The sequence below is a fragment of the Stenotrophomonas maltophilia genome (assembly GCF_039555535.1).
Classification (GTDB): Bacteria; Pseudomonadota; Gammaproteobacteria; order Xanthomonadales; family Xanthomonadaceae; genus Stenotrophomonas; species Stenotrophomonas maltophilia_Q.
Genome location: NZ_CP154630.1, coordinates 1,227,321 through 1,283,915 on the forward strand (window position 1 = coordinate 1,227,321; position 56,595 = coordinate 1,283,915).

Annotated in this window: 49 protein-coding genes (2 of these 49 running past the window's edge); 30 read left to right on the plus strand and 19 right to left on the minus strand. The window is 66.7% G+C overall.

What is annotated here, in order from left to right:
• On the plus strand, positions 1-183 hold the end of the coding sequence (locus AASM09_RS05720) for an OsmC family protein (RefSeq protein ID WP_049430047.1). Its footprint begins 249 nt before the window's first position; the window shows 183 of its 432 coding nt (coding positions 250-432); its start codon lies off the left edge, out of view; it ends in the stop codon at positions 181-183.
• 102 nt (positions 184-285) lie between these two features.
• Here the strand turns inward: AASM09_RS05720 and AASM09_RS05725 are convergent, their stop codons facing one another.
• Positions 286-1,164 carry a PhzF family phenazine biosynthesis protein gene (locus AASM09_RS05725; protein ID WP_049430046.1) on the minus strand — a complete coding sequence of 293 codons (879 nt, stop codon included), beginning with the start codon at positions 1,162-1,164 and terminating at the stop codon, positions 286-288.
• Between the two features lie 90 nt (positions 1,165-1,254).
• Positions 1,255-2,127 carry a PhzF family phenazine biosynthesis protein gene (locus AASM09_RS05730; protein WP_049430045.1) on the minus strand — a complete coding sequence of 291 codons (873 nt, stop codon included), beginning with the start codon at positions 2,125-2,127 and terminating at the stop codon, positions 1,255-1,257.
• A 75-nt stretch (positions 2,128-2,202) separates the two neighbouring features.
• Here AASM09_RS05730 and AASM09_RS05735 point away from each other — a divergent pair, with 75 nt between their 5' ends.
• The 4 genes from AASM09_RS05735 (at position 2,203) to AASM09_RS05750 (ending at position 8,246) form a co-directional block, all read left to right on the plus strand.
• A complete protein-coding gene (locus tag AASM09_RS05735; RefSeq protein WP_049430044.1) occupies positions 2,203-4,797 on the plus strand; it encodes a bifunctional aspartate kinase/diaminopimelate decarboxylase in 2,595 nt (864 codons plus the stop codon).
• A 76-nt stretch (positions 4,798-4,873) separates the two neighbouring features.
• Positions 4,874-6,226, plus strand: a complete 1,353-nt coding sequence (gene murL / locus AASM09_RS05740; RefSeq protein WP_049430043.1) for a UDP-N-acetyl-alpha-D-muramoyl-L-alanyl-L-glutamate epimerase — start codon at positions 4,874-4,876, stop codon at positions 6,224-6,226.
• Positions 6,207-7,616, plus strand: a complete 1,410-nt coding sequence (murD, locus tag AASM09_RS05745; RefSeq protein ID WP_049430042.1) for a UDP-N-acetylmuramoyl-L-alanine--D-glutamate ligase — start codon at positions 6,207-6,209, stop codon at positions 7,614-7,616. Before murL ends, murD begins: the two co-directional genes overlap by 20 nt.
• A gap of 96 nt (positions 7,617-7,712) precedes the next feature.
• Positions 7,713-8,246 (plus strand): hypothetical protein, encoded by a 534-nt coding sequence (locus AASM09_RS05750; RefSeq protein ID WP_049430041.1) that lies wholly within the window; start codon positions 7,713-7,715, stop codon positions 8,244-8,246.
• A 60-nt stretch (positions 8,247-8,306) separates the two neighbouring features.
• Here AASM09_RS05750 and AASM09_RS05755 read toward each other — a convergent pair whose 3' ends face one another.
• Complete coding sequence (locus AASM09_RS05755) at positions 8,307-8,900, minus strand: SMI1/KNR4 family protein (RefSeq protein WP_049430040.1); 594 nt, start codon at positions 8,898-8,900, stop codon at positions 8,307-8,309.
• Positions 8,901-9,033: 133 nt separating this feature from the next.
• Between AASM09_RS05755 and AASM09_RS05760 the strand changes: the two genes are divergently transcribed.
• Positions 9,034-9,819 (plus strand): dienelactone hydrolase family protein, encoded by a 786-nt coding sequence (locus AASM09_RS05760; RefSeq protein WP_049430039.1) that lies wholly within the window; start codon positions 9,034-9,036, stop codon positions 9,817-9,819.
• A gap of 79 nt (positions 9,820-9,898) precedes the next feature.
• Here the strand turns inward: AASM09_RS05760 and AASM09_RS05765 are convergent, their stop codons facing one another.
• Positions 9,899-10,897, minus strand: coding sequence for a polyprenyl synthetase family protein (locus AASM09_RS05765; RefSeq protein ID WP_049430038.1), 999 nt, complete (start codon positions 10,895-10,897; stop codon positions 9,899-9,901).
• Positions 10,898-11,111: 214 nt separating this feature from the next.
• Here AASM09_RS05765 and AASM09_RS05770 point away from each other — a divergent pair, with 214 nt between their 5' ends.
• Positions 11,112-12,725 (plus strand): alpha-glucosidase, encoded by a 1,614-nt coding sequence (locus tag AASM09_RS05770; protein WP_049430037.1) that lies wholly within the window; start codon positions 11,112-11,114, stop codon positions 12,723-12,725.
• Positions 12,726-12,937: 212 nt separating this feature from the next.
• Here the strand turns inward: AASM09_RS05770 and AASM09_RS05775 are convergent, their stop codons facing one another.
• On the minus strand, positions 12,938-15,706 hold the full coding sequence (locus tag AASM09_RS05775; protein ID WP_049430056.1) for a TonB-dependent receptor: 2,769 nt from the start codon (positions 15,704-15,706) through the stop codon (positions 12,938-12,940).
• Positions 15,707-15,981: 275 nt separating this feature from the next.
• Complete coding sequence (locus tag AASM09_RS05780) at positions 15,982-18,036, minus strand: glycoside hydrolase family 97 protein (RefSeq protein WP_049430036.1); 2,055 nt, start codon at positions 18,034-18,036, stop codon at positions 15,982-15,984.
• Between the two features lie 237 nt (positions 18,037-18,273).
• Between AASM09_RS05780 and AASM09_RS05785 the strand changes: the two genes are divergently transcribed.
• From AASM09_RS05785 to AASM09_RS05805, 5 genes are all read left to right on the plus strand, one after another.
• On the plus strand, positions 18,274-20,466 hold the full coding sequence (locus AASM09_RS05785; RefSeq protein ID WP_049430035.1) for a Six-hairpin glycosidase-like protein: 2,193 nt from the start codon (positions 18,274-18,276) through the stop codon (positions 20,464-20,466).
• Positions 20,463-21,950: an MFS transporter gene (locus AASM09_RS05790; RefSeq protein ID WP_049430034.1), complete on the plus strand. Its 1,488-nt coding sequence runs from the start codon at positions 20,463-20,465 to the stop codon at positions 21,948-21,950. The genes AASM09_RS05785 and AASM09_RS05790 overlap by 4 nt, the downstream gene beginning before the upstream one ends.
• Positions 21,950-23,665, plus strand: a complete 1,716-nt coding sequence (locus AASM09_RS05795; RefSeq protein ID WP_049430033.1) for an alpha-amylase family glycosyl hydrolase — start codon at positions 21,950-21,952, stop codon at positions 23,663-23,665. Before AASM09_RS05790 ends, AASM09_RS05795 begins: the two co-directional genes overlap by 1 nt.
• A gap of 157 nt (positions 23,666-23,822) precedes the next feature.
• Entirely contained in the window at positions 23,823-24,209 is a 387-nt protein-coding gene (locus AASM09_RS05800) for an SseB family protein (RefSeq protein ID WP_049430032.1), read from the plus strand.
• Positions 24,210-24,349: 140 nt separating this feature from the next.
• The gene (locus tag AASM09_RS05805; protein ID WP_049430031.1) at positions 24,350-24,664 is read left to right on the plus strand and encodes a hypothetical protein; all 315 of its coding nucleotides are present in this window, start codon (positions 24,350-24,352) and stop codon (positions 24,662-24,664) included.
• 82 nt (positions 24,665-24,746) lie between these two features.
• Here AASM09_RS05805 and AASM09_RS05810 read toward each other — a convergent pair whose 3' ends face one another.
• The 3 genes from AASM09_RS05810 to AASM09_RS05820 all read right to left on the minus strand — a co-directional run bounded on the left by AASM09_RS05810 (position 24,747) and on the right by AASM09_RS05820 (position 30,409).
• Positions 24,747-28,331 (minus strand): M1 family aminopeptidase, encoded by a 3,585-nt coding sequence (locus AASM09_RS05810; RefSeq protein WP_049430030.1) that lies wholly within the window; start codon positions 28,329-28,331, stop codon positions 24,747-24,749.
• 12 nt (positions 28,332-28,343) lie between these two features.
• Positions 28,344-29,246 carry an ABC transporter ATP-binding protein gene (locus AASM09_RS05815; protein WP_049430029.1) on the minus strand — a complete coding sequence of 301 codons (903 nt, stop codon included), beginning with the start codon at positions 29,244-29,246 and terminating at the stop codon, positions 28,344-28,346.
• A 131-nt stretch (positions 29,247-29,377) separates the two neighbouring features.
• The gene (locus AASM09_RS05820; protein ID WP_049430028.1) at positions 29,378-30,409 is read right to left on the minus strand and encodes a LacI family DNA-binding transcriptional regulator; all 1,032 of its coding nucleotides are present in this window, start codon (positions 30,407-30,409) and stop codon (positions 29,378-29,380) included.
• A 293-nt stretch (positions 30,410-30,702) separates the two neighbouring features.
• On the opposite strand from AASM09_RS05820, the gene AASM09_RS05825 reads away from it, so the two are divergent.
• The 6 genes from AASM09_RS05825 to AASM09_RS05850 all read left to right on the plus strand — a co-directional run bounded on the left by AASM09_RS05825 (position 30,703) and on the right by AASM09_RS05850 (position 36,600).
• Positions 30,703-31,290 (plus strand): single-stranded DNA-binding protein, encoded by a 588-nt coding sequence (locus AASM09_RS05825; RefSeq protein WP_049430027.1) that lies wholly within the window; start codon positions 30,703-30,705, stop codon positions 31,288-31,290.
• A gap of 93 nt (positions 31,291-31,383) precedes the next feature.
• Positions 31,384-32,169, plus strand: a complete 786-nt coding sequence (locus tag AASM09_RS05830; RefSeq protein ID WP_049430026.1) for a hypothetical protein — start codon at positions 31,384-31,386, stop codon at positions 32,167-32,169.
• A gap of 479 nt (positions 32,170-32,648) precedes the next feature.
• On the plus strand, positions 32,649-33,554 hold the full coding sequence (locus tag AASM09_RS05835) for a hydroxypyruvate isomerase family protein (RefSeq protein ID WP_049430025.1): 906 nt from the start codon (positions 32,649-32,651) through the stop codon (positions 33,552-33,554).
• A 27-nt stretch (positions 33,555-33,581) separates the two neighbouring features.
• On the plus strand, positions 33,582-35,267 hold the full coding sequence (locus AASM09_RS05840) for a GMC oxidoreductase (RefSeq protein WP_049430024.1): 1,686 nt from the start codon (positions 33,582-33,584) through the stop codon (positions 35,265-35,267).
• Positions 35,267-35,842 carry a gluconate 2-dehydrogenase subunit 3 family protein gene (locus tag AASM09_RS05845; protein WP_049430023.1) on the plus strand — a complete coding sequence of 192 codons (576 nt, stop codon included), beginning with the start codon at positions 35,267-35,269 and terminating at the stop codon, positions 35,840-35,842. The genes AASM09_RS05840 and AASM09_RS05845 overlap by 1 nt, the downstream gene beginning before the upstream one ends.
• Positions 35,843-35,856: 14 nt before the next feature.
• Positions 35,857-36,600, plus strand: a complete 744-nt coding sequence (locus AASM09_RS05850; protein ID WP_370671852.1) for a 3-keto-disaccharide hydrolase — start codon at positions 35,857-35,859, stop codon at positions 36,598-36,600.
• A gap of 10 nt (positions 36,601-36,610) precedes the next feature.
• Here AASM09_RS05850 and AASM09_RS05855 read toward each other — a convergent pair whose 3' ends face one another.
• Genes AASM09_RS05855 through AASM09_RS05875 form a run of 5 tightly spaced genes read right to left on the minus strand, consistent with a single transcriptional unit; the run spans position 36,611 to position 41,246 of the window.
• Positions 36,611-36,898 carry a c-type cytochrome gene (locus tag AASM09_RS05855; RefSeq protein WP_049430054.1) on the minus strand — a complete coding sequence of 96 codons (288 nt, stop codon included), beginning with the start codon at positions 36,896-36,898 and terminating at the stop codon, positions 36,611-36,613.
• 27 nt (positions 36,899-36,925) lie between these two features.
• Positions 36,926-37,792, minus strand: a complete 867-nt coding sequence (locus tag AASM09_RS05860) for a sugar phosphate isomerase/epimerase family protein (RefSeq protein ID WP_049430022.1) — start codon at positions 37,790-37,792, stop codon at positions 36,926-36,928.
• Between the two features lie 19 nt (positions 37,793-37,811).
• A complete protein-coding gene (locus AASM09_RS05865; RefSeq protein WP_049430021.1) occupies positions 37,812-38,936 on the minus strand; it encodes a Gfo/Idh/MocA family protein in 1,125 nt (374 codons plus the stop codon).
• Entirely contained in the window at positions 38,937-40,166 is a 1,230-nt protein-coding gene (locus tag AASM09_RS05870) for a nucleoside permease (RefSeq protein WP_100443778.1), read from the minus strand. It lies immediately after the preceding gene.
• A gap of 27 nt (positions 40,167-40,193) precedes the next feature.
• Positions 40,194-41,246 (minus strand): sugar phosphate isomerase/epimerase family protein, encoded by a 1,053-nt coding sequence (locus AASM09_RS05875; RefSeq protein ID WP_100443779.1) that lies wholly within the window; start codon positions 41,244-41,246, stop codon positions 40,194-40,196.
• 95 nt (positions 41,247-41,341) lie between these two features.
• On the opposite strand from AASM09_RS05875, the gene AASM09_RS05880 reads away from it, so the two are divergent.
• From AASM09_RS05880 to AASM09_RS05925, 10 genes are all read left to right on the plus strand, one after another.
• Positions 41,342-42,349: a LacI family DNA-binding transcriptional regulator gene (locus AASM09_RS05880; protein ID WP_049430019.1), complete on the plus strand. Its 1,008-nt coding sequence runs from the start codon at positions 41,342-41,344 to the stop codon at positions 42,347-42,349.
• A 119-nt stretch (positions 42,350-42,468) separates the two neighbouring features.
• Complete coding sequence (locus AASM09_RS05885; RefSeq protein WP_049430018.1) at positions 42,469-43,521, plus strand: sensor domain-containing diguanylate cyclase; 1,053 nt, start codon at positions 42,469-42,471, stop codon at positions 43,519-43,521.
• 117 nt (positions 43,522-43,638) lie between these two features.
• The gene (locus tag AASM09_RS05890; protein WP_049430017.1) at positions 43,639-44,664 is read left to right on the plus strand and encodes an AI-2E family transporter; all 1,026 of its coding nucleotides are present in this window, start codon (positions 43,639-43,641) and stop codon (positions 44,662-44,664) included.
• Between the two features lie 163 nt (positions 44,665-44,827).
• Positions 44,828-46,570, plus strand: coding sequence for a GGDEF domain-containing protein (locus AASM09_RS05895; RefSeq protein ID WP_049430016.1), 1,743 nt, complete (start codon positions 44,828-44,830; stop codon positions 46,568-46,570).
• Between the two features lie 229 nt (positions 46,571-46,799).
• Positions 46,800-47,231 carry a pyridoxamine 5'-phosphate oxidase family protein gene (locus tag AASM09_RS05900; RefSeq protein ID WP_180849188.1) on the plus strand — a complete coding sequence of 144 codons (432 nt, stop codon included), beginning with the start codon at positions 46,800-46,802 and terminating at the stop codon, positions 47,229-47,231.
• A gap of 94 nt (positions 47,232-47,325) precedes the next feature.
• Complete coding sequence (locus tag AASM09_RS05905; protein WP_049430014.1) at positions 47,326-47,910, plus strand: NMCC_0638 family (lipo)protein; 585 nt, start codon at positions 47,326-47,328, stop codon at positions 47,908-47,910.
• Between the two features lie 184 nt (positions 47,911-48,094).
• Positions 48,095-48,562, plus strand: a complete 468-nt coding sequence (locus AASM09_RS05910) for a DUF2975 domain-containing protein (RefSeq protein ID WP_049430053.1) — start codon at positions 48,095-48,097, stop codon at positions 48,560-48,562.
• The gene (locus AASM09_RS05915) at positions 48,562-48,786 is read left to right on the plus strand and encodes a helix-turn-helix domain-containing protein (protein ID WP_010483459.1); all 225 of its coding nucleotides are present in this window, start codon (positions 48,562-48,564) and stop codon (positions 48,784-48,786) included. Before AASM09_RS05910 ends, AASM09_RS05915 begins: the two co-directional genes overlap by 1 nt.
• 43 nt (positions 48,787-48,829) lie before the next feature.
• Complete coding sequence (locus AASM09_RS05920) at positions 48,830-50,371, plus strand: TerC family protein (protein ID WP_049430013.1); 1,542 nt, start codon at positions 48,830-48,832, stop codon at positions 50,369-50,371.
• Between the two features lie 135 nt (positions 50,372-50,506).
• The gene (locus AASM09_RS05925; RefSeq protein WP_049430012.1) at positions 50,507-51,643 is read left to right on the plus strand and encodes a metallophosphoesterase; all 1,137 of its coding nucleotides are present in this window, start codon (positions 50,507-50,509) and stop codon (positions 51,641-51,643) included.
• Between the two features lie 136 nt (positions 51,644-51,779).
• Here AASM09_RS05925 and AASM09_RS05930 read toward each other — a convergent pair whose 3' ends face one another.
• From AASM09_RS05930 to AASM09_RS05950, 5 genes are all read right to left on the minus strand, one after another.
• Positions 51,780-52,418 (minus strand): ferric reductase-like transmembrane domain-containing protein, encoded by a 639-nt coding sequence (locus AASM09_RS05930; protein WP_049430011.1) that lies wholly within the window; start codon positions 52,416-52,418, stop codon positions 51,780-51,782.
• A gap of 85 nt (positions 52,419-52,503) precedes the next feature.
• The gene (locus AASM09_RS05935) at positions 52,504-53,238 is read right to left on the minus strand and encodes an HvfC family RiPP maturation protein (RefSeq protein WP_049430010.1); all 735 of its coding nucleotides are present in this window, start codon (positions 53,236-53,238) and stop codon (positions 52,504-52,506) included.
• Positions 53,231-54,076, minus strand: a complete 846-nt coding sequence (locus tag AASM09_RS05940) for an HvfB family MNIO-type RiPP peptide maturase (RefSeq protein WP_049430009.1) — start codon at positions 54,074-54,076, stop codon at positions 53,231-53,233. The genes AASM09_RS05935 and AASM09_RS05940 overlap by 8 nt, the downstream gene beginning before the upstream one ends.
• 57 nt (positions 54,077-54,133) lie before the next feature.
• Positions 54,134-54,610: an HvfA family oxazolone/thioamide-modified RiPP metallophore gene (locus AASM09_RS05945; protein WP_049430008.1), complete on the minus strand. Its 477-nt coding sequence runs from the start codon at positions 54,608-54,610 to the stop codon at positions 54,134-54,136.
• A 100-nt stretch (positions 54,611-54,710) separates the two neighbouring features.
• A complete protein-coding gene (locus AASM09_RS05950; protein WP_049430007.1) occupies positions 54,711-55,355 on the minus strand; it encodes an HvfX family Cu-binding RiPP maturation protein in 645 nt (214 codons plus the stop codon).
• 342 nt (positions 55,356-55,697) lie between these two features.
• Between AASM09_RS05950 and AASM09_RS05955 the strand changes: the two genes are divergently transcribed.
• Together AASM09_RS05955 and AASM09_RS05960 are read left to right on the plus strand one after the other, a co-directional pair.
• Positions 55,698-56,492, plus strand: coding sequence for an alpha/beta fold hydrolase (locus AASM09_RS05955; RefSeq protein WP_049430006.1), 795 nt, complete (start codon positions 55,698-55,700; stop codon positions 56,490-56,492).
• Positions 56,493-56,495: 3 nt separating this feature from the next.
• A protein-coding gene (locus tag AASM09_RS05960) for a redoxin family protein (protein WP_049430005.1) crosses the window boundary here: on the plus strand, positions 56,496-56,595 show its 5' end (the start). It continues 446 nt past the right edge of the window; only the first 100 of its 546 coding nucleotides appear in the window; the start codon lies at positions 56,496-56,498; the stop codon falls past the right edge of the window.

Genomic DNA, 56,595 nt, shown 5'->3' on the forward strand with positions numbered 1-56,595 from the left:
AAGGTCGATCTGTCGCTGGAAGGCGGCCCGCAGCTGTCTCAGATCCGCCTGAAGGTAAAGGCCGTAGTGCCGGGTATCGACGCGGCCAAGTTCCGCGCCATTGCCGATGACGCCAAGCAGAACTGCCCGGTGTCCAAGGCGCTGAGTGCGGTGCCGATCAGCCTGGAAGCCGAGCTGGGCTGAGCGCCGGATGCTCTTGTAGAGCCGAGCCCACGCTCGGCTTCTGCAGCTGCCGTGATCTGGCCGAAGAGCAGTCGAGCGTGGGCTCGGCTGTACAGTGCCCCTTTACCAATCGAGGGTGCCGGCAATCACCGTCTGCACCTGACCGCCCGACCAGACCTCGCCGTCCTCATCGACCAACAGGGTCAGGCGCGCATCGTGGCCGACTTCGCGGCCCTGACTGACTTCGAACGGCGCACGGCCCCGCGGCAGTGCCTCGCGCAGGTCCAGCCACGCGGCCAACACGGCGTTGGCGGCACCCGAGGCGGCGTCTTCGAAGCGGCGACCGTTGCCGACGAAGGCGCGTACCGCAAGATCGAACCCCTCGCTGCCATCGCTGAAGGCATAGGCGAACACGCCCATGCTGTCGGTGGATTCAGCCACTGCCGCCACCGCATCCCAGTCCGGCTGCAGGGCGCGCAATGCGGCTTCATCGGCCACCTGCACCACCCACCAGCTGCGGCCACCCTGCATGCGTGCCGGCGGCAGTGTGCCCAGTGGCCAGCCCTTCAATGCGGCCTGCAGGCGTGGATCGGTGGCTTCGGCGGTTTCGGCCAGCTGCGCGCGCGGGGTGCGGATGGCGATGCGCTGCTGCGCACCTTCACCACTGACGCGCAGCGGCAGCGCACCAGCAATGCCCTCCTGCACCAGCACGCCCTCGACCGGTGTAGCAAGGCCCGCCTGCAGCACCGCATGCGCGGTGCCGACGCTGGGGTGGCCGGCGAACGGGACTTCCTTCTGCGGGCTGAACATGCGCAGCCGGTAGCTGGCACCAGGTGCCTGCGGCGCGAACACGAAGGTGGTTTCCGGTAGGCGCGTCCAGCGTGCGATGGCCTGCATGCTGGCGTCATCCAGGCCCTCGGCATCGAGTACCACGGCCAGTGGGTTACCGGCGCCGGCGCGCGGGGAGAACACATCCAGCTGCAGGAAACGGCGGGTGGTCATAGGGGGCAGATTCCGTAAACGAGAGGGGATACGGTAGCGCCGGGCCATGCCCGGCGTCCGTGTACTGCGTTCGCCGGGCGTGGACCGGCGCTACCAATGGATGCTGCCGTCGATCACGCACTGCACCTGGCCGCCGATCCACACCGTGCCCTGCGCGTCGACCTGCACCTGCACGCGGCCATCGCGGCCCACTTCGCGGCCCTGGCTGGCCACGTAGCGGCCCTCGCGGCCGGGCAGGGCATCGCGCTGCCGCAGCCAGACGCCGATCAGCGCATTGGCGCTGCCGGTCACCGGGTCCTCGGGCACGCTGGGCGCATCAGCAGGACAGAACGCGCGGACCACGCGGCTGTGGTCGGTGCCGGCTTCGTCGGCGAATACCGCCACGCCAGTGGCATCGGTGGCGAGACTCCAGGCGGCCACCGATGCCATGTCCGGCTCCAGGTCGCGCACGGCGGCGCCATCGCGCAGCGGCAGCAGCCACCAGCGTGCGCCGTTGTCCCACAGCTCCGGTGCATGGCCGTCGGCAGCCAGCGCAAGCAGCGTTGCGGGTGCCGCGTCGGCGGCGGTTGCCAGCTGCCGGGCCGGTGGGCTGGCCAGCTGGATCTCCAGCGCCTCGGCCGGCCCACTCACCTTTACCGGCAACAGCCCGGCCGCGCATTGCTGCAGCAGGGCACCGTCACGTGGAGTCGCCAGGCCACAGGTCACCGCCACCCAGGCCGCACCGACGCTGGGATGGCCGGCGAACGCCAGTTCCCGGGTCGGGGTGAAGATGCGGATGTGGTAGTCGGCGCCGGGCGCGCTGGGGCGCAGGAAGAACACCGTCTCGGACAGGTTCAGCCAGGCGGCCAGGGCCTGCATCTGGCTGCTGGAGAGCCCGTCGGCGTCCAGGATGGCGCCCAGTGGGTTGCCGGTGCCGGGGCGGGGGGCGAAGACATCGAGCTGCAGGTAACGAAGGACGGCCATCTACGGGGATATTGCGCTTAGAATCAAAGGTTCCGCCCCCGAGGGCGGCTTCCCCACATTCTACATAGCCAATCCATGTCAGCTTCCCCCCTTGTCGATCGTTGGATCGTACTGAAGTTCGGCGGCACCTCGGTGTCGCGTCGTCATCGCTGGGACACGATCGGGAAGCTGGCGAAAAAACGTGCGGAAGAGACCGGCTCGCGCGTGCTGGTAGTGGTGTCGGCGCTGTCCGGGGTCACCAACGAACTGACCGCGATCGCCGATGGCGCGCCGGACAGCCGTGATCGCGTGGCCGCGCTGGTAGAGCGCCACGAGGGCTTCCTGGTTGAACTGGGCCTGGGCCGCGAGGTGCTGGCCGAACGTCTGGCGGCGCTGCAGGGCCTGTTGGACGACGCGCGCGCGGCCACCCGTCCGCTGGACTGGCAGGCCGAAGTGCTGGGCCAGGGCGAGCTGCTGTCCTCCACACTGGGTGCGGCCTACCTGCGCGCGTCAGGTCTGGACATGGGCTGGATGGATGCCCGCCAGTGGCTGGATGCGATGCCGCCGCAGCCGAACCAGAGCGACTGGTCGCAGCGCCTGTCGGTGAACTGCCAGTGGCGCGCCGACGCAGAGTGGATGCAGCGCTTCCGCGCGCAGCCGACCCGCCTGCTGATCACCCAGGGCTTCATCTCGCGTCACGCCGATGGCGGCACCGCCATCCTCGGTCGCGGCGGTTCGGATACCTCGGCGGCGTACTTCGGTGCATTGCTGGGTGCCAGCCGCGTGGAGATCTGGACCGACGTGCCGGGCATGTTCAGCGCCAACCCGAAGGATGTGCCGGACGCGCGCCTGCTGACCCGCCTGGACTATTACGAGGCACAGGAAATTGCCACGACCGGCGCCAAGGTGCTGCACCCGCGCTCGATCAAGCCGTGCCGTGATGCCGGCGTGCCGATGGCCATTCTCGATACCGAGCGCCCGGAACTGCCGGGTACCAGCATCGATGGCAGTGCCGCGCCGGTCCCGGGGGTGAAGGCGATCAGCCGCCGCAACGGCATCGTGCTGGTGTCGATGGAAGGCATCGGCATGTGGCAGCAGGTCGGCTTCCTGGCCGATGTGTTCAACCTGTTCAAGAAGCACGGCCTGTCGGTGGACCTGATCGGTTCGGCCGAAACCAACGTCACCGTGTCGCTGGACCCGTCCGAGAACCTGGTCAACACCGATGTGCTGGCCGCGCTGTCGGCGGACCTGTCGCAGATCTGCAAGGTGAAGGTGATCGTGCCGTGCGCGGCCATCACCCTGGTCGGCCGTGGCATGCGCTCGCTGCTGCACAAGCTGTCGGACGTGTGGGCCACGTTTGGCCGCGAGCGCGTGCACATGATCTCGCAGTCGTCCAACGACCTGAACCTGACCTTCGTCATCGACGAGGCCGATGCTGACGGCCTGCTGCCGATCCTGCACGCCGAGCTGATTGACAGCGGTGCGATGCCGGTGGAAGAGACCGAGGTGTTCGGCCCGCGCTGGCGCGAGATCGCCGGCACCGTGCGCCCGCGTGGCACGCCCTGGTGGCGTGGCCAGCGCGCGCACCTGCTGCAGCTGGCCGATGCCGGTACGCCGCGCTACGTCTACCACCTGCCGACCGTGCGCGCCCGTGCCCGCGCGCTGGCCGCGATCAAGCCGATCGACCAGCGCTACTACGCGATCAAGGCCAACAGCCACCCGGCCATCCTGCAGCTGCTGGAAGCCGAGGGCTTCGGCCTGGAGTGCGTCTCGCACGGCGAACTGAAGCACGTGTTCCAGCACCTGCCGGAACTGTCGCCCAAGCGCGTGTTGTTCACTCCCAGCTTCTGCCCGCGCAGCGAATACGAAGCGGCGTTCGCGCTCGGGGTGACCGTGACCGTCGACAACGTCGAAGCACTGCAGCGCTGGCCGGACCTGTTCCGCAACCGCGAGCTGTGGCTGCGTGTCGACCTGGGCCGTGGCGAAGGCCACCATGCCAAGGTCCGTACCGGCGGCAAGGACTCCAAGTTCGGCCTGCCGATCGCCCGCGTCGACGAATTCGTGCGCACGGCCACCGACCTGGGCAGCCGCGTGGTCGGCCTGCACGCGCACCTGGGCAGCGGCGTGGAGACTGCGCAGCACTGGCGCCTGATGTGCGATGAGCTGGCCGGTTTCGCCCGCCGCATCGGCAGCGTGCAGACCATCGACATCGGCGGCGGCCTGCCGATTCCGTATTCCGCCGAGGACGAGCCGTTCGACCTGGATGCGTGGGCCGAGGGTCTGGCCGAGGTCAAAGCGCTGCATCCGGCGTTCCGCCTGGCGATCGAGCCGGGCCGTTACCTGGTCGCCGAATCCGGCGTGCTGCTGACCCACGCCACTCAGGTTGTGGAAAAGGACGGCGTGCGCCGCGTCGGCCTGGATGCCGGCATGAACACCCTGATGCGCCCGGCGCTGTATGACGCCTGGCACGACATCGAGAACCTCAGCCGCCAGGGCGGCTATGCCGAGGCGGCATTCGATGTGGTCGGCCCGATCTGCGAATCCAGCGATGTGTTCGGCAAGCGCCGCAAGCTGCCGGTGTCCACCGCACCGGATGATGTGATGCTGATCGCTGATGCCGGTGCCTACGGCTATGTGATGTCCAACACCTACAACCAGCGGGCGATGCCGCGCGAAGACGTGATCGAGTGATCGCCACCCGCGCCCTGCACCCGCCCACCGACACGCCCCGTGCTGCTGCGCGGGCCCGTGCCTGACCGGATACACCATGACTGCTTTCGATAAACACCAGGTTTCCCGCTTCCGCTTCGTCCGCTGCGAATTCGCTGCGGAAACCGGCGTGGCCAAGCTGGTCTACGCCTTCGATGACGGCCCGGAGATGGTGGAAACCATCACCGTGCCGGGCGCCCCGTTCGTACTGGACCAGGCGCGCGCCGCCGCCGTGCAGCGTGCGCTGCAGCTGCTGCACCTGATTGCCGGTGTCAGTTACTACAAGGCCGGCGTGCCGGAGACGGTCAGCATCGACAGCTATTCAATCGATGCCGATACCGCGGCGTTGGTGGAGACGGTCTACCTCAACGGCCTGGGCGAGTTCGCCTACCGCAACGGCCTGAACCTGCGTGGGCGTTTCCGCCTGCCGGTGCAGGGCGAAGCGGTGCAGGCCCCGGTGCTGGGCCTGCAGGCGCATGCGCTGGTGGCCATCGGTGGCGGCAAGGATTCGCTGGTCAGCATCGAAGCGCTGCGCCGTGCCGGCGTGGACGAAACGGTGACCTGGATTGGCGGTTCGCAGCTGATCCGCGCCTGCGCAGAGCGCACCGGCCTGCCGACGCTGAACCTGGGCCGCGCGCTGGCGCCGGAACTGTTCGAGCTCAACCGCCAGGGCGCGTGGAACGGGCATATTCCGGTCACCGCGGTGAACTCGGCGATCATGGTGCTGGCCGCGCTTCTGCAAGGCGTGGACCAGGTGGTGTTCTCCAACGAGCGCTCGGCCAGCTACGGCAGCCAGATTCCGGGCACCGGCGAAGTGAACCACCAGTGGTCCAAGGGCTGGGCCTTCGAGCAGGCGTTCGGCAGCCATGTGCAGAAGCACGTGGCGGCGGACCTGCAGTACTACTCGCTGCTGCGCCCGATGTCCGAGCTGGCGGTGGCCCGCCAGTTCGCCAAGACCGATTTCTACGACGCGCATTTCTCCAGCTGCAACCGCAACTTCCACATCCTCGGCGAGCGCCCGGTGAACCGCTGGTGCGGCGTCTGCCCGAAGTGCCACTTCGTGTTCCTGGCGTTGGCCCCGTTCATGCCGAAGACGCGCCTGGTGCGCATCTTTGGCCGCAACCTGCTGGATGATGCCGAACAGGCCGGTGGCTTCGATGCACTGCTGGAGTTCCAGGACCACAAGCCGTTCGAGTGCGTCGGCGAAGGCCGCGAATCGCGTGCGGCGATGGCGACCCTGGCGCAGCGCCCGGAATGGAAGGAAGACGTGCTGGTGAAGCGCTTCTGCAATGAGATCCAGCCGCAGCTGGATGCCGCCGAACTGGAACTGGCACCGCTGCTGCTGTTGCAGGGCGAGCACCGCATTCCGACCGCGTTGTGGGAACAGGTGCGTGAAGATTTCGCAGCTTGAAGGAAAGCGCGTCGCGCTGTGGGGCTGGGGGCGTGAGGGCCGTGCGGCATTTTCGGTGCTGCGTGCGCGCCTGCCCGCGCTGGCCCTGAGCCTGTTCTGCCCGGCCGCTGAGGCCGAGGCGGCGCGTGCGGAAACGCAGGAATTGCTGGACGTGCGCGGTGAACCCACTGCCGAAGCGCTGGCCGCGTTCGATGTGGTGATCAAATCGCCTGGTATCAGCCCCTACCAGCCGATCGCACTGGCGGCGGCGGAGCAGGGCACCACGTTCATCGGTGGCACCGCGCTGTGGTTCGCCGAACACGCCGCCGACGATGGCATCGTGCACGACACCGTGTGCGTGACCGGCACCAAGGGCAAGAGCACCACCACCGCGCTGGTCGCGCACCTGCTGCGTGCCGCCGGCCACCGCACCGGCCTGGTCGGCAACATCGGCCTGCCGCTGCTGGAAGTGCTGGATCCGCAGCCGGCGCCGGAATACTGGGCGGTGGAACTGTCCAGCTACCAGACCGGGGAAGTGGCGCGCAGTGGCGCCCACCCGCAGGTGGCGGTGGTGCTGAACCTGTTCCCGGAACACCTGGACTGGCACGGCAGCGAACAGCGTTACATCCAAGACAAGCTGCGGCTGGTGACCGAAGCTGCGCCGCGCATCGCCGTGCTCAATGCCGCCGATCCGCACCTGGCCGCGCTGTCGTTGCCCGACAGTGAAGTGGTCTGGTTCAACCAGCCGCAGGGCTGGCACATGCGCGGTGACGTCGTGCATCGCGGTGAACAGCCCGTATTCGATACCTGCAACACGCCGCTGCCGGGCCGCCACAACCGCGGCAACCTGTGCGCGGTGCTGGCCGCGCTGGAAGCGGTGGGCCTGGACGCGGTGGCGCTCGCTCCGGCGGTGCAGGATTTCCGTCCGTTGCCGAACCGCCTGCAGCGCATCGGCGTGGCCGAGGGCCTGACCTACGTCAACGATTCGATCAGCACCACGCCGCATGCCAGCCTGGCCGCGCTGGAGTGCTTTGCCGGCCAGCGCATCGCGCTGCTGGTGGGCGGGCACGATCGTGGGCTGGACTGGACCGATTTCATGCAGCACATGGCGCACGACGTGCCGCCGGTGGAGATCGTGACCATGGGCAGCAACGGCCCGCGCATCCACGCGATGCTGCAACCGTTGGCCGATGCCGGCCGCTTCGGCCTGCACGCGGCGGGCGATCTGCCCGAGGCGATGGCGCTGGCTCGCAGCGCGCTGGGGGCGCAGGGCGGGGTGGTGCTGCTGTCGCCGGGCGCGCCGAGTTTTGGTGCCTACCGCGACTACGTGGCGCGTGGCCGCCATTTCGCCGAGCTGGCCGGATTCGACCCGGACAGCATCAGCGCGATCCCGGGGTTGGGCATCGCTTGATCCGCCGGATCGGGCTCGGATCCCTTTCCTCAGGAAAGGGCTCTGACCCCGGCGAGTTACCATGGGGCGCATCCCCGGACGGACCCGGATAGCCGCATGTGCACGTTCATCACCTTGTTCCTTCCTGCGTCGATTGCGCAGGTCGATGCCGCCGCGATCATGCAGCGCAGTGGCCGGCGCCTGTTTGCGCAGGATTCGCCCAGCCTGCAGTCAGCGGTCGGGCCCGGTTGGCAGCCGTGGTTGAGTGCCGTGCACTGCGATTGCGGCACGTCGCTGGCCTCGGCGCAGGCGGTTCGTGAGTGGAACGGCGATGCCGAACGCTGGCGCAGGAAGGGCTGGAGCGAAGCGAAAATCGCGCGCGCGTTGGCGGCGCAGTTGGCGCGGCATGAACAGGATCAGCAGGCACGCCGCGATGAAGCCTTGGGGGATGCCGGCCAGTGGTTGCAGCGTATCGAAGCGCTGTTGCAGGCCGGTGCCGCGCGTATCGGCCTGCTGGTGCGTGACTACGACGGTGCGGTGGGTGCCCGGCAGCCGAAGCCGCCGGAACGCCACTGGCCGCGCGCGTCGCTGGAGGCAGCGGATCTGCTGGCCTTCGCGCCGGGGACGCTGCACTGGATCGAGCGCGGGTGAGGACGCCATCCACGCATGGCGTGGATCTACTGTAGAGCCGAGCCCATGCTCGGCTGGATTTCAGTCGTCCTGATCGAGGAACGCGTACCCGCCATCGATCAACTGTTGCAGGTACACATCGAAGCTCGGCGCGATCACCGCATAGCTGTCCGGATCATGCAGGTAGCGAACCACCTGGCCGACGGTGCCGCGCGGCGCCGGATCGAAATCCAGGTACAGCATCGAGGTGCCGCCATTGTTCATGCAGTGCGAGAAGCACAGGCGGCGGTTCATCGGCACGTCGGCGTCGATGCCGTCGCCGAGGATCTCCGGTTCGTCATCCAGCCACTCCTCGTAGATCGAGCGGATGCTGTCGTCCCACTGCTGCTGGTCCTCGAAGATCTGTGCCACCGAGCGCAGGTAGTAGGGATAGCCGCCGTCCTCGACGTCCGAACCCAGCATGAGCACGCAGACCTCGCCGCCGGGGTATTCGCGGAAGTGCGTGCCATCCACGCGCGAGAGCAGTTCCACCAGGCTGTCCGGCACCTGCGGCCACTGCACACGCAGGCGCTGCAGGTCCTCGGCGCTGGCGCCCCGTACGTGGGCCCACTGCGGGGCATCGTCGGCAGGCAGGCGCGGGATCAGGCCAGACAGAAAGCGATCAACAAGGTTCATGCGAAAAAAGGGGACGGAGGGGATCAAGTCGTATCCAACCACACCTGCGTCACGTCGCCAATGCAGAATGCGACGCGGGAGGGGCGAATACGGCTTGATCCCCTCCGTCCCCTTTTTCTTGCGGAGCAGGCGCATGAAACGTTGGCGATGCGGTGTGGCGGTGATCCTGGGCCTGGCGGCGCTGCCGGCGTGGGCGGCGATGAAGGCGCAGCCGGTGGAATGGAAGCACCAGGGAACGACCTTCAGTGGCGTGCTGGTCTATGACGACGGCGAGCATGACAAGCGCCCTGGCCTCGTGATGGTGCCGAACTGGAAGGGCGTGAACGAATCGGCCATCGAGAAGGCCAAGCAGCTGGCCGGTGACGACTACGTGGTGCTGGTGGCCGATGTCTACGGCAAGGGTGTGCGGCCGAAGACCGATGCCGAGGCCGGGCCGGTAGCGACCAAGCTGCGCAACGACCGGCCGTTGCTGCGTGCCCGCGCGCTGGAGGCGGTGAACGTGCTCAAGGCGCAGGCCGGCAAGGTGCCGCTGGATGCCAGCCGGATCGGCGCGGTCGGGTTCTGTTTCGGCGGCACCACGGTGCTGGAGCTCGCCCGGGCCGGCGCTCCGTTGGCCGGTGTGGTCAGCCTGCATGGTGGGCTGGGTTCGCCGCTGCCGGCGCAGGCCGGTGGCACGCACCCGTCGGTGCTGGTGCTCAATGGTGCCGACGACAAGAGCGTGACCGCCGAGGACATCGCCGGTTTCCAGAAGGAAATGGACGCGGCCAAGGTCGATTGGGAGTTCACCAATTACAGCGGTGCGGTGCACTGCTTCGCCGAGCGCGATGCGAACAGCCCGCCGGGCTGCCAGTACAACGAACGGGCGGCCAAGCGCGCCTGGAAGGCGCTGGATGAGTTCTTCGAGGAGCGTTTCCGGTAAACAAAGGCGTGCCAACCAAGGTTGGCACCCACCCACAGCGGCGGGAATGCCGGCCAGCGGCCGGCACTACCGGAGTTGGTCAATGCGAGCGCTGCACCGCGTAGCGTGCCAGGCCGCGCAGGGCGGCCACCGCATCGTTATCACCCAGGCCATCGAGCGCACGCTCGGCGGCGTCGGCGTATTCCTCGGCACGCGCGCGGCTGTACTCCAGGCCGCCGGTGGCGCGGATCGCGGCCAGCACTTCCGGCATCGCCGAGGCGTCGCCGTCCTGCACGATGGTGCGCAGGCGCTCACGGGTGGCATCGTCGGAGTGCGCCATCGCGTGGATCAGTGGCAGCGTCGCCTTGCCTTCGGCGAGATCATCGCCCAGGTTCTTGCCCAGCTCGTCAGCGTTGGCCGAGTAGTCCAGCACGTCATCGGCGATCTGGAACGCGTAGCCCAGGTGCATGCCGTAGTCGAACAGGGCCTGCTGGGTGGCTTCGTCCACACCGCTGGCCAGCGCGCCCAGGCGGGTGCCGGCGGCGAACAGCACCGCGGTCTTGCGCTCGATCACGCGCAGGTAAGCCGCTTCGTCGGTGTCCGGGTTGTGCACGTGCAGCAGCTGCAGCACCTCACCCTCGGCGATGCGGTTGGTGGCATCGGCCAGGATCTGCATCACCGACATGCGCTCCAGCTCGACCATCAGCTGGAAGCTGCGCGAGTACAGGAAGTCGCCGACCAGCACGCTCGGCGCGTTGCCCCATAGCGCGTTGGCGGTGCTGCGGCCACGCCGCAGGCTGGATTCGTCCACCACGTCGTCGTGCAGCAGGGTGGAGGTGTGGATGAATTCGATGATCGCGGCCAGCTGGTGGTGGTCCGCGCCGACATTGCCGACCGCACGGCCGGCCAGCATCACCAGCATCGGGCGCAGGCGCTTGCCGCCGGCGGAAATGATGTGATCGGCGATCTGGTTGATCAGCACGACGTCCGAAGACAGCCGGCGCCGGATCAGGGCATCGACGGCGGCCATGTCGGCCGCAGCAAGCGACTGGATCTGGGGCAGGCCCAGGGCGGGACGGGTGTCTTCGGTGATGGTCATGCGATCAGGCTTTCAGGCTCACCACTGATTATAGGCGCTGGCCGTGAATTCGGGCGCAAACCGGGCTGGCCGGCGTCCGCGGCCCCGCCAAGGCTGCCGCCTGCGTGAATACGTATGCAGGCCGCGCCATGCCCGGGAGGCCGCCGCTAAGCTTGCCGGAACAGGATTTCGGCCCGCTTCCGGCGGGCCCTGCATGCCCGGAGGGGGGCTGTCGATGTCGCACTATCCATGGTGGCGCGGAGCCGTCATCTACCAGATCTACCCGCGCAGCTACCTCGATGCCAACGGCGATGGCGTGGGCGACCTGCCGGGCATCATCGAGCGGCTGGACCACATTGCCGCGCTGGGCGTGGACGCGATCTGGATCTCGCCGTTCTTCAAGTCCCCCATGGCCGACTTCGGCTACGACATCGCCGACTACCGCGACGTCGACCCGCTGTTCGGCAGTCTGGACGACTTCGATCGCCTGCTGGCCAAGGCGCACGGCCTGGGCCTGAAGGTGATGATCGACCAGGTGCTGAGCCACACTTCGATCGAGCACGCCTGGTTCCGCGAGAGCCGTCAGGACCGCAGCAATCCGAAGGCCGACTGGTACGTGTGGGCCGACCCGCGCGAGGACGGCACCCCGCCGAACAACTGGCTGTCGCTGTTCGGTGGCGGCGCCTGGCAGTGGGAGCCGCGCCGTGAGCAGTACTACCTGCACAACTTCCTGGTCGACCAGCCGGACCTGAACTTCCACCACCCGGACGTGCAGCAGGCCACCCTGGACAACGTACGGTTCTGGCTGGACCGCGGCGTGGACGGCTTCCGCCTGGACGCCATCAATTTCTGCTTCCACGACGCGCAGCTGCGCGACAACCCGCCAAAGCCCGCCGACAAGCGCGTGGGCCGCGGCTTCAGCCCGGACAACCCCTACGCGTACCAGTACCACTACTACAACAACACGCAGCCGGAGAACCTGCCCTTCCTGGAGCAGTTGCGCGCGCTGCTGGACGAGTACCCGGGCGCGGTGAGCCTGGGCGAGATCTCCTCGGAGGACTCGCTGGCCACCACCGCCGAGTACACCCGGGGCGGCCGCCTGCACATGGGCTACAGCTTCGAGCTGCTGGTGGACGACTACAGCGCGGCCTACATCCGCGACACGGTCTCCCGCCTGGAAGCGGCGATGACCGAAGGCTGGCCGTGCTGGGCGGTTTCGAATCACGACGTGGAGCGGGCGGTCAGCCGTTGGGGCGGGCACCCGGCCGACCCGCGGCTGGCGCGTATGCTGGTGGCGCTGCTGTGCTCGCTGCGCGGCTCGGTGTGCCTGTACCAGGGCGAGGAGCTGGGCCTGGCCGAGGCCGAGGTGCCGTTCGAGGCCCTGCAGGACCCCTACGGCATCACCTTCTGGCCGAACTTCAAGGGCCGTGATGGCTGCCGCACGCCGATGCCGTGGACCGATGCGCCGCTGGCCGGTTTCACGTCCGGCCAGCCGTGGCTGCCGATTCCGGCCGAGCACCGGGCGGCGGCGGTGGCCGTGCAGGAACGCGACCCGCACTCGGTGCTGACCGCGTTCCGGGCATTCCTGGCCTGGCGGCGCAGTCAGCCGGCACTTCTGCATGGCAGCATCCGTTTCATCGACAGTACCGAGCCAGTGCTGCTGTTCGAGCGTATGCTTGCAGATGAAACCCTTCTGCTGGCCTTCAACCTGTCGGCCGAGGCGGTGCGCCATCCGCTGCCGCCGGGCAACTGGCAGCAGGTGGCGGTGCCGGGCCCGGATGCGGGCACGGTGCAGGGCAATGAACTCCAGCTGCCGCCGCGCGCGGTGTATTGCGCCCGACGCAGCTGACCGTTTTCTCCGGTGGCGGTACTTGCGGGGACGGGGCCGAAGCGCCCCGTCCCTTTTTTGTGGGCGGGGCCCTGTCGACCAACGGCCAGCCTTTGCGCAAAAGAAAACCCGCTGCCTGCGCAGCGGGTTTCCGGTCCTGCTCCCTGTTTTCTGTTGCCGGCCAGCGGCCGGCACTACCGAGTCCGGGGCGCCGGGCAGGGCCCGGCACGACCTCAGAACTTGTAGTTCACGCCCAGCATGTAGGTGCGGCCCCACTCGATGTACTCCAGCGGGCGGTCCTTGCTGCCGGCATAGGTGCGGTACGGCTCGTTGGTCAGGTTGCTGCCCTGCAGCAGCAGGGTCAGCCCGCGCAGGCTGCTGCTGTCGCTGAAGGTGTAGCTGATCTGTGCATCGGTCACGTTCTCGCCCACCACGTAACGCAGCGTGCGGTTGCCGTTGAAGTTGCCGATCTCACCAATGAAGTCCGAGCGGCGGCGCTGGCTCACGCGTGCTTCAAAGCCACTGCGCTCGTAGTAGGCGGTGAAGTTGTACACGCGCTTGGACAGGCCGGGCAGGCTGATCGGGTCACTGCCCACGCTGGAGGCGCTTTCCGGATCCAGGATGGTGATGTCGCTCTTGTTGAAGGTCGCGCTGGCCTGCACGCCGAAGCCACGCAGGCTGTCGGTCAGCATCTCCAGCGGGAACGACCCGGTCAGTTCCAGCCCCTTCAACGTGCCGCCCTTGCCGTTCTGCGGCGTGGAGAAGGTGCCGGTGGTCAGCACCGGTGCGGTCATGCCCGGTGGCGGCAGGTAGTTGCCCAGCAGGCCGCTGAAGTCATAGTTGTCCACCGATTGCGTGTAGACGTAGCTCTTCAGGTCCTTGTAGAAGATCGCCGCAGCCACGTAGGCCTTCTCGCCGAAGTACTTCTCATAGGACAGGTCCAGCGCGGTTGCGCGCCACGGATCCAGCAGCGGATTGCCGCCGCTGCCACCGGGGCGGCCGTTGTTGGTATCCACGCCGAATTCCAGGCCGGCACGCATCTGGTCCACGCGCGGGCGCGCCACCTGCTTGGCGGCGGCAAAGCGCAGCGTCTGCTGGTGCGGGAACATGAACACCAGGTTCAAGCTCGGCAACCAATCCTTGTAGGTCTTGCCGGCAGAGAAGGGCTGGATGTTGCTGCCCGCCGGCTGCGAGCTGTCCCAGTAGCGCGAATCCGAGCTCTGGTCGGTGTGCTGCATCTGCACGCCGATGTTGCCGCGCACGCCGACCACGCCGATGTCGGTGTTGATGTTCAGGCGTGCCCACGCGGTGGTGATCTTCTCCTCGACCGTCCACGACTTGGGAATCAGGTAGTCCAGGTTGTCGACCGGATTGAAGGTCATGTAGCGACCCACCGCTGCCGGCACGTTCCACGACGGGATGTAGCCGATGCCGGCGAAACCGAGGTTGACCGGCCGGTACTGCAGGTCCGGGGCGATGGTGGATTCGCCTTGGGCGCCGAGCAGGATGTTGCCTTCGGCCTGGGCCTTCTGCTTGCGACGGTCGGCATAGTTCACGCCCACGTCCACATCCGAGAACCAGCTGGACATGGCTTCGGGAACCGGCAGCGTCGCCGCCAGCTTTGCGCCCTTCAAACGGTCTTCGACCTCCGGCACCTTGCCGTAGCCGGAACCATAGATCGTGTTGGTCAGGAACAGGCTGTCCGGATTGGAATAGTCACGCCCCGGCGTGATCTGCGAGAAGCTGTTGTTGTTCACCACCAGGCCGATCGTGTCGAACTGCGGGCGCGGCACCAGCTGCAGGTTGTTTTCCAGATTGATCTCGCGGCGGGTCGCCTTCGAGTAGTTCAGGTCGGCGACCAGCTTCACGCCGCCGACGTTGAACTCGTTGTTCCAGCCGAACGCGTCGATCTTGTCCTTGCGCTTGTTGTACATGCCGCGGACCAGCGGGTACGCATTGCTGATCGTGCCACCGGTGAAGCTGCCATCGGCATTGCGGCCGACATTGCTGAACACCGGCAGGATCGCGTTGGGATTGTTGCTGTCCTCGCCATTGCCACTGAGGCTCAGCTCGAACTGGTTGGCGGTGTCGATCTGCTCGGCTTCGGTGTGGAACGCGTCGAAGGTGCTGGTCCAGCTGTTGCTCGGGCGGAACTGGATCGTCGCCATCACGCCGTCGCGCTTGTTGTTGCCGGTACGGCGCAACGCCTTGATGCCGTCGGTGAAGTAGGTGCCTGGCGCGATTCCGCGACGCTGGCCTTTGTCGGTGTGCTCGGTGGTCCAGGGCTCGTAGAGGCCGACCTGGTTCTCCTGGATCGGCATGTCGCTGTGCGCGTAACCGATGGCGATGCCCAGGGTGTTGTCGAAGAACTGGTCGATGTAGCTGGCACTGAAACGATTGCCGTACGGATCGATGTTGGCGGCGCGGCCCAGGGAGCTCTTCTGGTAGCGGCCGCTGACCGCGATCACGCGCTCGCCGAAGCTGAGCGGGCGTGCGGTCTGCATGTCGATGGTGCCCGACAGGCCCTGGCCGACCAGGGCCGCGTCCGGGGTCTTGTAGACGGTCACGCCGTTGACCAGCTCGGACGGGTACTGGTCGAACTCGACACCGCGGTTGTCGCCGGTGCTGACCACTTCACGGCCATTGAGCAGGGTGGTGGCGAAGTCGGGTGACAGGCCGCGCACGCTGATCACCTGCGCACGGCCGGCAACGCGCTGGGCGGCCAGGCCGGGAAGGCGCGAGATGGATTCGGCGATGCTGACGTCGGGCAGCTTGCCGATGTCTTCGGCGGAGATCGCCTCGACCACCGAGGTGGCGTCCTGCTTGACTGCGATCGCGCTCTCGATGCCGCGGCGGATGCCGGTGACCTGCACCGTATCCAGGTTGGTGGCGGCGGTGCCGGCCGGCGTGGTGGTGCTCTGCGTGGACTGTGCCGACGCCAGCGTCGGCGCCAGCACAACGGCCAGCGCGAGACTCAGCGCACTGTGCTTGTGGTTCAACATTTTCCCCTCCCAGGCAATGTTGCAGATCGATCTGTGAGCGTTCCGGCGGTGCCGTGAACGTGCGACGCGGTGGCCGCTGTCGTCGCCGCTATGGTAGGCAGCGCATTCTTCGCGGGAATCACCCTGCATACGTATTCAATGGCGTTTGCAGGGGTGTAATCGCTTTCAAGTGTCTCGTTCTGTAGAACCGAGCCCATGCTCGGCTGCATTTCGGTGCTGCGCACCGCCGCCCGAGCGTGGGCTCGGGCGCTACGGGGGCGCAGGCAGGAAAACGTTCAGCGGATCGGCGTGAAGCGGATGGCCTGCCCACCGCCCGGCGCCAGCACCAGCGTCAGGGCATCGGCGCTGGTCACCTCGCGGGTTTCCCGGGCGAATGCGAACGGGTTGCTGCGGAAGTCGGCGCCGTCACCATCGCGGTAGATCTCTGCGCGATAGCGCACGCCGGGTTCCAGGAAGCCCAGCGACACCGGCAGCACGCGGCCGTGTTCATCGGTGATGCTGCCGAGGAACCAGTCGCGGCTGTTGCGGTCGCGGCGCACGATGGTCACGTAGTCGCCCACTTCGCCATCGAGCACGCGGCTCTGCTCCCAGTCCACCGCCACGTCCTCGATGAAGCGGAACGCCTCGCGGTGCTGCAGGTAGTGCTCGGGCAGGTCGGCGGCCATCTGGATCGGGCTGTACAACACCACGTACAGGGCAAGCTGGCGGGCCAGCGTGCTGGGGATGGCCAGGCCGTGGCGGCCCTTCAGGCTGAGGATGCCGGGGGTGTAATCCATCGGCCCGGCCAGCATCCGGGTGAAGACCAGGTTGACCTCGTGCTCCGGCGGGTTCGGCGGCTGGCCCCAGGCGTTGTACTCCATGCCGCGCGCGCCTTCGCGAGAGATCCAGTTGGGGTAGGTGCGGCGCAGGCCGGTGTCCTTGATCGGCTCATGCGGGTTCACCGACAGGTGCCGGCGCGCGGCCTCCTGCACCACCTTCAGGTGATGGCGGGCCATGAACTGCCCGTCGTGCCACTCGCGCCAGAGCGGGCCGCCGGCTGGGTTGCGGCGGTCGACCTGGCCATCGTCGCAGACGTAGCCGGTCTTGAACTGGTCCACGCCCAGCCGTGCGTACAGGTCCAGCGCGGCGCCCAGCTGATCCTCGTAGTGCTCGATGGCGCAGCCGGTTTCGTGGTGGCCGATCAGGTGCACGCCCTTTTTCAGGCCATACGCCGACAGCGCGTCGATATCGAAATCGGGCGTGGCGCGGGTGAAATCGAATTCGTAGCCGTTGCCCACCCACATGCCGTCCCAGCCGGGATTCCAGCCTTCCACCAGCACGCCACGGAAGCCGTGCGCAGCGGCGAAGTCGATCACCTTCTTCGTCTTGGCGGTGGTGGCCGCATGCTTCGGCCCGGTCGCCCAGCTCTCGTTGTCCAGGTGCATCGACCACCACACGCCCAGGTACTTGGCTGGCTTCACCCAGCTCACGTCGCCCAGCGCGTTGGGCTCGTTGAGGTTGAGGATCAGGTCCGATTCGACCAGCCCACCTGCGCGGTCAGCAATCTGCAGCGTGCGCCACGGTGTGGCGAAGGGCAGGGCGCGGCGCACCTTCCAGCCTTCGGCCGCAGGCGAAAGCTGCGCGCGCAGGCGCTGGCCCTCGGTGCGGCGTAGCCACATGCCGGCGTAGTCCACCAGCGCGGCCTCGTGGATTGCCACGTGCAGGCCATCGCGGCTGCGCAGGGTCATCGGCGTATGTACCAGCGGCACTTCGCGCAGCGGGGTGCGCTGGTACAGGTATTCGTAGTGGATCGGCTCGCCGGCCAGAATCCACCAGGCGGTCGATTCCGGCGCGATGGCGAACTCGGTCAGCTCGTCATCGATGATCGCCTCGCGCAGGTTGGGCTGCTCGGGGAACACATAGCGGAAGCCGAGGCCGTCGTCATAGACGCGGAACACCACATCCAGGCGGCGCTTGTTGCCGGTGTTCTCGGCCAGCTGAACTGTCAGTTCGTTGAAGTGGTTTCGGGTGAGCCGGCGCTCGCCCCAGGGCTGTTCCCAGCGGTCGTCGACGCTGCGTTGCTGCTGGCCGATCACCGCGAAATCACGATCCAGCCGGCCGTCGCGCAGGGCGAAGCCCAGCTTCGAATCCTCCACCACGGTCTGGCCGAAACGCTCGACGCGATAGCGCGCCGTGCCGCCGTCCAGCACCAGGCTGGCCCTGAGCACTTTGCCCGGCGATTCGACGCTGACAACCTGCGGCGCAGCCTGCGACAGCGCCGCCATTCCCAGCAATGCCAGGCCGAACACATGCGCGAGCGCGCTGCGTACAGCAGTGGGTGACATCGGCATTTCCCCTCCCAAGGCGCCGTTGGCAGACCCGGACCATAAGCCAGCGCAGCCGGCGCGCTACCGCGCAGCGCCATGAATACGTATGCAGCTGGGCGCAGTCGACAGCCCCGCGTCTACCATGGGGCCAAGGCCCCTTGAGGGAGGGGCCGCGCCCGCCCGCCGGCAACGACGGTACGGACCTACAACGCGTGCAGAGAGGGAGGGAGGCCGACGGGCGCAAGCCGGTCCGCCGCTTCGATGCTGAAGATCATTTGCCTGACCGCTGCCCTTGGGGCAGCGCTGGGATCGACCGCGCAGGCGGCCGACCTGCAATTCGACGGCCGCCACGCGCGCGCCGAAGCCGCTGCCAACGGCAGCTTCGTGCTGCATGCGCCGAAGGGGGCAGTCCAGATCGCAGCCGCACCGATGCGCAGCCGCACCGGCAGCGTGATGTTCGATGCACTGTTCGCGCTTGCCCAGCAGGAGATGGACCAGGACCGCGTGGACGCGATCCGTGATCCTGCCTTCGACGAAGGCAGGCCGGTGCCGTGCGAGTGTTTCCAGACCGGCGCACGCTGGCCCTATGTCTGGACCCGCGATGTCAGCTTCGCCGCCGACCTGGCGCTGGCGCGGCTGGACCCCCTGCGCACCCGTCAGTCGCTGCAGTTCAAGCTGTCGGCGGCGCGCGACGGGCACACGCCCGGCCTGTTCGTGGCGCAGGACACCGGTTCCGGCGGCAGCTGGCCGATCAGCAGCGACCGCGTGGTGTGGTTCCTGGCCGCGCGCCACCTGCTGGATGATCCGGCGTTTGCCGATCAGGTCTGGCAGGCGCTGCAGGGTACGCTGGCGCAGGACCGGGCGATGGTGTTCGACGCGCAGATGGGCCTGTACCGCGGCGAGACCTCGTTCCTGGACTGGCGTGAGCAGACCTATCCGGACTGGACCCGCGAGGATGTGCGTTTCATCGGTGATTCCTATGCGTTGTCCACCAACGTGCTGCACTACCAGGCGCTGCGCCTGGCCGAGCAGCTGGCCGCCCAACGCGGTGACGCCCGTGCGGCCGAATACAGGGCCTGGGCCGACGCGCTGGCGCAGCAGATCGATGCGCGCTTCTGGCGCGAGGACATCGGCCTGTACATGAGCTACATCGGTGAAGCCGCGCACCCGGTGCCGTATGCCAAGGTGGATCTGCTCGGCCTGTCGCTGGGCATCCTGGCCGACGTGCTGCCGCCCGAGCGTGCGCGCCGTGCGCTGGCGGCGTACCCGATCGGGCCGGCTGGCAGCCCGGTGGTCTGGCCGCAGGAAGCGCAGCAGCCGATCTACCACAACCGTGCGATCTGGCCGTTCGTCAGCGCCTATTCGCTGCGTGCAGCGCGGCAGCTGGACGATGCGCCGCGCATCGCCGCCGAGATCCGCTCGCTGATGCAGGGTGCCGCGCTGGCCGGTTCCAACATGGAGAACTACGAGCTGGTCAGCCAGGCGGTGCATGTCGAGGAAGGCGCGCTGAGCGGCCCGGTGGTCAATTCCGAGCGGCAGCTGTGGTCGGTGGCGGGGTACCTGTCGATGGTGGTCGAAGGTGTATTCGGCGTGCAGGACGATGGCAGCGTGCAGCCCAAACTGCCGGCCAGCCTGGTGCCCGAGCTGTTCGGCAAGCAGCGCCGCATCACCTTGGAGGCCAACGGCAAGCGCTACGTGCTGGAGCGCCCGCAGACCGTAAGCGATGGCCTGCTGGTGTCAGGCAGGACCACCACGCGTGGCAGCATCACGACGGTGCAGCTGGTCGCCGCCCCGGCAGCAACTGGTTTCGCTGCCACGACTGCGGATGCCAACGCCCGTGCGCCGGTCACGCCGGTGGCACCGCAGGCCCTGCGCAAGGGCGCGGGTTGGAACGTTGCGGTGGCAGCCGATCAGGTGCTGTGGAAGGACGGCAAGGCAGTCACTGCCAGCAACGGCGTGGCGCGCATCAGCGACGATGGCCTGCAGCACTGCCTCAGCCTGACCCGCCGCGAAGGCCGGCTGGAATCGCTGCACAGCCCGATGGTCTGTGTCGGGCCGGAGCAGCGGCTGAAAGGGGGACAGCGCTGGCAGTTCACTTCGGCCAAGGCCGGGCACGTACGCCTGCGGTTGCAGTACGCCAACCCGAACGGGCCGATCAATACGGGCGTCACCGCTGCGGTGAAGCAGCTGGCGCTGCAGTGCGCGGGCCAGCCGCTGCAACGGCACACGGTTGCCTTGCCGCACAGCGTGGCCGTTCAGGATTCCACGGCGGCGACGTTCGCAGTACCCAAGGGACCGTGCACGGTCACGCTTGAAGAGGGTTTCAACATGAGCGCGCTGGAACACTTCGCGCATTACACCGGTGGCAAGGGCGGGCGCGACGGTGTGCTCAACCAGGCGCAGGTGCTGGCATTGAAGGTGGTGCAGGTGGCCGTGGAAGAGGGCGCACGATGAATCGTCCCGCCAAACCGCAGCTGTCGTTCTGGCAGATCTGGAACATGTGTTTCGGCTTCCTTGGCATCCAGTTCGGTTTCGCGCTGCAGAATGCCAATGCCAGCCGCATCTTCGAGACGCTGGGCGCGGACATCGAGGCGGTGCCCGGGCTGTGGATCGCCGCACCGCTGACCGGCCTGCTGGTGCAGCCGGTGATCGGCTACCTGTCCGACCGCACGTGGACGCGCTGGGGCCGCCGCCGTCCGTTCTTCATGATCGGTGCGGTGCTGACCACGCTTGCCCTGCTGGTGATGCCGAACTCGCCGACGCTGTGGATCGCCGCCGGCACGCTGTGGGTGCTCGACGCTTCGATCAACGTGTCGATGGAACCGTTCCGAGCCTTCGTGGGCGACCAGCTGGCACCGCGGCAGCGGCCCACCGGCTATGCGATGCAGAGCTTCTTCATCGGCGTGGGCGCGATTGTCGCCAGCTTCCTGCCGTTCATCCTTGCCCACTTCGGCGTGGCCAATACGGCTGCCGCCGGTGAAGTGCCGGACACCGTGCGCTATGCGTTCTACTTCGGCGCGGTGGTGCTGCTGGCGGCGATCACCTGGACGGTGGTCAGTACCCGCGAGTATTCGCCGGCACAGCTGGCTGCATTCGATGATGCCGAGCCACCTTCGCACCATGCCGCGCGCGCTGTCAGCGGACCGGCACCGTGGACGCAGGTGGCGCTGTGGCTGGGGCTGGGCGTGCTGCTGGCCCTGCTGATCGCCTGGCGCCAGGGTGACAGGATGCTGTACGTGCTGGCGGGACTGTGTGCAGGCTACGGCCTGCTGCTGGCCGTGGCCCGCGCGCTGCCTGGCACGCATATGCTGGCCGCCATCGTCGGCGACCTGCGAGCGATGCCGGTGACCATGCGGCGGCTGGCCTGGGTGCAGTTCTTCTCGTGGTTCGCGCTGTTCGCAATGTGGATCTACACCACCGCGGCGGTGGCTGGTGTCCACTTCGGTTCGGCCGACCCGAAGACGGCGGCCTACAACGAGGGCGCCAACTGGGTGGGCGTACTGTTCGGCGCCTACAACGGCTTCGCTGCGCTGGCTGCGGTACTGATTCCACCGATGGTGCGTGCCATCGGCCTGCGCTGGAGCCACCTGGTCAACCTGTGGTTGGGTGGCGCCGGTCTGGTGTCGCTGATGTTCATCCGCGACCCGCACTGGCTGTTGCTGTCGATGGTCGGCGTCGGCTTCGCCTGGGCGTCGATCCTGTCGCTGCCGTATGCGCTGCTGTCCGACAGCGTGCCGGCGTCGAAGATGGGCGTGTACATGGGCATCTTCAATTTCTTCATCGTGATCCCGCAGCTGGTCGCGGCCAGCGCGCTCGGCTTTGCGCTGCGCGCGTGGCTGGGTGGCCAGCCGATGCATGTGCTGGTACTGGGCGGCTGCAGCCTGTTCGTCGCCGGCCTGTGCGTGCTGCGGGTTCCGTCCCGTCCGGAGGTGGTGTGATGCGTGCTGCGTTGGCTGTTGCTGTTTCCCTTGCCCTGTTCGCCGGCCAGGCCGTGGCCACTCCGCGCCCGGACTACGTTGGTACCACCGAGCCGTTCGCCAGCGATGCGGTGTACTTCGTGGTCACCGACCGCTTCGTCAATGGCGATCCCTCCAACGATCACCGCGACCAGGGTGGCAAGCACCGCACCTTCGATATCCCGGTGCCGTGCCCGGACAAGGTGGACGGCAACATCGGCTACCTCGGCGGTGACTTCCGCGGCGTGCTCGACAATGCGCAGTACATCCGCAGCCTGGGTTTCGGTGCGGTATGGATCACGCCGATCGTCGACAACCCGGATGAAGCCTTCACCGGCAGCAAGCCGATCAGCTGCACCAGCACGCTGACCGACCGCGGCAAGACCGGCTACCACGGCTACTGGGGCATCAACTTCTACACACTCGACGAGCACCTGCCGAGCAAGGACCTGGACTTCGCCGGCCTGACCAAGGGCCTGCACGGCGCCGGCCTGAAGGTGGTGCTGGACATCGTCGGCAACCACGGTTCGCCGGCCTGGACCATGCCCACGCGGCAACCGCAGTTCGGCCAGATCTTCGACAAGGATGGAACGCTGATTGCCGACCACCAGAACCTGCCGCCGCAGAAGCTGGACCCGAAGCACAACCCGCTGCACGCGTTCTACAACAACATCGGTCCGGTCGACAGCAAGGACGGTTCGATCTTCGATGGCAACCTGGCCGAGCTGTCCGACTTCAACCAGGACAATCCGGCGGTGATGGACTACCTGGTCGGTGCTTATCTGCAATGGACCGCGCAGGGCGTGGACGCGCTGCGCATCGACACCATCGGCTGGCTGCCGCACCCGTGGTGGCACGCCTTCGTCAAGCGAATCCGCGCCGAGCACCCGGGCATGTTCATGTTCGGCGAAGCGTTCGACTACGATGCCGCGCGCATCGCCGAGCACACCTGGCCGGCCAATGCGAACGTGAGCGTGCTCGATTTCCCGCTGCGTGGCGCGCTGGAGCAGACCTTCGGCACTGCCGGAAAAGGCTTTGAGATGCTGGCCGAGCCGCTGCACCTGAGCGGTGGTCCGTACGCCAACCCGTACGAGCTGATGAGCTTCTACGACAACCACGACATGCCGCGCCTGCAGGCCAGTGACAACGGCTTCATCGACGCGCACAACTGGCTGTTCACCGCGCGTGGCATTCCGGTGCTCTATTACGGCTCGGAGACCGGTTTCATGCGTGGCCGCGCCGAGCACGCCGGCAACCGCGCCTACTTCGGCCAGCCGCGTGTGGATGCGGCGCCGAAGAGCCCCATCTTCGCGCCGCTGCAGCGTATCGCGCGACTGCGTGAAGCCACCCCGGCGCTGCAGCGCGGCCTGCAGGTGAACGAGCGCCTGCAGGGTGATGAGGCGGTGTTCTTCCGTGTGCTGCAGCAGGGCGAGGTGGCGCAGACCGCGCTGGTGCTGCTGAACAAGGGCGACCAGGCCAGGAGCTTCACCGTGGCGCGTTACGTCCAGGCTGGCCGCTGGCGTGATGCGCTGGACGGCGGTTCGTTGCAGGTGGATGCCTCCCTGAAGGCCGAAGTGCCTGCGCATGGCGTGAAGGTGTACGTGCTGGATGCCGCCGTGCAGCAGCCAGCGCTGCAGGTCGAGCTGGACAAGGCGATGACCGACCAGAAGGCTCGGGACCAGCGTCTGGGACGGTGAGGGCGCCGCCGGGCATGGCCCGGCGCTACCGCTCTGGTAGGTGCCAACCTCGGTTGGCACTCCCGCTCTGGTAGATGCCAACCTTGGTTGGCACGCTCTTCGAGCAGTCGAGCAGGCTCGGCTCTACAATAGGAGCCCCTATCTCCCCGCCGTTGCCATGACCGACCTCGCCCCGCAGACCCCGATCGAAACCCTGCTGAAGGCGGCGATGGACGGTGCCGTGCCGATCCGCGCCTTCATGGAGGCCTTCGTTGCCTCCGAGGTGGTGCTGCTGACCGGCAGCCTGGTAACCCCCGACGGCAGCGGCTTCGACCCGTTGCTGTTCGACAAGCAGGGCACCCTGCACGTGGCAGTGTTCACCGACCCGTCGCGGGTCGGCATTTACAGCCAGCAGGTCCCCCACCAGATCCGCTGGCTGATGCTGGACGTGCTGCGCCGCGTACCGGGTGGCTACGGCGTGGTGATCAACCCCGGCACGTCGCTGGGCTTCGAGATCTCGCCCAGCGGTATCGGCGAAATCCTGAAGGACTTCGCCCAGGGCTGATTGTCCTGTAGAGCCGAGCCCATGCTCGGCTGCCTTCCGCGCAATGCCTGATCAGTCGAGCACGGCTCGACGCTACAGAAGGCTTCCTTTCGAACGCCGTCCGTGATCCCCTTGGGCGACATCGGGATCGAGGCTTCGCCATGGAACTCAGAGGACTACCCGCCGACGCGCCGGCACGATCACGCCATTCCCGCTCGGCCCTGATCTTCCTGATCGCGGCCATCGTTGCCGCCCTGGTGGCCATGCCGCTGCTGCGCGCGGTGGGCATGGTGCTGTGGCCGGTGTTCGTCATTGCCTGGCTGATCAACCTGGGCGCTGCCTGGCATCTGGCCCAGTGGGCGCGGCAGCAGGGGCGCTCGGCGTGGGCATTCGGATTGTTGGCGGCGCTGGGTACCGTCGCCTCGATCGTGGTGTACGTACTGCTGGCGTTGCTGGGACCGAAGGCCGCGCGCTGAATCCGCGCGGCCAGTCCGGGCCATGTGCCGAGCATGGCTCGGCACTACAGTAGAGCCGAACCATGCTCGCCTGCTTGGGGCCTCACATCGTCACCTTGCGCCGGTTGTCGTCGCTCACCCGGTCGATCAGCTTGTTGTACGGGTCGAAGCCTGCTTCGTCCGGCTTTTCATCCACGGTCACCGTAATCTTCGGCTCGGCGCTGGTGATGTGGTGGCGCTGCAGGTACAGCACTTTCTGGTCGCGTTCCTTGCCGGAAGGGCCGTTGGCGAACACGCCGATCTCGACCCAGTCATCCATCTTCCCGTCGCTTTCCTGGCCCTTGCCGTCGGCATACTGCTTGGCCGCGTGCAGGTCCACGGTCACGTCGTAGCGGCCGTCATCGCGCTTGCGGGCGCTGGCGGCCATCACCCGGTTGTCGTAGAAGCTGATCTTCTCGAACAGGTCGGTAACCAGCTGCTGGCGGTCGGCCGGGGTCTCGGCGCGGATGTAGCCCAGCAATTCGCGCGAGGTGGTGTAGGGCGGTTGCTGGTAACCCTTGTCCTGCAGGAAACGCTTCAATGCCCGGTTAAGCGCCTGCTCGCCGATCTCCTCGCGCAGCCGGTAGAACACCAGCGAACCCTTCTGGTAGTGGATGTACTGCTGGTTCTCCACACGTTCCAGCGGCTGTTCCTCGATGGCCTCGCCACCACGCCCGGACAGGTAGCCGTCCAGTTCGCGCTTGAGGAACTGGCGCATGTGCTGGCGGCCGTACTCCTGCTCCATCACCATCAGTGCCGAATACTGCGACAGCGATTCGGACAGCACCGTCGCGCCCTGCACGTTGGCACCGATTACCTGGTGCGCCCACCACTGGTGTGCGATCTCGTGCGCGGTCACGTAGAAAACGTAGTCCACCTTGTCCGGGTCACGCAGGTCGGCGATGAAACCGATGGCCTCGGAGTAGGGGATGGTGTTGGCGAACGACTGCGCGAAGCGCGCATAGCCCGGGAACTCGATGATGCGTACCTGGCGGTGCTGGTACGGGGTGAAGTTCGCTTCGTAGTAGGCCAGCGACTTCTGCACCGCCTCGATCATCCGGTCCACGTTGTAGCCGTGCGCCGGGTCGAAGTAGACCTCGATCGGGATGTCCTTGTACTTCGCCTTGCGCACGTCCCAACGCGCCGACAGGTAGGCATAGAAGTTCAGCATCGGCCGGTCCATGGCATAGCTGAAGCAACGCCGGCCTTTCACCGTGGTCTCGTGCTGCAGGTAGCCCGGGGCCAGCGCGACCTGGTCAGCCGCGGTGCAGACGGTGGTGCGGAAATCGAGCCAGTCAGCATCATTGGAAATGTAGGTGTTGGCGCGCGCCGCTTCGTCTTCCAGCTTGGGCATGCGCCGCGGCTCGCCGAGATCACGCTTGCGCCGCTCGTTGCGGTCGGTGATCTCCGCGCCTTCGTTGTAGCCGAATGACGGCAGCACGCGGCTGTTGAAGAACGTGCCGTTGTCCACAAGGTTGCTCGGCGCCTGGCCGGCGGTGATGCCATTGGGCTTCTGCACCACCCGGAAATGGACACGGCGGCTTTCGCCCGGTTGCAGGGGCTTGTCCAGCCGGTAGATGCGATACCCCAGGTCCTTGTCATGGAAGGCCATCGTCTGTCCGCCAAGATCGGCGGCTACCAGCTGTTTGTCATCACCCATCGAGACATGCAGTTCCGGGATCGGCTGCGCGTGCAGGTTGCGGATCGTCCAGTTCGCATCGATCACCATCGACTGCGATTCGGGGGACAGGTCCACGCGGTTGTCTACCGCCACGATGCGCGGCTGCGGCAGGTTGCGGTACTTCGACAGCTCGCGCTCGTAGCGGGCCTGCAGGTCCAGCTGTTGATCCGGGGAAAGGAACTCGTTGCGGATGTTGGTGCTCCAGTACAGCCAGCCGCCCACGCCGACAAAGGCCAGGGCGGCCACTGCGGCGAAGACACCGGTCGGACCCCACAGGCGACGCCGGGCCAGGGCCAGGCGCTGGCGCAGGCCCTGGCTGACACCACGCACCCAGAACGCGGAGGCCACGCACATCATCGCGAGCAGGAACAACGCCCAATAGCCCTGGAACGCCAGCTGTCCGGTGAGGAAGTGGCCGTAGCCGTTCATATCCGAATAGGGAGCGATCGGCCAGCTGCCGAAGTTGTAGATGTTCTGCGTGTAGTCGAGCATGCCCAGCACGCCCTGGCCGATCATCACCACGATCAGCAGCGCGTAACCGACGAACTTGTTGTTGGTGAGCACCTGCAGCACCAGCGCCAGGCCCCCCATCAGGATGTAGACCACCGAATCCAGCGCCAGGCTGCGCAGGTAGAGCAGCGGCTCCAGGTGCGTATAGCCCTTGGCCAGCTGCACGCTCATCGCGGCCAGCGCGCCGGCCGCCTGGAAACAGGCGATCACCGCCACCAGCGCGACGAACTTGGCCAGCAGCGGTACCCAGTTCGGCACCGGCATGGCGTCGGTCACTTCATTGATGCGCGCGCCGCGTTCCTTCCAGACCAGCTCGCCGGCGAAGAACAGCACGATGATGATCAGCAGCCAGCTGAAGGCGCCCTGCAGGCCCATGATCATCTGTGAGGTGACCGGCCAGATCGAGGTGCCATACAGCGTCTGCCGGAACAGGGCGCTGGGCAGGAAGTTGGCCAGCCCCAGCACCAGCAGCACGATGAACGGGACGCTGCGCAGCACGCCGCCGGTGTCGAAACGCACCTGGCGCAGGAACTGGTGCCATGCGGTGCTGCCAGTGAACGCCGGTACCACGCGGGGTAGGGCTGCGCGGGCAGGACGAACAGTCACCGTATCGGCGGCCGCCAGCGTGAGCTTGCGTCCCCAGCGCCGGCGGCCGCTGCCGCTGCGTTCGGTGCGGAACAGCGCGAACGTGGCGGCGAACAGCACCGCGGCCACGCCCAGCCACAGGGCGCGGTTGGCCAGCAGGTAACCGGCCAGCGCCGGAATGCCGCTGTTGCGTTCGGCGGTGGACCAGTAGCGGATGGTGCGGCCCAGTGCACGCATGCCGAGCGGCTCGCTCAGTACCGCGATCCAGGTGTTGTCGATGTCGCGCAGCAGGGCGGCACTGGCGCCGTACAGCACCAGGTAGGCCACCAGGCCGATGTAGACCCACAGGATCGAGCGGGTCACCGCGGCCAGCAGTGACAGCAGCGCGGTGGTGAACAGCAGGTTGGGAATGACGATGACCGCAAAGGTCCAGGCATAGCCCTGCCAACTGATCGGGCCCACGCGTTCGGGATCGACCCAGGGCATGAACGGCGCCAGCCACAGGCCGAACGCGATCACTACATAGACCAGCAGTCCAGCCGCCAGTGCTGCGGCGATGCGTCCGGCAAGATAGTCGCGGCGCTTCACCGGGCTGGCGAAGATCAGTTCGGCGGTGCCGAGCTCGAAGTCACGCAGCAGCGCATTGCTGACGAACAGCGCGGTGACAAGCATGCCAAGCAGGGTGAAGATGCCCAGCATCTGCGCGATCACCGTCGGCGCGTTGCTATGCACGTTGCCGGTGCCGCCACCGATCTGCACCGCATCGCTGGAGGCCGCGGCGAAGGCGAGCAGGGCGAACAGCCCGGCCAGCAGCCACAGCAGTGGGGAACGCAGCTGCTCGCGCAGCTCGAAGCGGAAGAAGTTGAAGATCATGGCGTGCTCCGCTCAGGCTGCCGCGCGGGCACGGGCCTGCAGGCGCAGGCGCTGGAAGTACACGTCCTCGAGATCGGGGGCCACGGCTGCGAAACCGTCGCCGGGGTCATTGGCGCTGTGTACGTGAATCACCGGGCGACCACCGACCAGGCGGGTGGACAGCACCACGTAGCGTGCCTCGTGGTCGGCCAGTTCCGAAGGATCGACCTGCTTGCGCCAGACCTGCTGCTGCAGCGCGTCGATGGCATCGGCCGGGCGCCCGGTCAGCAGCACCTGGCCCTTGTTCATGATCGCCATCGTCGGGCAGAGGTCGGTCACGTCCTCGACGATGTGGGTGGACAGGATCACCGCCACGTTCTCGCCGATGGCCGCCAACAGGTTGAGGAAGCGGTTGCGTTCCTCGGGATCGAGGCCGGCGGTGGGTTCGTCGACGATCACCAGCCGCGGGTCGCCGAGCAGTGCCTGGGCGATGCCGAAACGCTGACGCATGCCGCCGGAGTACGTGCCGAGCTTACGCTTGCGCGCGTCCCACAGATTCACCTGCTGCAGCAGACCATCGACCACTTCGCGGCGCTGGGCGCGCTGGGTCAGGCCCTTGAGCACCGCGAAATGCTCCAGCAGGTCCAGCGCACTGACCTTCGGGTACACGCCGAAATCCTGCGGCAGGTAGCCCAGCCGGCGGCGCACGGCGTCTTTGTCGCGCAGTACGTCGATCGGAGTTTCGCCGGGGATGCTGAGCACGGCCGAGCCGCTGTCGGCTTCCTGCAGGGTGGACAGGGTGCGCATCAACGAGGATTTGCCCGCGCCGTTCGGCCCGAGCAGGCCGAACATCCCGCGCGGGATGTCCAGGCTGACATTGTTGAGAGCATGCACGCCGTTGGCGTACGTCTTGGACAGCGAATCGATCTTCAGCATGCGACGTACACCTTTCCGTGGGCGATGTCTGCGCGTTATCCGCGCATCGGCTTCCGTGCGCATCCGCCGTTGGTCATGGGGGGAGAATTCCGCCGTCGCACGTTGAGGCGTGGCGGGAGGTCTGGTGGCGCTTACCGGCGCAGCGACGATTCCCGCACCACCAGCTTCACCGGGATGCTCTGGCTGTCCACCGGCTGCCGGCCGATCAGCGCCAGCAGGCGTTCCACCAGCAGCTGCCCGGCCTGCTTGGTGTCCTGCTGCACCGTGGTCAGCGCCGGGGATACCGAGGCGGCCAGCGGGATGTCGTCGAAACCGGTCACTGCCACGTCCTGCGGCACCCGCAGCCCGGCCTCGCGCAGGGCACGCATTGCGCCGATGGCGATCAGGTCGCTGGCCGCGCAGATCGCATCGATCGGCTCGCCGCGTGCCAGCAGCGCCTGGCAGGCCTCCTGGCCGGAGGCCTCGGTGGTGATCGCATCGTGCTGCAGCGCCGGTTCGGCGGCCAGGCCGTGTTCCTGCAACGCCGCCACATGGCCGCGGTAACGCTCCTGGAATTCCGGGTAGTGGCTGGATGCGTGGCCAAGGAAGGCGATGCGGCGGCAGCCCTGCTGCAGCAGGTGGGTGGTGATGTCGTGCCCGCCCTGGAAGTTGTCGCTGCCGATCGACACGCCGGGCTGGCCGGGCAGGGCGGCGCCCCAGCGCACGAAATGCGTGCCCTGTTCGACCAGCCGCTGCAGGCGGTCGCGCGACTCGTGGTAGTCGCCATAGCCGAGCAGGATGATGCCGTCGGCCTTGTTGCTGTCCTCGTAATCGGCCTGCCAGTCGGTGGACAGCTGCTGGAACGAGACCAGCAGGTCCTGCCCGTGCAGGGCGCAGGCGCGGGTGATCGAGCCGAGCATCGAATGGAAGAACGGGTTGATCAGTGAATCGTCGTTGGTTGGGTCTTCGAAGAACAGCAGGGCCAGGGTGCCGGCGTTGCGCAGGCGCAGGCTGGAAGCGTTCTTGTCGACCTTGTAGTTCAGCTCGCGGGCGATGCGCAGGATGCGCTCGCGGGTCTCGGCGTTGACCATCGGGCTGCCGCGCAGGGCCCGCGACACGGTCGGCTGGGAGACCCCGGCCAGGTGGGCGATGTCCAGGGAGGTGGCTTTGCCTTTGATGGTCATGTGCGAACGGCAGGGGGCAGGTGGAAGGTGCCCGGGCATGATGCCATGGGCAGACGCGAATGCCCTTGCAGGCGTCCGTCGGGGCGGCGCTAAGTCATTGCCGTACAAGGAAATCAGTCTGAGCCCTGGCTGCGGTCAGGGACTTCTGACCGGGCGGATGGCGGCGGCAATGCTAAGATGCATCGTTCTCGCATTCCCCCAAATTTCAACAGGGGCGGCCCAGCGTACTGCACCCCTGCCCGGGGCTGTGCTATCACTGGCGGTCTGCCCTTGGACAACGGACGAAGGTACCTATGGCGCGCGGCATCAACAAAGTCATCCTGGTCGGCAATCTCGGCAACGACCCGGACGTGAAGTACACCCAGGGCGGCATGGCGATCACCCGCATCAGCCTGGCCACCACCAGCGTCCGCAAGGACAAGGATGGCAATCAGCAGGAACGTACCGAATGGCACCGCGTGGTGTTCTTCGGCAAGCTCGGCGAGATCGCCGGCGAGTACCTGCGCAAGGGCAGCTCGGTCTACGTCGAAGGCAGCCTGCGCTACGACAAGTACACCGGCCAGGACGGCGTGGAGAAGTACTCCACCGATATCATCGCCGATGAAATGCAGATGCTGGGCGGCCGCGGTGAAGGCGGCGGTGGTGGCGGTGGCGGCAACTACGGCGGCGATCGCCCGCAGCGCCAGCAGGCCCCGCGCCAGGAGTACGGCGGCGGTGGCGGCGGCCAGCGTGGCGGCCAGGGCGGTGGTTATGGCAACCAGGGCGGCAACCAGGGCGGCAACCAGGGCGGTGGCTACGGCAACCAGGGTGGCAACCAGCGCCCGCAGCCGCAGCAGGCGCCGCCGATGGACGACTTCGCTGACGACGATATTCCGTTCTAAGGAACACGCGAGTCACAAAAAAAGCCCTGGCATCTGCCGGGGCTTTTTTTATTGAGCTTCGTGCCGCTAACGTAAACTGATGGAGGGCAAGCAATGACAGAATGGATCCAGCACCAGTTTGCAGTGCTCAAGGCGTTGCCCATGTGGATCAGTTTCACCGGGTGCGCGCTGATAGCGGCAGGGGGGAGTCTCGCAGCGTATGCGGTGGCCGAACGCCTGTGCAATGCCCGAACCTATGCAATCACGCCGACTCGAGCGATGGAGCTGCTCTTCGCTGGCGTCTTGATCTCGTTGTTCTCGCCGATTGCGATGCGGATCGTCAACGGTGCGATCTACTCGTATCAGTTTGATGTCGCGTTGCTGTTCTACTTCGGGCCACTGATCCCCCTGGGCGTATGGCTTGTGGGTGTAATCATTGTGGGACGGGTCATGGTAGCCTCGAAACCAGAGCTTGAGGGGGGCGAAGCTCGCGATCAGTACAGATACAACCTTGAAGAGATCGGCCGATCGCGATATGGCCTGCACATCACGCCTCGACATCACAAACGCTGCTGCCGAATTTTTCGCATGCAAGTGTTCTGGCGCAAACCCTCAATTTCGAACGTGGGTGTGATGGCGAGGAGCACGTTGAAGACCTGCCTAATCAGTGAGCTGCAGTCGGGGGACACGGTTGAGATCGTTACACCCAATCAAAAGCTGGCCAAGTTGGTTGAATGGATGGCGGCGACCGGCATGCCAGCCGGCTACACCATTGCATCCATAGAGCGCCGGCTCGGGCGCGTGACAATGATGCTGGGTTATCTCAGCGGTTGCGGTTGGTCGTGGAGAACTGCGCTGAAGAACCCTTTGGTCAGAGGTTTCGAGATCACGAGGTCATGAACGTTGGAACTGCACCAGCACATGTTGATGCAGTTGGTGATGCCTCTTGCCTGACACGGTATCGGGAAGCAGAAATGGGTGGAGGGACTGGCCAGAATGAGACTGATTGAGTTGAAATTTTCCACGGTCTACGCGTCGACAAGGAAGTGGGGGATCTACGGATTCCGTTTGGTCTGTTGAAGAAGGAACGGTCGACGTGCTCTTTAAGTGAATGATTCAGTGTTTTTACCGCTCGACGGGTTTGGAGCTGAGTCATCAAATGTGCACAACCGTTCTGATCGAAAGCTCGTTCGCAGCAGAAAAGTAAGCCCCGCTCATGCGGGGCTTTTCTTTTTGCGCGATGTCGACTGCGTTGTGCTTCGCAGCATCAGTTTTCGTGCACCGCGACTTGCAAACAGGCAAATTCCTCCCCTATGGTGCAATCGATTGCATCGCTGTGAATTGTTGCGTTTGATACCGGTTGGGAGGCCGGAAGGTGGATGACCATCCATTCGATCAGACCGGCTCCTCCGAGGGGGCTCACGCGGCGCGATGCGCTGCGCATCGCAGTTGCCGGCGGCATTGGCCTGGGGGCCGGGACGATCGCGGGGACATTGCCCGCATTCGCCGCCACTGCACCGCTGAAGGGTAACCTGAAGCACTCCGTCGCCCGCTGGACCTTCCCGCAGCTGTCCGTCGCCCAGCTCTGCGCGACGGTGAAGGACATCGGCTTCGCCGCGATCGACCTGGTCGGCCCGGAAGACTGGCCCACGCTGAAGGCGAATGGCGTGTACAGCTCGATGTGCAACGGCGCGGAGCTGGGCCTGACCAAGGGCTTTGCCGGCCGTGAGTTCCACGACCAGCTGGTGGAGCGCTACACGCGGCACATCGATCTGGTGGCCGATGCCGGTTACCGTAATCTCATCTGCTTCTCAGGCAACCGCAACGGTATGGATCCGCAGGAAGGCATGGCCAATGCGGAGGCTGGCCTCAAGCGCATCCTCGGGCATGCCGAGAAGCGCGGTGTGGTACTGGTGATGGAGCTGCTGAACTCCAGGGTCGACCACCGCGACTACCTGTGCGACCACTCTGCGTGGGGCGTAGAGCTGTGCCAGCGGCTGGGCTCGGACAACTTCGGCCTGCTCTACGACATCTATCACATGCAGATCATGGAAGGCGACATCATCGCTACCATTGGAAAACACCACGCCTGCTTCAAGCATTACCACACCGCAGGCGTGCCTGGCCGGAACGAGATCGGAGACCAGCAGGAGCTCCACTATCCGGCCATCTGTCGCGCGATCCGCGACACCGGTTTCAAGGGGTATCTGGCGCAGGAGTTCACGCCTGCCGCGCCCGATCCCGTTGCCTCATTGCGCGAGGCGATCCGCCTCTGCGACGTCTGAAACGATATCCACCCAGGTAAGAAACCCATGGCAGATAATCACTACGACGCCATTGTTGTTGGCTCGGGAATCAGTGGCGGTTGGGCGGCGAAGGAGCTGACCGAGAAGGGCCTGAAGGTCCTGATGCTGGAACGCGGACGCAACATCGAGCACGTCAAGGATTACGTCAACGCGATGAAGGAGGCGTGGGATTTCCCGCACCGCAACCGGCCAACGCAGGCGATGAAGGCCGCGTTCCCGGTGCTGATGCGCGACTACGGACTGGCCGAGAACCTGGATGGAATGTGGGCCAACGAACAGGACTCGCCCTACATCGAGACCAAGCGCTTCGACTGGTTCCGCGGCTACCACGTCGGCGGTCGCTCGCTGCTGTGGGGGCGGCAGAGTTATCGCTTCTCCGATCTGGATTTCGAGGCGAACCTCAAGGACGGTATCGCCGCTGACTGGCCGATCCGATACGCCGATATCGCGCCCTGGTATGACCATGTGGAAAAGTTCGCCGGCATCGCCGGTACGCGCGAGGGACTTGATGTGCTGCCGGACGGCGAGTTCCTGCCGCCGATCCCGTTGAACATCGTCGAGAAGGATGTGGCCGCACGTATCAAGAAGGCGTTCGGCGGAACGCGGCACATGATCCACTCGCGCACCGCCAACATCACCAAGCCGATGCCCGAGCAGGGCCGCGTCAACTGCCAGTACCGCAACAAGTGCATCCTTGGCTGTCCCTTCGGTGCCTATTTCTCGACCCAGGCGGCGACACTGCCGGCGGCGATGAAGACCGGCAACCTGACGCTGCGTCCGTTCTCGATCGTCAAGGAAGTGCTGTACGACAAGGATCGCAAGCGTGCGCGCGGCGTGGAGGTCATCGACGCCGAAACCGGCCAGACCTACCAGTACACGGCCAAGGTTATTTTCCTCAATGCGTCGTCGTTCAACTCGACGTGGCTGCTGATGAACTCGGCAACCGATATCTGGGACGGAGGGCTGGGTTCCTCGTCCGGCGAGCTCGGGCACAACGTGATGGACCACCACTTCGGTGCGGGTGCTTCGGGCCGGGTCGAGGGCTATGAGGACAAGTACTACTTCGGCCGCCGCCCCTGCGGTTTCTATATTCCGCGGTTCCGCAACGTCGCTGCCGACAAGCGCGCCTACCTGCGCGGGTTCGGCTACCAGGGCGGTGCCAGCCGTACTGGCTGGTCGCGCGAGATCGCCGAACTGAACATCGGCGCCGACCTGAAGGAAGCGCTGACCGTGCCCGGTGACTGGCGCATCGGCATGACCGGTTTCGGTGAGATGCTGCCGCACCACGACAATACGATCCGCCTGGACCGCGAGCGCAAGGACAAGTGGGGGTTGCCGGTGCTGGCGATGGACGTTGCGATGCGTGCCAACGAACTGGCCATGCGCAAGGACATGGCCGCAGATGCTGCCGAGATGCTGGAAGCGGCCGGCGTCAAGGACGTGAAGATGCACGACAACGATTACGCCCCGGGCAAGGGCATCCATGAAATGGGAACGGCGCGGATGGGACGTGACCGCAGGAGCTCCGTATTGAACGCACACAACCAGGTCTGGGATGCGCCCAACGTCTATGTGACCGACGGCGCCTGCATGACCTCCAGCGCCTGCGTGAATCCGTCGCTGACCTACATGGCGCTGACCGCGCGGGCCGCCGATCATGCCGTGCGCGAACTGAAAGCGGGGAACCTGTGATGGATCGTCGCGAACTGTTGAAGATGATCGTGGCCGCCACCGGTGCGGCGATGGTCGGGTTGCCGGCGCTGGTGCATGGCAAAGCGCCAGCGGCGGGCGCGATGGCCGCGTTCTCCGATGCCGAAATCGGCACGCTGGACGAGATCGCCGAGACCATCCTGCCGCGGACCAGGACACCCGGGGCGAAGGACGCGGGCGCCGGTGCGTTCATGGCGACGTTCGTCAGCGACTGCTACACCGCCCGGCAGCAGGCGACGTTCCGCGCCGGCCTGGCCGATATCGACAGACGCGCCGGCGGCCGCTTCGTATCGCTCACACCGGAAGCCCGCACCGGGTTGCTGCGAACGTTGGACGCCGAAGCCAAGGCACGCAACGCTGACGTGACCGAGACCGGCACTCCCGAGGAAGGCGAGGCCATGCCGCATTACTTCACGATGATCAAGCAGCTGGCCATCTTCGGCTTCTTCACCTCCAAGGTCGGCGCGACCGGGGTGCTGCAGTACGTCGCCGTGCCGGGTCGCTACGAAGGCGACCTGGCCTATGTCCCAGGTACGCCTGCGTGGGGTACCAGCTGATGGAGCGCACGATGATGACCAGGCCGCTGCTGATCGTGGCCGGCGTACTGGCCGCTGCACCAGCCCTCGCACAGGACGCTGCCGATCCTGCACGCGATCCGAAGAAGACCGAGGTATGGACCCCTGTGCCCGCGGTCGTGGCGACGCCCCCGGGCAGGGCACCATCCGACGCGATCGTGCTGTTCGATGGCAAGGATGCCTCCGCATGGGAGGCGGAGCAGGGTGGGCGTGTGCCCTGGAAGATCGCGGACGGCGCGATGACCGTGGTGCCGGGCAGCAAGGGCATCCGCACCCGGCAACGCTTCTGCGATGTCCAGCTGCATGTCGAATGGCTTACACCCACCGAAACAAAGGGTTTCGACGGCCAGAACCGGGGCAACAGCGGCATCTTCCTGCAGGAACTCTACGAGCTGCAGGTGCTCGACAGTTACAACAACCCCACCTATGCCAACGGCCAGGCCGGCTCCATCTACAAGCAGGCCATGCCGCTGGTGAACGCCTCGCGCGCGCCGGGCCAGTGGCAGGCCTACGACATCATCTGGAAGGCACCGCGCTTCTCGCCAGGCGGCGGGCTTGTCTCGCCTGCGCGCATCACGGTGCTGCACAACGGCGTGCTGGTGCAGGATGACACCGTGCTGGCGGGGAAGACCGAGTACATCGGCGCACCGTCGTACTCACCCCACGCGTGTGCGCCGCTCTATCTGCAGGAGCATGATTCCAGGGTCAGCTACCGCAACATCTGGGTGCGGGAACTCTGATCCCACCTGGCTACTTCGCCAGGTAACTGGCGATGTCGTCGATTTCCTGCTGCGAAAGCTGGGGAAAGGGCGGCATCAGTCCGCCGCCCTTCCTGATCTTGTCCTTGATCTGCGCGGGATCCAACCGCTTGCTGACGTCGGTAAGCGCCGGGAACGCACCCGGCATGCCGGCGCGATCAGCGCCGTGGCAGGCCATGCAGTTCGCGCTGTAGAGCTTGGCGCCGGCGGCAGGATCGTCCTTGCACCAGGCAGTGGTGGCAAGCGTCGCGCCACAGAGCATCACAGCCAGTTTCAGCATCGTCTTCAAGCGGGGCTCCTTCGCGGGCTAGCGTTGTGCGCTGGCGTGCGGGCTGACGGTCAGGTGTTCACGCAGGTAGTCCGCACCGGTCTGGATCACCTTGGCCGGATCACGCGGTTGGTCGTGTTCGAGGATGTACCAGTGCACGCCCGCGGCGGCCGCGGCTGGCAGGATCGCGTTCCAGTCCAGCACGCCCTGGCCGACGGCGGCGAATCCACCTTCGTCCTGGGCCTGGCCCTTGGGCGCATTGTCCTTGGCGTGCACCGCGAACAGGCGGTCACGGAACTTGCCCAGCATCACCGCCGGGTCGTGTCCGGAGCGCGCCACCCAGGCCAGGTCCAGTTCGGTCTGCAGGTCGGGGCCGGCAGCAGCGAACAGCAGTTCCAGGCCGGTCCTTCCGTTGAAGTCGACCAGCTCGAAGTCGTGGTTGTGGTAGGCCAGGCGCATGCCCTTGGCCCGAACCTGTTTGGAAAGCCGGCCCAGCTCCTGGCCCAGTGCGGTCCAGCCTGCGGCATCGGTGGGCCGGTCCTTCGCGTCCAGGTAGGGCACCACCAGCGTGGCGTTGCCGATCGATCGGTTGAAGGCCACCACGCCGTCCAGGTCTCTGCGCAGCTCGGCCAGCGCAACGTGCGAGGAGATCGCCCTGATCGAATACCTGTCCAGCAACTGCTTGAGTTCGCTGGCGCTGACGCCCTGGGTCCCCACCGTTTCCACCGCGTGCACGCCCGCGTCGCGAACGATCTTCAACTGCTGGTCGAGCGATCCGGCATTGCGCAGTGAGTACATCTGCACTGCGATGGGCTTCTGCGCGGCGACGGCTTCGCTGGCGAGGCCGGGCAGTGCCGTGAGCAGCAGGAGTGCGAGGGCTGCGGCTCTGCGGACAGGGGTTTTCATCAGGCGTTCCTCCCGGGATTCAATCGATGGTGGTCCAGGCACGCGTCCTGGCCGATGCGATGACGCGGTCGACGATCCGTGCCGAGCGCACGCCGTCGTTGAAAGTGGGCAGGCCCTCGGGCCGTTCGCCGTCGATGGCGCGATAGCTGTCGGCAATGAACGCCTCGAAGCACTGGCCGTAGCCCTGCGCGTGACCGGCCGGCAGCACCGACAGCCGCCGTTGTTCGACACCGCCTGCACCAGGACCGCGCACGAAGATCTCCTCGCGCTGGCCAGGTCTTCCGATCCACAGCCGCTCGGCATCCTCCTGGTTGAAGGCCACGCTGGCCCTGGCACCGTCGATCTCGAACCAGAGGCGGTTGTGGCGTCCTGCGGAGACCTGGCTGACCGTCAATGACGCCAGTGTGCCGGCACCGGTCCTGAACATCGCCGCGGCCACGTCTTCGCTGGTGACCGTCTGCATCGCGTCGCTGGCTGTGGGCGTGCTGAAGCTCTGACCGGTGATGGCGCCGCGTTCGGCGATCACCGTCTCGAACGCCGCGTTGACCTCGGCGAAGCGCTCGCCGCTGATCCATTCCACCAGGTCGCACCAGTGCGAGCCGATGTCGGCGAACACGCGCGACGTACCGCCCAGTGCCGGATCCACGCGCCAGTTGTTGCTGGCCGGGTCCAGCAGCCAGTCCTGCAGGTAGCTCCCGTGGATCAGGTGCAGAGGCCCCAGCTCGCCGTGTGCGATGCGTGCGCGCGCCTCGCGCACCACCGGGTGGTAGCGGTAGACGAAGGGGACCGTGGCCACAAGGCCGCGCGAGGCCGCCAGCGCAGCCAACGCCTGTGCATCTTCCAGCGAGGTGGCCAGCGGCTTCTCGCAGATGACGTGCTTGCCGGCTTCCAATGCGGCCTGTGCCATCGGCCGGTGCAGATGATTGGGCGTACAGACGTGCACGACCTGCACCTGCGGATCGGCGATGACCTCGTCGATGTCCCGATAGGCGCGCGGGACATTCCAGGACTGCGCGACCTCATGTGCACGCTGCGCGGACGAGGCGGCCACGCCGCGGATCTGCGCACCGGCCAACAGCGCCGCGCGACGATGCACGGCGCCAATCATACCGGTGCCGACGATGGCGATTCCAAGCGTCGCCATCTACTGGATTCCTCGGGACGCAGACGGTGCCGCTGCGACCAGCGGCCGGTCGCGGAACAGCAGCAGGAAGGCGATCAGCACGACCAGCGCGACACCGGCCGGGAACAGCCAGATCTGTTGCCAGTCAGGTCCCGCCGCCGTGGTGAAGTGCTCCACCACCGCACCGGACAGGAAGGTGCCGATCAGCATGCCCACGCCATAGGTCGCCAGGGTGATGAAGCCCTGCGCGCTGCTGCGCGCGTCGGGGCCGGCATGCGCATCGGTGTAGATCTGGCCGGTGACGAAGAAGAAGTCGTAGCAGATGCCGTGCAGCACGATGCCGATCACCAGCAGCGAGAAGCCGCTACCGGCATCACCGAAGGCGAACAGGGCATAGCGCAGCACCCACGCAGCCATGCCCACCGCCAGCATCGTCTTCACCCCCAGCCGCACGAACAGGAATGGCATCGCCAGCATCAGCAGCACTTCGGACACCTGGCCCAGCGACTGCAGGCCCGCAGCGCCGCGCACGCCCAGGTCATTGAGGTACGGGTTGGTGAAGTTGTAGTAGAACGACAGCGGGATGCAGATGGCGATGGAGGCCAGGAAGAACACCAGGTACGCGCGCGACTTCAGCAACCGCAGCGAATCCAGCCCCAGAATCTGCCCGAGGCCGGCATCGCGCTGCTTCGCCAGCGGCGGCGTGTGCGGCAGGGTGAACGCGTACAGCCCCAGCACCAGTGATGCCACCGCCGCCATCTGGAAGGTGAGTTCGAGCCGATGCGCCTGTTCCCAGCCCAGCCAGCCGATCAGCACACCGGCCACGATCCAGCCGACGCTGCCGGCCACGCGCACCAGCGGGAACTGCTTCTCCGGCGACTGCATGTGCCGCATTGCCACGCTGTTGGCCAGCGCCAGCGTCGGCATGAACAGCAGCATGTAGCCCATCACGCAGGCGGAGAACGTGCTGAAGCTGTCCGCTGTGGAGGCCATCCAAAGCAGTACTGCGCCGGCCAGGTGCAGGACCGCAAGGATGCGCTGCGCGGCGAAGTAGCGATCGGCAATCAGGCCAACCAGGAAGGGTGCGACGATGGCGCCGATGGACTGGCTGAGGAAGGCCGTCGCCACCTGGCTGGCGCTGGCCTGCAGCGGGCCCTGCACCAGGTAGGTGCCCAAGGTCACGAACCACGCTCCCCAGATGAAGAACTGCAGAAACATCATCGCGCCCAAGCGCGACATGGCGTGCGTCATGGCTTGCCCTCCCGGGGCGGTATCGGCTCAGAGTCCCAGCATGCGGTGCAGTGATGCAGCGTCGGTGCCGCTGTCGGCAAAGTCGTCGAAGGCGCGTTCGGTCACGCGGATGATGTGGTCGCGGATGAAGGCCGCGCCCTCGCGTGCGCCGTCCTCCGGGTGTTTCAGGCAGCACTCCCATTCCAGTACCGCCCAGCCGGGGAAGTCGTACTGCGCGAACTTCGAGAAGATCGACTTGAAGTCGATCTGGCCGTCGCCGAGTGAGCGGAACCTGCCCGGGCGATCGATCCAGTCCTGGTAGCCGCCATACACGCCACTGCTGGCGCTGGCGCGGTACTCCGCGTCCTTGACGTGGAAGATGCCGATGCGCGCGTGGTAGCGGTCGATGAAACCGAGGTAATCCATCTGCTGCAGCAGCAGGTGGCTGGGGTCGTACAGGATCTTCGCGCGCGGATGATGGTCGACCACGTCGAGGAAGCGCTCGAAGGTCGCGCCGTCGTGCAGGTCCTCGCCGGGGTGGATCTCGAAGCACAGGTCCACGCCGGAGTCATCGAAGGCATCGAGGATCGGGCGCCAGCGCCGGCCGAGTTCGGCGAAGGCCTCTTCCACCAGGCCGGGCGGGCGCTGCGGCCAGGGATAGAAGTACGGCCAGGCCAGTGCGCCGGAGAAGGTCGCGTGTGCGGTCAGTCCCAGCCTCTGGCTGGCCTTGGCTGCCAGCAGCAGCTGCTCCACTGCCCAGGCTTGGCGCGCGGCCGGGTCGCCGCGCTTGTCCGGCGGTGCGAATCCGTCGAACAGGCTGTCATAGGCGGGATGGACGGCGACCAGCTGCCCCTGCAGGTGGGTGGACAGTTCGGTGATCTGCACACCCTGCCCGGCCAGCATGCCGGCAAGGTCGTCGCAGTACGCCTGGCTGCGTGCGGCCTCGGCCAGGTCGAACAGGTGGGGCGCGCTGGTCGGCACTTGTACGCCAGAATAGCCCAGGCCCGCGGCCCAGCCGGCCAGCGTGTCCAGCCGATCAAAAGGAGCTGTGTCGCCGATGAACTGCGCCAGGAACAGCGCTGGACCCTTGAGCGTCTTCAACGTGATTCGCCCTCGATGCAATCGATTGCATTATCCTAGCAGGGGCTTACGCAGGACCTGTTGTGCACTGCACAGCGGGCAGGAGAACTAACGCCATGGCCACCATCTACGACATTGCAAAGCACGTCGGCGTCTCTGCCGGCACCGTGTCACGTGCACTTTCGCGGCCGGACAAGGTGCTGCCGGCGACGCGCGCACGCATCGAGCAGGCCGCCGCAGCGCTGGGCTACGTGCCCAATACGGTCGCGCGCACGCTCAAGACCCAGCGCAGCGGCAAGATCCTGGTCACGGTGCCGGATATCGCCAACCCGTTCTTCGCCCAGATCCTGCAGGGGGCGGAAGACGCCGCACAGGCTGTCGGCTATGCGGTGCTGCTGGGCGATACCCAGGACCAACCCGACCGCGAGGAGCGCTACGCGCAGATGCTCCGGCGCAACGAGGCCGACGGCATGATCGTGCTCGGCCATCGCCTGCCACCGACGGCGCGCGAGATTGTCCAGCAGAGGGGAGCTGCTGCGCCGGTGGTCAACGGATGCGAGTTCGACCCCGCGCTGGGCCTGCCCAGTGTGCACATCGACAATGTGGCCGCTGCACGCGCCGTCATGGAGCACTTGTACGCACTGGGCCATGAACGGATCGCCGTGGTCGGCGGGCCGCCGGACAATCCCCTGCACCAGCAACGCCTGGAAGGGGTGCGGGCGGCCGGCAAGGCGCGCGGACGCCTGCGCCAGCTGAGCGTGGTGCCGGGCGATTTCTCGGTGGAATCCGGGCATGCCGCGGCCGTGGCGCTGCTGGTCGATGCGTCGGCGCCGACCGCAGTCTTCTGCTTCAGCGACCAGATGGCGCTGGGTGCGCTGGCGGCCTGCCGCGATCGGGGCATCCGCGTGCCGGACGAGTTGTCCATCGTCGGTTTCGATGACCTGGCGTCTTCGCGTTACCTCACGCCGCCGCTGACGACCATCCGGCAGCCGATGCGGGAGATCGGCGCGCGCGCGGTCAACCTGCTGCTCGCCATCATCGAACAGGTGGACGTTCCGCTTCAACAGACGCTGGATTTCAGCCTGATGGTGCGGGGATCGACGGCGGCGCCTGGGCCCAGGTGAGGCCAGGGACGCTGCAGGTTCGAGTCCTTGATCCCGAATTGACGTAAAGCTGTCAGACTCACGACAGGCAGCCCGGCAGGGGCCGGGGTGGAACGTGCGATCGCGCAGGGGGGTCGGCAATGCCGTTCTTGACTGACTCGACGGAGGTCGCGGTCGAAGGCGTCGGCGCGGCACGGCGCATCGGCTGGATGCGCTTCGTGGGCAATGGCCTGGGCGCGATCCCCATCGCCTCGATCATGCTGGAGCGCCAGGATGGCGCGCTGCCCTGGGTCCTGCTGCTGCTCAATGCGCTGGCATGGCCTGCGCTGGCGCTGGTGCTGACCCAACGCTCGCGCAAGCCGGCTGCGGTCCAGTTCCGTTGCATGGTGGCCGATTCCTTGTTCGGCGGCGGCTGGATCGCGTTCATGGCCCTGAGCGCCGTACCCAGCGCGTTGTTCGCCGCACTGCTGGTGGCCGACAAGATCGCGGCCGGCGGCGTGCGCCTGGCGATGCGGGCCACGCTGGCGCTGGTGGTGGGCTTCGCGCTCACCTGGTGGGCGCTCGGGTTTCCTTACCAACCCGTGTCGTCGCAACGCACGATCGTGCTCAGCGTGCCGTTCCTGTTCGTCTATGGCATCGGGCTCAGCATCCTCAGCTGGCAGCTGGCGCGTCGGGTGAAGTCGCAGAACCGCCAGTTGAAGCGGCTGAGCCGGATGGACCCGCTGGTGGAGCTGGCCAACCGCGGCTTCCTGATCGTCCGTGCGCAGCAGGCCCTGGACAAGGCGCAGGGGCAGGGTGGTTTCGCCTGCCTGCTGATGCTTGATGTGGATGACTTCAAGCGCATCAATGACTCGCATGGTCATCGTGCCGGGGACGAAGTGCTGCGCCATATCGCCTCCACCTTGCGCGCCTTCGCCCGGCCCGGCGACACCCCGGCGCGACTGGGCGGCGATGAGTTCGTCGTGCTGCTGCACGACTGCGCGCCCGTGGATGCGATGCACGTAGCCGAGCGGGTCCGCCTGCACCTGCTGGAAGCGGCGCGGCAGGCTACGCCAGGGGTGGAGTTCAGCGTGAGCATCGGCATTGCCGCCACCCCGCGTGGTGGCAGCGTGGAGGACTGGCTGGCCTTGGCCGACCGCGCGCTCTACCACGCCAAGCGGCAGGGCAAGAACACCGCCAGCTACGGCGAGTGAAGATGACGAGTCGAGGCCGCAGGCGCCTGCACGCGCTGCCAGACAGCCGTTCATCCTGCGCGCGGAATCGTCGCCGCCAATCCTCTACCATGGGCGACCCCGCCCGGACGTGCCCCCATGCAAGACGCCCTCGTTGCCCAGTCCAAGCCCCCTGTTCCGAGGATCGCGGCCTGGTTGATGATGCTGCTGGGCATGTGGCTGGCGCTGAAGCTGGGCCTGGTGGTGACCCTGCTGTCGGGCCTGCTGGTGTTCCAGCTGACCCACGTGCTGGCGTCCACGGTGGAGGGCAAGCTGCCGCCGGGACGTGCGCGGGCGATCGCGGTCATCGTGCTGTCGGCGGTGATCATCAGTGCGCTGGTGATGGCCGGCATCGGCGTCGCCTCGTTCTTCCGTACCGAGACCGGTGGCCCGGATGCACTGCTGGGGCATCTGATGGATATCCTCAACAGCTCGCGTCATCAGGTGCCGGCGCTGCTGCAGCCCTACATTCCCGAGGACATGCCCGCGCTGCGCACGGCGCTGAACGACTGGGCGGCAGAGCACCAGCGCCAGCTGGGCGTGGCCGGTACCTCGGCGGTGCAGATTGGCGTACGGGTACTGATCGGCATGGTGCTGGGCGCGATGATCGCGCTGTACGACGAACTGCCGCTGCCACAGATGGGACCGCTGGCGCAGGAGCTGATCGGCCGCACCAGCCGCCTGGCCACCGCGTTCCGCCAGGTGGTGTTCGCACAGGTGAAGATCTCGCTGCTCAACACCGTGTTCACGGCGATCTTCCTGCTGGGCGTGCTGCCGCTGTTCGGCGTGCACCTGCCGCTGTCCAAGACGCTGGTGCTGATCACCTTCATTGCCGGCCTGCTGCCGGTGGTGGGCAACATCATTTCCAACACCATCATCACCATCGTCGCGCTGTCGGTCTCGTTCTACGTGGCCGTGGCCGCGCTGCTGTACCTGATCGTGATCCACAAGCTGGAATACTTCCTCAATGCACGCATCGTCGGCGGGGAAATCCAGGCCCGTGCCTGGGAGCTGCTGCTGGCCATGCTGGTGATGGAAGCGGCGTTTGGCCTGCCCGGCCTGGTGGCGGCGCCGGTATTCTATGCCTACGTGAAGCGCGAGCTGGTCGACCAGCGCTGGATCTGACGCGGCCTGATGTGACATTCCCGCTACGATGAGGCGGGCCCTCCCGTCTTGTCGGCGCGTTCGCGGTCGATGTGCCATATCCATCGCAACGGTTCGCACGGCGCTGGCTTGGCGCTGCCGGGACCGGTCGTTACAGTGAACTGCACGTCAGGGGAAAATTCGCATGGCCGGCAAGGCATCGCCCATCGGGTTGCGGACCTGGGTCTGGATCCTGACCGGGCTGTTCGTGGTCTGCACCTTGCCCTTGATGGCCATTGCCCTGGTGCAGGGCACGCTGCGCTACAGCGGTGCCGAGGACAACCTGGCCAGCCTGCGCCAGCTGCGACAGACCTTCGATCTGGCCAACTTGGTGTCGGCCGAGCGCGGCCCGGCCAACAGCCTGCTCGGCGCCGACCCCCACGATGCTGCCGAGCAGGCGCGGCTTGGCGCCCAGCTGGCAGCGGCGCGCAGACGCGTGGATGCCGCGATGCTGCAGCTGGACACGGTGTTCAAGGCTGGCCCGGGCGTGGTCGACGAGCAGGGGTTGCTGGCCGACGCACGACGCCGGTTGCACTCGGCACGTGCCGCTGTCGACCGGGTTGTGGCACGGCCGCATGATGCGCGCCAGGTGGAAGAGGTGGAGCGTGCGATCAACAGCATGTTCGCCGTGGTCGATCGCCTGCATCGGCTCACCTCGGCGCAGATCAATGTGCTGGTCAGCGCCGATCGCGAAGCGGCGATTCCGGCGATGCAGGGCCAGGTACTGATCGACCTGCGCGAACACGGTGGCCGCTTGGCCTCGAACGTGATGGCACCGGTTGCGGTTCCCGGGGCGTGGCGTGACGAGCAGGTGCGGGCCGCATCGCAGACGGAGGGACGCCTGCTGGAGCTCTGGCGCTTGGCGGGCAGCCATGAGTCGGTGTTCCGGAGTGACCCGGCGCTGTCCTGGCACTGGGACATGGCGCGCCGCCAGTTCTTCGGCGAATCGCTGCCGATGATCGAGCAACTGATCGAAGACGGTCGCCGCGGCCTGCCGCCGCCATGGACCGCCGCGGAGTTCACCCAGCGCTACGTGCCGACCCTGCAGTCGCTGGAAGCATTGCGCGATGGCTACCTGAGCGTGTCCATCGCCCGCTTCGAACGCACCCGCAACCGTGAAGCGACGCGCCTGGTAGTGCTGGTGGCGACGGTGCTGGGTACGCTGCTGGTGCTGGGCGTGGCCCTGCGCATTGCCCACCGGCAGATCCTGCGGCCGCTGCTGCAGGCGCAGAAGCAGGTGATCCAGCTCGCCACGGATGCACCTGGCCCGGAGCAGCATGTCACCCATCCGCTGGCCGAGATGCAGCGCCTGTTCGACGCCATCGAAGTACTGCGTGAGAAATCGCGCGAGCGCTCGGCACTGACCAGCGAGCTGCGCCAGCTCGCCGGCACCGACGAGCTGACCGGACTGTTGAACAGGCGCGCGCTGGATGAGGTGGTGCAGCAGAGACACGCCGGAGGCGATGCAAGCGCCGTGGTGATCCTGCTGGATGTGGATCGCTTCAAGGCGATCAACGATGGCCATGGCCATGAAGCCGGCGACGAAGTGCTGGTGCAGGTGGCGCAGTTGCTGCAGCACCACCTGCGCCGCAGCGACAGCATCGCCCGCTATGGTGGTGAGGAGTTCCTGGTGCTGCTGGCCGACGGTGATCTGGCCGGTGGCCGCCAGCTGGCCGAGTCATTGCGATTGGCCCTGCAGCAGATGGACTTCGCGCTGGCCGGTGGCACCGTGCTGCGGGTGACCGCCAGTTTCGGCGTGGCCGAGGGCGGCACCGACGCGCTGGGCTGGCGCACCCTGCTGCGTGCCGCCGATGCGGCCATGTACCGGGCCAAGGCGCAGGGGCGCGATCGGGTACGGGTCGCGGGTGGCGGTCGCATCACGCGCTGATGGCACGCGTCAGCCAATGCGTGCATGCACCCGTCGCAGCGTCTGCAGGATCGCCCGGCGCGCGATGGGGCGTGCAGCTGCTGCAAACGCAGGTGGGGTGGTGAGCAGCGCGTCACGCACGCGCCACGCGCCCTATCTCGCTTTCTGTGAAGAAGCCGACATTGACCTTCCACGCTTCGGTCACCACTCTGCGCAGACGCTGGGATTTAACTTGATGAAGGACGACACCATGACCCAGCTCACACTGCCCGAACTGGCCAAGAAGATGGCCGACATCGATTTCACCATGCTGCAGACCCGCGCCGGCGGAGAAATTGCCGGTCGTCCGATGAGCAACAACGGTGACGTGGACTACGACGGTGACAGCTGGTTCTTCACCACAGAAGACACCGACATGGTGCACGAGATTGAGGCTGACCCCGCCGTTGCGCTGGGTTTTTCCGGCAGCAGGTCACTGCTGGGCAAGCCGCCGTTGTTCGTGCACGTGCAGGGAAGGGCGGCGCTGGTTCGCGATCGCGCTGTGATGCGCGCGCACTGGGTGAAGGATCTTGAGCGCTGGTTCGAGCAGGGCGTGGATACACCGGGGCTGGTACTGATTCACGTGCGCGCCAGCCGCATCCACTATTGGGATGGCGAGGACCAGGGTGAAATGGCAGTCTGACCCGGCAGCGGGAGGCTGGTGGCCATCGCGGCCATTGCGCGGCGCGCCAGGCCTTTGCCATCCTCCCTGCTGTTTTCCGTAGCGTGGAATCCCGATGCGTCCTGCGTTCTTCTGGCTGGCTTTGGCCCTGCTGCCCACCCTGGCGGTGGCGCAACCCGCGCGTACGCCCAAGGCCAAGGCCCCGGCGCAGGATCCCTTCAGCGAGCTGTTCGACACCGCCTGCATGCAGCACATCGGTGCCCCGGCGCGGTTGCAGTCGCTGATGGAATCCAATGGGCTGTCGCCGCTGCAGCCCGCCGAAGCCGCCACGCTGTTGCAGGGGCAATCGGGCGTGGCGTGGATGGTGCCGCTGGCCAGTGGCCGTTATGCGGTCAGTTGGGCCGATGATGGCACCTGCACGGTCTACGCCGAAAAGGCCGATGCGGCGGTGGTGCAGAAGGGCTTCGCGCGGCTCGTGCAGGCAGCGCCGAAGCCGTTGCAGGTGCGGTCGCTGCCGGGACGTGGGCCGCTGTCGGCCGATCAGGTAGCCATCCAGTACGGCTGGGCCACGCCGGGGCAGGGCAAGCTGCAGGTGCGCTTCCGCCTGGTCACGCGGCAGGCCGCCGATGCGGGCGTGCAGGCGATGGCCTCGGCGACGCCAGGTGAAGCGATGCTGGAGCAGGGCGCACCCGGGTCCTGACAGGAACCGCGCCTGCGATTCAGCCTTTCACGCGGGATGTGGTATATCGTTTATCGATAAATCCACTCCGGGGCGGCGAGGCCACCCCAATGCCGGAGGCCGCTTGACCGCTCGTCCCGCCCGCGCCAGACCCGCGCGAGGCTTGTTCACCCTGGCCCAGGCCGCCGTACAGGCCGTCCGGGCGATGTGCTGGCTGGGCATCCTGGCCGCACTGCTGGCGGTGCCGCTGGTGGCCCACGACCGCCGCTGGCTGCTCGACAGCGTGCACGACAGCGCCGCCGCCGCCGCGCACGGCAACGACCTGTTCCTGCACTTCTGCCTCGGCCTGGGCGCGATCGTCGCGCTGCTGGTGCTGTGCCTGCTGTTCCTGCGCCATCTGCTGCGGCTGCTGAAGTCGGCGGAGCGCGAGCGGCCGTTCACCCACGCCAACGCGCAGCGCCTGCAACGCATGGCGTGGTTGATGCTGGCGATGGAGCTGCTGTCGATCCTGATCGGCGCTTACGCGGCCTGGATGGGGCCCGACTTCAGCTGGATGGAGGTGGGCGGCGGCATGTCGATCACCGGCCTGGTGGCGGTGCTGATGCTGTTCGTGCTGGCGCGCGTGTTCGCCGTGGGCGCAGCGATGCGCGATGACCTCGATGGTGTCATCTGATGGCGATTGTCATCACCCTGGACCGCATGCTGCAGGAACGGGGCATGACCCTGTCCGAGCTGGCCGGGCGCATCGACATCACCCTGGCCAACCTGTCGATCCTGAAAACCGGCAAGGCGCGTGCCATCCGCTTTTCCACCCTGGATGCGATCTGCCGTGAGCTGCAGTGCACGCCCGGTGATCTGCTCGGGCATGACCCGACGCAGGCGCAGGACGCTGACTGAGTGCTTTCCCTTTTTCCCTACCTACTGACGAAACGGACCTGAAATGGAATGGTTGGCTGACCCCTCGATATGGATGGGCCTTGCAACCCTGGTCGTGCTGGAGATCGTTCTCGGCATCGACAACCTGGTGTTCATCGCGATCCTTGCCGACAAGCTTCCGCCGCACCAGCGTGACCGCGCGCGGGTGATCGGCCTGGCGCTGGCCCTGCTGATGCGGCTGGTGCTGCTGGCCGCGCTGGCCTGGATCATGAAGCTGACCGAGCCGCTGTTGACGCTGTTCGACCACAGTTTCTCCGGACGCGACCTGATCCTGCTGGGTGGCGGCCTGTTCCTGCTGTTCAAGGGCACCATGGAACTGCATGAGCGGCTGGAAGGCCGCCAGCACGAGGACAATGGCAAGAAGGTCTACGCCAGCTTCGCGATGGTCGTGGCACAGATCGTGGTACTCGACGCGGTGTTCTCGCTGGACTCGGTGATCACTGCGGTCGGCATGGTCGACAACCTGGGCGTGATGTACGCCGCGGTGACCATCGCGATGGCATTGATGCTGGTGGCCAGCAAGCCGCTGACCCGCTTCGTCAACAAGCATCCCACGGTGGTGGTGCTGTGCCTGGGCTTCCTCCTGATGATCGGTTTCAGCCTGGTGGCCGAGGGCCTGGGCTACAAGATCCCGAAGGGCTACCTGTACGCGGCCATCGCCTTCTCGATCCTGGTCGAGGCATTCAACCAGTGGGTACGTTTCAACCGCGAGCGCAACGAGCGCCGCCAGCCGTTCCGCCAACGTACTGCGGATGCGGTGCTGCGCATGCTGGGCGCGCGCCCGACCAATGGCCACGACGACGAAAGTGCTGACGAACACGTCGATGCCGAAGAGCGCCTGCAGCCGGCCGAGCACGAGATGATCCGCAGCGTGCTGGGGCTGGCGGATCGCCCGGTGTCGAGCGTGATGACCGTGCGCGCCGACGTGCAGTGGATCGACCTGGCGCGTGGACAGGACGACGTGGTGGCACGCCTGGTGGCATCGCCGCACACCCGCCTGCTGGTCGGCGATGGTGATCTGGACAGCCTGTGCGGTGTGGTGCAAAGCCGCGACCTGCTGGCCGACCTGCTGCAGGGCAAGCCGCTGCAGCTGGAAGGCAACCTGCGTGAGCCGCAGTACGTGCTGTCCAGCGCCAGTGCGCTGCAGGCGCTGGAACTGATCCGCCAGCACCCGGTGCCGTTGGCGGTGGCGGTGGACGAGTACGGCAGCGTGGAAGGCCTGGTGACGGCCAACGACCTGCTGGCGGCGATTGCTGGTGATCTGGTCGATACCCAGGACGAGCGCTATGGCGTGGTCGCGCAGGGGGAAGGCCAGTGGGAGGCCGATGGTGCCTTGACCCTGGACGACCTGCAGCGACTGGCCGGCGTGTCGCTGCCGCGCAGTACCGACTACATGACCATCTCCGGCCTGGTGCTGGAACAGTTGGGTCGCCTGCCGGACATCGGTGATGCGGTGGACGTGGCCGGCGTGCGCATCACCGTGCTGGCGATGGAAAAGCGCCGCATCGCCCGCCTGCGGTTGGAGCGCCTCGACCAGCCGTTGTAGAGCCGAGCCCATGCTCGGCTCCGCGGATGCAGCCGGGCATGCGCTCGGCTCTACATTCAAAGCAGCGCAGCATGGCTCGGCTCTACACAACACGGCCCGCAACCGTCACCATGGCGGGCCCGCTTTCCTTCCCGGATGGTTGCAGTGCTGAGTACGATCGGTTTGTTGATGGGCCTTTATGTGGCCTGGCGCCTGTTCTGGCCGCTGCGCATGCCCATCTGGATGAAAGTCGTGCTGTCACTGCTGTTGGTGGGCGTTGCCGTGCAGCTGCGCATCGTCGCCATGTTCTGGGGCACGATGGCCTCGCCCGAGATTCCGAAACTGGCCATCGCCACGCTGGCCACCGGCTCCACGGCGGTGTTGCTGCTGGCGTTGCTGATGCTGGCGCTGGACGTGAGCCTGCTTGCTTCCCGCCTGCTGCGCTGGCCACGCGCGGTAGCCGCATTGCGCACGCGGAGTCTGCGACCGGCGGCCGGCTTGCTGGCCCTGCTGGTCAGTGGTTATGGCATCAGCCATGGCATGGCGGTGCCCCAGCCTCGGCAGATCGACGTGGCGATCAAGGATCTGCCGGCCGCGTTCGACGGCTATCGCGTGCTGCAGCTGACCGACATCCACGCCAGCCGCCTGCTGACCGGTGACTGGGTGCGCAGGGTGGTGGACCAGAGCAACGCACTGACGCCGGACCTGATCGTGATCACCGGCGACCTGATCGACGGCAGTGTCGAGGCCCGCCGTGACGACGCGCGTCCACTCGTGGACCTGCGGGCGCCGGACGGCGTCGTCGCCATCACCGGCAACCACGAGTATTACGCGCAGTACCAGGCGTGGATGCAGGCGTTTCGCGCGCTGCACATGCAGGTGCTGGAGAACAGCCACATGCAGGTGCGGCGTGGCGATGCGGCGCTGACCATCGCCGGTGTCACCGACCCGGTGGCGGCACGCTACGGCCTGCCGCTGCCGGATATGGACGCTGCATTGGCTGGCGCCGATCCCTCCGCGCCGGTGATCCTGCTCGATCATCGCCCACGCAATGCGCGTGAGGCCGCTGCGCGCGGTGTGAAGCTGCAGTTGTCCGGGCATACCCACGGCGGCCAGATCATCGGCATGGACCAGCTGGTGAAGCGGGCCAACGGTGGCTATGTCTCCGGGCGTTACGAGGTGGACGGGATGACCCTGTACGTGAGCAATGGCGCTGGCCTGTGGGCCGGATTCCCGGCACGCATCGGCGTGCCTTCGGAAATCACCCTGATCACCCTGCGCCGCGCCCCGTGATCTGAAGTGGGGTCAGATCCCTTTCCGCGAGGAATTCGCTGTCTATCGTGCTGGGATCCCTCTGTAGAGCCGAGCCCATGCTCGGCTGAACCAGAGGCAGCCAAGCATGGGTTCGGCTCTACAGGTAACCGCCTCCTCAAGAACTCCGCAGCGGCGGCCGCGCATGCGCATTGCGCCGCAGCGACTGCGCCCGCTTGGCGATCGCGCGCACCACGACAGCGGTGAAGAGCAACGCGGAGGGCACCGCGTACCCGAAGTTGCCGGGCACGCGCTTGAAGTACGAATAGGTGAACACTGCGGCGATGATCCACATGCCGGTCACGTGCAGGCGACGCCACGCGGTGGGGCCCATGCGGCGGGCGATGCCACGATGCGAGGTGATGGCCAGGGCGAGGATGGCTACATAGCCGATCGTGCCCGGCAGGTTGGCCAGGGCCGAGCGCGCCGGCCAGAACGCGGGGTTGAGGATGCCGAAGGCGGTGATCGCCACCGCATGCAGCAGGTGCGAGAACGCGAACGACAGGCCGACGATGCGACGCTCGCGCAACAGGAAGCGGGTGACCGGGCCGGGCAGCAGGCTGGCGAACGAGGAGGCGGTGAAGGCGGCCAGGAACAGCAGGAACGATGTGCGTGCCGTCACCCGGATCGCCGTGCGGCTGCCCTCGACCACGTCGGGCTGCAGGGTGAATGCCGCCAGTGCGAATGCGATCAGGACCACGGCGATGGCCACGAACAGGCGCCAGCCGTGCAGGAAGGAGGTATTGGAAACAGCCATGATCAGACCTCGAAGAATGGAGATGGGGGGGCACTGGCCTCTGGCCGGCCAAGGAGTGGGTAGTGCCGGCCGCTGGCCGGCACCTTCAACAGTCGCTAGGCACCACCAGCACGCCGGCCGCGCACAGCTCGCCCAGCAGCGGAATGCAGGCTGTGCGCAGTTCGTCGGCGGCCACGCCATGCAGATCGGCCAGTACCTGCAGCGCGTCTTCCGCACGGGCGCCGTCATCGCCGAACGCCGACAGCAGCGCATATGCCAGCGGTGAAAGTTCCTGCACCTGCAGGCTGAAGTCACCCAGGCGTCGCAGCAGCAGCAACGTCGGCATCGCGGTAGGCGCGCCGTTCTGGCCGGCGTCCTCATGCACAGGCCACTGGTAGCCCAGCACCCGCACCAGTGGAGACAGCGCCAGCACGCTGCCTGCCTGTGGCGCATGCAATGGCTGCTGGCCGGTGTCCCGCGCTTCAATGTGCAGTGCCTGCTGCGTGCTTTCGTAATGCGCCAGTTCCGCCACCCAGCCCGGCAGCGCGAGGTCTGCCTGCACGCCCAGCCACGCGGCGAATTCGCCGGCGATCTGCGGGAACAGTGGGGTATGGCAGGCATGCCGCGCGTAGTAGTGCTCCACGGTGTCGCGCCAGCAGGCATCACCCAGTTGCGCCTGCAGGCGCGGCAGGCTGCCTGCCAGCAGGCTGTCCAGGCTGTCGATGCAGAGGCGGCGGTAGACCGCCATCCGCCGTGCATCGATGCCCTCAGGCGCGGGCATCGATGGGTCGCGTACATGGTCGGCCCAGCGCTGCTGCAGGGTGGCCAGCGGCTCAGCCATGGGCCACCTCGGGCAGCAGCACATCGGCCTGCGCGTGGCGGATCTGCTCGACCTCGGCCAGCAGCTCGGCCAAAGGCGGGAAGTTGAAATCGCGCTCCAGCAGGGTGGGGTGGACGCCGACACGTGCATAGGCCTCACGCAGCAGCGCCCAGACCACGCCTTTCACTGGCGCACCGTGGGTATCGATCTTGAAGCCATCGTCCTCGTCGAAGTGGCCGGCCACGTGCAGCGAGGCGACGCGATGCGCCGGCACGCGGGCCAGGAAATCGAAGGCGTCGTAACCGTTGTTGCAGGCGTTGACGAAGACGTTGTTGACGTCCAGCAGCAGGTCGCAGTCGGCTTCGGCGAGTACGGCGTTGATGAAGTCGATCTCGCTCATGTCCGCACCGGCAACGGCGTAGTAGGAGATGTTCTCCACGGCGATGCGTCGGCCCAGCATGTCCTGCACCTGGCGGATGCGAGCGGCAACATGGTGCACGGCCTCGGTGGTGAACGGCAACGGCAGCAGGTCATAGACATGGCCACCGGCGGCGCAGTAGCTCAGGTGTTCGCTGTACAGCTGCACCTGGTGCAGATCGAGGAAGGCGCGCGTCTGTCCCAGCAGCGTGCGATCCAGCGGATCCGGACCGCCCAGCGACAGCGACAGGCCGTGGCAGGTCAGGCGATGGCGCTCACTCAACTGGCGCAGCGCCGCGCCGTGGGCACCGCCAACCCCGATCCAGTTGTCCGGCGACACTTCGAGGAAGTCGATGGCATTGGCCGGCATCGCCAGCAGTTCATCGATCAGGCCACGGCGCAGGCCGAGACCAGCGCTGGCGGAAGACAGGGGCAGGGACATGCGACGGTACTCCAGGGCAGTGGCGCCGCCGCAAGGGCGGCGCCGGGTGGGGAACGATCAGTCGTTGACGCGGGAGAACAGGCCCTTCGGCATCGGCTTGCCGTTGGCGGTGTAGACACTGCGCAGGTAGTCGTGCGCTTCCTGTTCGCTGATGTAGCCGTCGTGGTCGGTGTCGATGCGGTCGAATTCGGCGGCGCGCTTGGCCGCCACGGCGTTGAACTCGGCACGCGAGACCCGGCCGTCGTGGTCTCGGTCGGTGCGGGCAAACGAGGCGTCGCCGCACTTGCCTTCGCCACACTGGCCTTCGACCACCTTGGCCTTGCCGGCAGGCTTGCCGGTGGCAGCCTTGTTGGCGCCGCACTTGCCTTCACCACACTTGCCTTCGGCGGCGGCGCTCATCGCCACGGCACCGATGGCCATTGGCTGGATCGCGGCGGCCTGGCCAGCCAGCAGCAGGCCACCGGCCAGGGCGATGCCGATGGCGCCGATGCGCGGCAGACGGGAAGCAGCGGTGTTCTTGGTCGAGACGGACATGATGATGACTCCTTGGGATTGGCACGCAGGGCGTGCGGGATGGACGCCGCCTGAAGGCGACGGAAACGAAGGGAAGAAGCGCGGGAAGGGGCGATGCGGATCAGGCGTTGCGGCGACGGCGCAGTACGTAGCCCAACAGCAGGGCGCCGCCGAGCAGCGCGCCACCGAAGCCGACGCCGGGCAGCAGCGCGGCGACCGGCAGCAGCAGGGCGATCAGGCTCACGCCCCAGCCGAGACCGTCGTTGCCCGCCGTGGGGCGCTGCGGGCCGGCCAGCAGGTGGTCCAGGCTGAGCGCACCGCCGCCGTTGAGGATCAGTGGGAGCAGCATGGCCAGGAAGAGCAGCGGCAGCTTGAAGTTGCCGTAGCCCTGGTCGGTGATCGCATAGCCCTGCCAGAGTTCGCCCAGGCCGTTCCACTGGTCGGGCCAGTGCACAGCGGCGATGGCAACAAGGGTCAGCACCCAGAAGATGTAGGCCACCGAGCGCGTGGCCAGGCCCAGCAGCAGCATTACAGCGCCCACCAGTTCCAGCCAGGTGGCCAGCTGCCAGTTGAGTGACGCAGGCAGGGTGGAGAACGGGAACGGGAAACGCCCTTCCAGGTCGGCGAACCAGTTCTGGCCGGCCAGCTTCTCGCGGCCGGATTCAAAGAACTCCCAAGCCAGCAGGATGCGCAGCGCCAATGGCGAGAGCCAGCGGCCGACGGCGTCCAGGCGGGGGGTAACGACGGAAGAGGCAGTGCTGATCATGGTGGTGTCCTGCGGGCCAGTGGTCGATGGAGGCCATTTCAGTCGGCGCAGGTATCGGCAACGTGTGCCGTTGCCCGGGGTTTTGTCAGCGACTGTGGCCGCGGCCCGGGTTTCGTACAGTCGGATACAAAGACGATGCGTGGATGCACATCGGGGCGTTGCGCGCACGCGTGCGGGGAGCCTGATCCACCCGGTAGCACCCAGCAAGGACCGGCGCGCGAATGTATCCCACTGTAGAAACCCGCCTGCGCCCTACAGTCCGGTACAACTCCGCGCCGTGGAGAAACAGCGCCGATACACCGGCAGATGGAAATGGCCACTCCCAACACCGGAGTGCCACCCATGATCCGTACCTCGTTGCTTGCCGCTGCTCTCGCCCTTGCCGGCGCCGCCGCCCCCGCCTTCGCTACCCAGGCCGATACCGCTGCACCGCCCACCGTCATCCTGGTGCACGGCGCCTTCGCCGATGGCTCCAGCTGGAGCAAGGTCATCAGTACCCTGCATGACTGGAAGCTGCCGGCGGTGGCCGTACAGAATCCACTCACCTCGTTGGCCGACGATGTCGCCGCCACCCGCCGCGCGATTGCCGCCGCGCCCGGCAAGGTGGTGCTGGTCGGCCACAGCTGGGGTGGCACGGTCATCACCGAAGCGGGCAATGACCCGAAGGTGCAGGCGCTGGTGTACGTGGCGGCCTTCGCGCCGGATGCAGGGCAGTCTTCGGCGCAACAGGGCGAAGGTTTCCCGGTCGGTCCGGGCTTGGCGCGACTGCAGGAAAGGGATGGCTACCTGACCTTGCCGGCGGATGCCATCGCCCAGGACTTCGCGCCGGACGTGATGAAAAAATCGGCCGCATTGCTGTACAGCACGCAGGTCCCGTTGAAGGCCAGTGCACTGGGCGAGGCGGTGAACGTTGCGGCGTGGCGCAGCAAGCCGAGCTGGTACGTGCTCAGCCGCGATGACCGCATGCTGTCGCCACAGCTGCAGGCCGCGACCGCACGTCGCATCGGTGCACAGCTGCAATCGATCGGCAGCAGCCATGTGTCGCTGCTTTCGCATCCGGCGCAGGTGGCCGACAGCATTCTGGAAGCGGCAGGGGTGAAGCCGGCGGAACTGCCGCTGGCCGAGCAGGGTGGCTGAGCGATGGCCGCACTGCGAGGGTACGCATTGCCGCTGTTGTTGGGCCTGCTGGGCGGAGCGGCGCTGTTGCTGGCATGGCCCGGCGCGGATGCCGGTGCGCAGC

Coding starts and splice junctions, on each gene's coding strand:
- AASM09_RS05725 (WP_049430046.1), bottom strand. CDS start 1,164: ATGACCACCCGCCGTTTCCTGCAGCTGGATGTGTTCTCCCCGCGCGCC.
- AASM09_RS05730 (WP_049430045.1), bottom strand. CDS start 2,127: ATGGCCGTCCTTCGTTACCTGCAGCTCGATGTCTTCGCCCCCCGCCCC.
- AASM09_RS05735 (WP_049430044.1), top strand. CDS start 2,203: ATGTCAGCTTCCCCCCTTGTCGATCGTTGGATCGTACTGAAGTTCGGC.
- murL (WP_049430043.1), top strand. CDS start 4,874: ATGACTGCTTTCGATAAACACCAGGTTTCCCGCTTCCGCTTCGTCCGC.
- AASM09_RS05750 (WP_049430041.1), top strand. CDS start 7,713: ATGTGCACGTTCATCACCTTGTTCCTTCCTGCGTCGATTGCGCAGGTC.
- AASM09_RS05755 (WP_049430040.1), bottom strand. CDS start 8,900: ATGAACCTTGTTGATCGCTTTCTGTCTGGCCTGATCCCGCGCCTGCCT.
- AASM09_RS05760 (WP_049430039.1), top strand. CDS start 9,034: ATGAAACGTTGGCGATGCGGTGTGGCGGTGATCCTGGGCCTGGCGGCG.
- AASM09_RS05765 (WP_049430038.1), bottom strand. CDS start 10,897: ATGACCATCACCGAAGACACCCGTCCCGCCCTGGGCCTGCCCCAGATC.
- AASM09_RS05770 (WP_049430037.1), top strand. CDS start 11,112: ATGTCGCACTATCCATGGTGGCGCGGAGCCGTCATCTACCAGATCTAC.
- AASM09_RS05775 (WP_049430056.1), bottom strand. CDS start 15,706: ATGTTGAACCACAAGCACAGTGCGCTGAGTCTCGCGCTGGCCGTTGTG.
- AASM09_RS05780 (WP_049430036.1), bottom strand. CDS start 18,036: ATGCCGATGTCACCCACTGCTGTACGCAGCGCGCTCGCGCATGTGTTC.
- AASM09_RS05785 (WP_049430035.1), top strand. CDS start 18,274: ATGCTGAAGATCATTTGCCTGACCGCTGCCCTTGGGGCAGCGCTGGGA.
- AASM09_RS05790 (WP_049430034.1), top strand. CDS start 20,463: ATGAATCGTCCCGCCAAACCGCAGCTGTCGTTCTGGCAGATCTGGAAC.
- AASM09_RS05795 (WP_049430033.1), top strand. CDS start 21,950: ATGCGTGCTGCGTTGGCTGTTGCTGTTTCCCTTGCCCTGTTCGCCGGC.
- AASM09_RS05800 (WP_049430032.1), top strand. CDS start 23,823: ATGACCGACCTCGCCCCGCAGACCCCGATCGAAACCCTGCTGAAGGCG.
- AASM09_RS05805 (WP_049430031.1), top strand. CDS start 24,350: ATGGAACTCAGAGGACTACCCGCCGACGCGCCGGCACGATCACGCCAT.
- AASM09_RS05810 (WP_049430030.1), bottom strand. CDS start 28,331: ATGATCTTCAACTTCTTCCGCTTCGAGCTGCGCGAGCAGCTGCGTTCC.
- AASM09_RS05815 (WP_049430029.1), bottom strand. CDS start 29,246: ATGCTGAAGATCGATTCGCTGTCCAAGACGTACGCCAACGGCGTGCAT.
- AASM09_RS05820 (WP_049430028.1), bottom strand. CDS start 30,409: ATGACCATCAAAGGCAAAGCCACCTCCCTGGACATCGCCCACCTGGCC.
- AASM09_RS05825 (WP_049430027.1), top strand. CDS start 30,703: ATGGCGCGCGGCATCAACAAAGTCATCCTGGTCGGCAATCTCGGCAAC.
- AASM09_RS05830 (WP_049430026.1), top strand. CDS start 31,384: ATGACAGAATGGATCCAGCACCAGTTTGCAGTGCTCAAGGCGTTGCCC.
- AASM09_RS05835 (WP_049430025.1), top strand. CDS start 32,649: ATGACCATCCATTCGATCAGACCGGCTCCTCCGAGGGGGCTCACGCGG.
- AASM09_RS05840 (WP_049430024.1), top strand. CDS start 33,582: ATGGCAGATAATCACTACGACGCCATTGTTGTTGGCTCGGGAATCAGT.
- AASM09_RS05845 (WP_049430023.1), top strand. CDS start 35,267: ATGGATCGTCGCGAACTGTTGAAGATGATCGTGGCCGCCACCGGTGCG.
- AASM09_RS05850 (WP_370671852.1), top strand. CDS start 35,857: ATGACCAGGCCGCTGCTGATCGTGGCCGGCGTACTGGCCGCTGCACCA.
- AASM09_RS05855 (WP_049430054.1), bottom strand. CDS start 36,898: ATGCTGAAACTGGCTGTGATGCTCTGTGGCGCGACGCTTGCCACCACT.
- AASM09_RS05860 (WP_049430022.1), bottom strand. CDS start 37,792: ATGAAAACCCCTGTCCGCAGAGCCGCAGCCCTCGCACTCCTGCTGCTC.
- AASM09_RS05865 (WP_049430021.1), bottom strand. CDS start 38,936: ATGGCGACGCTTGGAATCGCCATCGTCGGCACCGGTATGATTGGCGCC.
- AASM09_RS05870 (WP_100443778.1), bottom strand. CDS start 40,166: ATGACGCACGCCATGTCGCGCTTGGGCGCGATGATGTTTCTGCAGTTC.
- AASM09_RS05880 (WP_049430019.1), top strand. CDS start 41,342: ATGGCCACCATCTACGACATTGCAAAGCACGTCGGCGTCTCTGCCGGC.
- AASM09_RS05885 (WP_049430018.1), top strand. CDS start 42,469: ATGCCGTTCTTGACTGACTCGACGGAGGTCGCGGTCGAAGGCGTCGGC.
- AASM09_RS05890 (WP_049430017.1), top strand. CDS start 43,639: ATGCAAGACGCCCTCGTTGCCCAGTCCAAGCCCCCTGTTCCGAGGATC.
- AASM09_RS05895 (WP_049430016.1), top strand. CDS start 44,828: ATGGCCGGCAAGGCATCGCCCATCGGGTTGCGGACCTGGGTCTGGATC.
- AASM09_RS05900 (WP_180849188.1), top strand. CDS start 46,800: ATGACCCAGCTCACACTGCCCGAACTGGCCAAGAAGATGGCCGACATC.
- AASM09_RS05905 (WP_049430014.1), top strand. CDS start 47,326: ATGCGTCCTGCGTTCTTCTGGCTGGCTTTGGCCCTGCTGCCCACCCTG.
- AASM09_RS05910 (WP_049430053.1), top strand. CDS start 48,095: ATGTGCTGGCTGGGCATCCTGGCCGCACTGCTGGCGGTGCCGCTGGTG.
- AASM09_RS05915 (WP_010483459.1), top strand. CDS start 48,562: ATGGCGATTGTCATCACCCTGGACCGCATGCTGCAGGAACGGGGCATG.
- AASM09_RS05920 (WP_049430013.1), top strand. CDS start 48,830: ATGGAATGGTTGGCTGACCCCTCGATATGGATGGGCCTTGCAACCCTG.
- AASM09_RS05925 (WP_049430012.1), top strand. CDS start 50,507: ATGGTTGCAGTGCTGAGTACGATCGGTTTGTTGATGGGCCTTTATGTG.
- AASM09_RS05930 (WP_049430011.1), bottom strand. CDS start 52,418: ATGGCTGTTTCCAATACCTCCTTCCTGCACGGCTGGCGCCTGTTCGTG.
- AASM09_RS05935 (WP_049430010.1), bottom strand. CDS start 53,238: ATGGCTGAGCCGCTGGCCACCCTGCAGCAGCGCTGGGCCGACCATGTA.
- AASM09_RS05940 (WP_049430009.1), bottom strand. CDS start 54,076: ATGTCCCTGCCCCTGTCTTCCGCCAGCGCTGGTCTCGGCCTGCGCCGT.
- AASM09_RS05945 (WP_049430008.1), bottom strand. CDS start 54,610: ATGTCCGTCTCGACCAAGAACACCGCTGCTTCCCGTCTGCCGCGCATC.
- AASM09_RS05950 (WP_049430007.1), bottom strand. CDS start 55,355: ATGATCAGCACTGCCTCTTCCGTCGTTACCCCCCGCCTGGACGCCGTC.
- AASM09_RS05955 (WP_049430006.1), top strand. CDS start 55,698: ATGATCCGTACCTCGTTGCTTGCCGCTGCTCTCGCCCTTGCCGGCGCC.